49 protein-coding genes (1 of these 49 only partly in view) are annotated in these 57,292 nt (G+C 73.2%); 35 read left to right on the top strand and 14 right to left on the bottom strand.

Annotated features, from left to right (window positions below):
• Positions 1 to 619, top strand: the 3' portion of a protein-coding gene (locus ANAE109_RS05585; protein WP_011985411.1) for a serine/threonine-protein kinase. It extends 293 nt beyond the left edge of the window; the window shows 619 of its 912 coding nt (coding positions 294-912); the start codon falls outside the window, past its left edge; its stop codon occupies positions 617 to 619.
• 117 nt (positions 620 to 736) lie between these two features.
• Here ANAE109_RS05585 and ANAE109_RS05590 read toward each other — a convergent pair whose 3' ends face one another.
• The 9 genes from ANAE109_RS05590 to glgX all read right to left on the bottom strand — a co-directional run bounded on the left by ANAE109_RS05590 (position 737) and on the right by glgX (position 14,603).
• The gene (locus tag ANAE109_RS05590) at positions 737 to 1,876 is read right to left on the bottom strand and encodes a cysteine desulfurase family protein (RefSeq protein WP_011985412.1); all 1,140 of its coding nucleotides are present in this window, start codon (positions 1,874 to 1,876) and stop codon (positions 737 to 739) included.
• Positions 1,877 to 1,925: 49 nt separating this feature from the next.
• On the bottom strand, positions 1,926 to 3,053 hold the full coding sequence (locus ANAE109_RS05595) for a bifunctional oligoribonuclease/PAP phosphatase NrnA (RefSeq protein WP_011985413.1): 1,128 nt from the start codon (positions 3,051 to 3,053) through the stop codon (positions 1,926 to 1,928).
• Positions 3,050 to 3,880, bottom strand: coding sequence for a deoxyribonuclease IV (locus ANAE109_RS05600; protein WP_041448143.1), 831 nt, complete (start codon positions 3,878 to 3,880; stop codon positions 3,050 to 3,052). Before ANAE109_RS05600 ends, ANAE109_RS05595 begins: the two co-directional genes overlap by 4 nt.
• A gap of 221 nt (positions 3,881 to 4,101) precedes the next feature.
• Positions 4,102 to 4,866, bottom strand: coding sequence for a Fic family protein (locus tag ANAE109_RS05605; protein WP_011985415.1), 765 nt, complete (start codon positions 4,864 to 4,866; stop codon positions 4,102 to 4,104).
• Positions 4,867 to 5,283: 417 nt separating this feature from the next.
• On the bottom strand, positions 5,284 to 6,198 hold the full coding sequence (locus tag ANAE109_RS05610; RefSeq protein WP_041448144.1) for a branched-chain amino acid transaminase: 915 nt from the start codon (positions 6,196 to 6,198) through the stop codon (positions 5,284 to 5,286).
• Between the two features lie 77 nt (positions 6,199 to 6,275).
• The gene (locus ANAE109_RS05615; protein ID WP_011985417.1) at positions 6,276 to 7,703 is read right to left on the bottom strand and encodes a patatin-like phospholipase family protein; all 1,428 of its coding nucleotides are present in this window, start codon (positions 7,701 to 7,703) and stop codon (positions 6,276 to 6,278) included.
• Between the two features lie 35 nt (positions 7,704 to 7,738).
• Positions 7,739 to 10,783 (bottom strand): bifunctional [glutamate--ammonia ligase]-adenylyl-L-tyrosine phosphorylase/[glutamate--ammonia-ligase] adenylyltransferase, encoded by a 3,045-nt coding sequence (glnE, locus tag ANAE109_RS05620; protein ID WP_011985418.1) that lies wholly within the window; start codon positions 10,781 to 10,783, stop codon positions 7,739 to 7,741.
• Positions 10,784 to 10,973: 190 nt separating this feature from the next.
• Positions 10,974 to 12,401 (bottom strand): sigma-54 dependent transcriptional regulator, encoded by a 1,428-nt coding sequence (locus ANAE109_RS05625; protein WP_011985419.1) that lies wholly within the window; start codon positions 12,399 to 12,401, stop codon positions 10,974 to 10,976.
• 66 nt (positions 12,402 to 12,467) lie between these two features.
• On the bottom strand, positions 12,468 to 14,603 hold the full coding sequence (gene glgX, locus ANAE109_RS05630; protein WP_011985420.1) for a glycogen debranching protein GlgX: 2,136 nt from the start codon (positions 14,601 to 14,603) through the stop codon (positions 12,468 to 12,470).
• A 205-nt stretch (positions 14,604 to 14,808) separates the two neighbouring features.
• Between glgX and ANAE109_RS05635 the strand changes: the two genes are divergently transcribed.
• Positions 14,809 to 15,924 (top strand): glycosyltransferase family 4 protein, encoded by a 1,116-nt coding sequence (locus tag ANAE109_RS05635; protein ID WP_011985421.1) that lies wholly within the window; start codon positions 14,809 to 14,811, stop codon positions 15,922 to 15,924.
• A 369-nt stretch (positions 15,925 to 16,293) separates the two neighbouring features.
• Positions 16,294 to 17,193, top strand: coding sequence for an RNA polymerase factor sigma-32 (locus tag ANAE109_RS05640; protein WP_011985422.1), 900 nt, complete (start codon positions 16,294 to 16,296; stop codon positions 17,191 to 17,193).
• A gap of 78 nt (positions 17,194 to 17,271) precedes the next feature.
• Here ANAE109_RS05640 and ANAE109_RS05645 read toward each other — a convergent pair whose 3' ends face one another.
• From ANAE109_RS05645 to ANAE109_RS05665, 5 genes are all read right to left on the bottom strand, one after another.
• Positions 17,272 to 18,036, bottom strand: coding sequence for an SDR family oxidoreductase (locus ANAE109_RS05645; protein ID WP_011985423.1), 765 nt, complete (start codon positions 18,034 to 18,036; stop codon positions 17,272 to 17,274).
• A 117-nt stretch (positions 18,037 to 18,153) separates the two neighbouring features.
• Positions 18,154 to 19,680: an ATP-binding protein gene (locus ANAE109_RS05650; RefSeq protein ID WP_011985424.1), complete on the bottom strand. Its 1,527-nt coding sequence runs from the start codon at positions 19,678 to 19,680 to the stop codon at positions 18,154 to 18,156.
• Positions 19,677 to 20,357, bottom strand: coding sequence for a hypothetical protein (locus ANAE109_RS05655; protein WP_011985425.1), 681 nt, complete (start codon positions 20,355 to 20,357; stop codon positions 19,677 to 19,679). Before ANAE109_RS05655 ends, ANAE109_RS05650 begins: the two co-directional genes overlap by 4 nt.
• Complete coding sequence (locus ANAE109_RS05660; RefSeq protein WP_011985426.1) at positions 20,354 to 21,757, bottom strand: BamA/TamA family outer membrane protein; 1,404 nt, start codon at positions 21,755 to 21,757, stop codon at positions 20,354 to 20,356. Before ANAE109_RS05660 ends, ANAE109_RS05655 begins: the two co-directional genes overlap by 4 nt.
• Before the next feature lie 62 nt (positions 21,758 to 21,819).
• Positions 21,820 to 23,682: a serine/threonine-protein kinase gene (locus ANAE109_RS05665; protein ID WP_011985427.1), complete on the bottom strand. Its 1,863-nt coding sequence runs from the start codon at positions 23,680 to 23,682 to the stop codon at positions 21,820 to 21,822.
• 240 nt (positions 23,683 to 23,922) lie between these two features.
• Between ANAE109_RS05665 and ANAE109_RS05670 the strand changes: the two genes are divergently transcribed.
• The 32 genes from ANAE109_RS05670 to rpsO all read left to right on the top strand — a co-directional run bounded on the left by ANAE109_RS05670 (position 23,923) and on the right by rpsO (position 57,123).
• On the top strand, positions 23,923 to 25,164 hold the full coding sequence (locus tag ANAE109_RS05670; RefSeq protein WP_011985428.1) for a DUF4912 domain-containing protein: 1,242 nt from the start codon (positions 23,923 to 23,925) through the stop codon (positions 25,162 to 25,164).
• Positions 25,165 to 26,763 (top strand): glycoside hydrolase family 57 protein, encoded by a 1,599-nt coding sequence (locus ANAE109_RS05675; RefSeq protein ID WP_011985429.1) that lies wholly within the window; start codon positions 25,165 to 25,167, stop codon positions 26,761 to 26,763.
• An 84-nt stretch (positions 26,764 to 26,847) separates the two neighbouring features.
• The gene (locus ANAE109_RS24745) at positions 26,848 to 27,474 is read left to right on the top strand and encodes a hypothetical protein (protein WP_011985430.1); all 627 of its coding nucleotides are present in this window, start codon (positions 26,848 to 26,850) and stop codon (positions 27,472 to 27,474) included.
• A gap of 119 nt (positions 27,475 to 27,593) precedes the next feature.
• A complete protein-coding gene (gene lysS / locus ANAE109_RS05685; RefSeq protein ID WP_011985431.1) occupies positions 27,594 to 29,156 on the top strand; it encodes a lysine--tRNA ligase in 1,563 nt (520 codons plus the stop codon).
• A gap of 16 nt (positions 29,157 to 29,172) precedes the next feature.
• Positions 29,173 to 31,143 (top strand): ABC transporter permease, encoded by a 1,971-nt coding sequence (locus ANAE109_RS05690; RefSeq protein WP_143827907.1) that lies wholly within the window; start codon positions 29,173 to 29,175, stop codon positions 31,141 to 31,143.
• Positions 31,143 to 31,817 (top strand): ABC transporter ATP-binding protein, encoded by a 675-nt coding sequence (locus tag ANAE109_RS05695; protein ID WP_011985433.1) that lies wholly within the window; start codon positions 31,143 to 31,145, stop codon positions 31,815 to 31,817. The genes ANAE109_RS05690 and ANAE109_RS05695 overlap by 1 nt, the downstream gene beginning before the upstream one ends.
• Positions 31,818 to 31,909: 92 nt before the next feature.
• Positions 31,910 to 34,333: an outer membrane protein assembly factor BamA gene (gene bamA, locus ANAE109_RS05700; RefSeq protein ID WP_234945249.1), complete on the top strand. Its 2,424-nt coding sequence runs from the start codon at positions 31,910 to 31,912 to the stop codon at positions 34,331 to 34,333.
• A gap of 23 nt (positions 34,334 to 34,356) precedes the next feature.
• Positions 34,357 to 34,923: an OmpH family outer membrane protein gene (locus ANAE109_RS05705; protein WP_011985435.1), complete on the top strand. Its 567-nt coding sequence runs from the start codon at positions 34,357 to 34,359 to the stop codon at positions 34,921 to 34,923.
• A 7-nt stretch (positions 34,924 to 34,930) separates the two neighbouring features.
• Entirely contained in the window at positions 34,931 to 35,989 is a 1,059-nt protein-coding gene (lpxD, locus tag ANAE109_RS05710) for a UDP-3-O-(3-hydroxymyristoyl)glucosamine N-acyltransferase (RefSeq protein ID WP_011985436.1), read from the top strand.
• Positions 35,990 to 36,015: 26 nt separating this feature from the next.
• Complete coding sequence (gene fabZ / locus ANAE109_RS05715) at positions 36,016 to 36,462, top strand: 3-hydroxyacyl-ACP dehydratase FabZ (protein WP_041448894.1); 447 nt, start codon at positions 36,016 to 36,018, stop codon at positions 36,460 to 36,462.
• 18 nt (positions 36,463 to 36,480) lie between these two features.
• On the top strand, positions 36,481 to 37,254 hold the full coding sequence (lpxA, locus tag ANAE109_RS05720) for an acyl-ACP--UDP-N-acetylglucosamine O-acyltransferase (protein ID WP_011985438.1): 774 nt from the start codon (positions 36,481 to 36,483) through the stop codon (positions 37,252 to 37,254).
• Between the two features lie 172 nt (positions 37,255 to 37,426).
• The gene (locus ANAE109_RS05725; RefSeq protein ID WP_041448895.1) at positions 37,427 to 38,236 is read left to right on the top strand and encodes an LpxI family protein; all 810 of its coding nucleotides are present in this window, start codon (positions 37,427 to 37,429) and stop codon (positions 38,234 to 38,236) included.
• Complete coding sequence (locus tag ANAE109_RS05730) at positions 38,233 to 38,520, top strand: DUF167 family protein (protein WP_011985440.1); 288 nt, start codon at positions 38,233 to 38,235, stop codon at positions 38,518 to 38,520. Before ANAE109_RS05725 ends, ANAE109_RS05730 begins: the two co-directional genes overlap by 4 nt.
• A 14-nt stretch (positions 38,521 to 38,534) precedes the next feature.
• Positions 38,535 to 38,759: a hypothetical protein gene (locus ANAE109_RS05735; protein ID WP_011985441.1), complete on the top strand. Its 225-nt coding sequence runs from the start codon at positions 38,535 to 38,537 to the stop codon at positions 38,757 to 38,759.
• A 158-nt stretch (positions 38,760 to 38,917) separates the two neighbouring features.
• Positions 38,918 to 39,958: a uroporphyrinogen decarboxylase gene (gene hemE, locus ANAE109_RS05740; protein WP_234945250.1), complete on the top strand. Its 1,041-nt coding sequence runs from the start codon at positions 38,918 to 38,920 to the stop codon at positions 39,956 to 39,958.
• Positions 39,959 to 39,966: 8 nt separating this feature from the next.
• A complete protein-coding gene (gene hemN / locus ANAE109_RS05745; RefSeq protein WP_011985443.1) occupies positions 39,967 to 41,349 on the top strand; it encodes an oxygen-independent coproporphyrinogen III oxidase in 1,383 nt (460 codons plus the stop codon).
• Between the two features lie 127 nt (positions 41,350 to 41,476).
• The gene (gene hemH, locus ANAE109_RS05750; protein ID WP_011985444.1) at positions 41,477 to 42,436 is read left to right on the top strand and encodes a ferrochelatase; all 960 of its coding nucleotides are present in this window, start codon (positions 41,477 to 41,479) and stop codon (positions 42,434 to 42,436) included.
• Between the two features lie 94 nt (positions 42,437 to 42,530).
• A complete protein-coding gene (gene otsB / locus ANAE109_RS05755) occupies positions 42,531 to 43,385 on the top strand; it encodes a trehalose-phosphatase (protein ID WP_011985445.1) in 855 nt (284 codons plus the stop codon).
• Complete coding sequence (gene xseA, locus ANAE109_RS05760; RefSeq protein WP_011985446.1) at positions 43,382 to 44,833, top strand: exodeoxyribonuclease VII large subunit; 1,452 nt, start codon at positions 43,382 to 43,384, stop codon at positions 44,831 to 44,833. The genes otsB and xseA overlap by 4 nt, the downstream gene beginning before the upstream one ends.
• Before the next feature lie 42 nt (positions 44,834 to 44,875).
• Complete coding sequence (gene xseB / locus ANAE109_RS05765; RefSeq protein ID WP_011985447.1) at positions 44,876 to 45,148, top strand: exodeoxyribonuclease VII small subunit; 273 nt, start codon at positions 44,876 to 44,878, stop codon at positions 45,146 to 45,148.
• 24 nt (positions 45,149 to 45,172) lie between these two features.
• Positions 45,173 to 45,571, top strand: a complete 399-nt coding sequence (locus tag ANAE109_RS05770; RefSeq protein WP_041448146.1) for a PleD family two-component system response regulator — start codon at positions 45,173 to 45,175, stop codon at positions 45,569 to 45,571.
• A gap of 67 nt (positions 45,572 to 45,638) precedes the next feature.
• Positions 45,639 to 46,520: a polyprenyl synthetase family protein gene (locus ANAE109_RS05775; RefSeq protein ID WP_041448147.1), complete on the top strand. Its 882-nt coding sequence runs from the start codon at positions 45,639 to 45,641 to the stop codon at positions 46,518 to 46,520.
• Between the two features lie 14 nt (positions 46,521 to 46,534).
• On the top strand, positions 46,535 to 48,442 hold the full coding sequence (gene dxs / locus ANAE109_RS05780; RefSeq protein ID WP_011985450.1) for a 1-deoxy-D-xylulose-5-phosphate synthase: 1,908 nt from the start codon (positions 46,535 to 46,537) through the stop codon (positions 48,440 to 48,442).
• Positions 48,443 to 48,463: 21 nt separating this feature from the next.
• On the top strand, positions 48,464 to 49,222 hold the full coding sequence (locus ANAE109_RS05785) for a TlyA family RNA methyltransferase (RefSeq protein WP_011985451.1): 759 nt from the start codon (positions 48,464 to 48,466) through the stop codon (positions 49,220 to 49,222).
• Between the two features lie 166 nt (positions 49,223 to 49,388).
• Positions 49,389 to 49,904 carry a ribosome maturation factor RimP gene (gene rimP / locus ANAE109_RS05790; RefSeq protein WP_011985452.1) on the top strand — a complete coding sequence of 172 codons (516 nt, stop codon included), beginning with the start codon at positions 49,389 to 49,391 and terminating at the stop codon, positions 49,902 to 49,904.
• 3 nt (positions 49,905 to 49,907) lie between these two features.
• Entirely contained in the window at positions 49,908 to 51,578 is a 1,671-nt protein-coding gene (gene nusA / locus ANAE109_RS05795) for a transcription termination factor NusA (RefSeq protein ID WP_011985453.1), read from the top strand.
• Positions 51,575 to 51,838 (top strand): YlxR family protein, encoded by a 264-nt coding sequence (locus ANAE109_RS23990; protein WP_011985454.1) that lies wholly within the window; start codon positions 51,575 to 51,577, stop codon positions 51,836 to 51,838. The genes nusA and ANAE109_RS23990 overlap by 4 nt, the downstream gene beginning before the upstream one ends.
• 11 nt (positions 51,839 to 51,849) lie before the next feature.
• Positions 51,850 to 54,762 (top strand): translation initiation factor IF-2, encoded by a 2,913-nt coding sequence (gene infB, locus ANAE109_RS05800; RefSeq protein WP_011985455.1) that lies wholly within the window; start codon positions 51,850 to 51,852, stop codon positions 54,760 to 54,762.
• Between the two features lie 271 nt (positions 54,763 to 55,033).
• Entirely contained in the window at positions 55,034 to 55,432 is a 399-nt protein-coding gene (locus ANAE109_RS05805) for a DUF503 domain-containing protein (RefSeq protein ID WP_234945251.1), read from the top strand.
• On the top strand, positions 55,429 to 55,797 hold the full coding sequence (gene rbfA / locus ANAE109_RS05810; RefSeq protein ID WP_011985457.1) for a 30S ribosome-binding factor RbfA: 369 nt from the start codon (positions 55,429 to 55,431) through the stop codon (positions 55,795 to 55,797). Before ANAE109_RS05805 ends, rbfA begins: the two co-directional genes overlap by 4 nt.
• Positions 55,794 to 56,741, top strand: a complete 948-nt coding sequence (truB, locus tag ANAE109_RS05815) for a tRNA pseudouridine(55) synthase TruB (protein ID WP_011985458.1) — start codon at positions 55,794 to 55,796, stop codon at positions 56,739 to 56,741. The genes rbfA and truB overlap by 4 nt, the downstream gene beginning before the upstream one ends.
• A 112-nt stretch (positions 56,742 to 56,853) precedes the next feature.
• A complete protein-coding gene (gene rpsO / locus ANAE109_RS05820) occupies positions 56,854 to 57,123 on the top strand; it encodes a 30S ribosomal protein S15 (protein ID WP_011985459.1) in 270 nt (89 codons plus the stop codon).
• Positions 57,124 to 57,292: the final 169 nt, after the last annotated feature.

Raw genomic sequence — 57,292 nt, forward strand, 5'->3', positions numbered from 1 at the left:
CGAGGTGCTCGCTCGGTGCGCGGCGCGCCGCATCCTGCTCCCGGTGGACTTCGGCTGCTACGTCGGCCACGTCGTCGCCGGCGCGCTCGCACACGCGCACGAGGGGCGCGACGAGGCCGGGGCGCCGCTCGGCATCGTCCACTGCGACGTCTCCCCCTCGAACGTGTTCGTCTCCCGGCTCGGCGCCGTGAAGCTGGGCGACTTCGGCGTGGCGCGAGCGGCGGGTGCGGCGGGCCGGGCGCCCGGCGCGTTCGGGAAGGTCCAGTACCTCGCCCCGGAGCTCATCCGCGGTGAGCCGCCCACCCCGCGGACGGACGTCTTCGCGCTCGGCGCGGTGCTCTTCGAGCTGCTCACGAACACGCGCGCCTTCCCCGGCCGCGACGTGAACGAGGTCGGGCAGCGGATCCTGGCCGGCCGCCTGCGCGCGCCCTCGGAGGTCCGCCCGGAGCTGCCCTTCGAGCTCGACGCGCTGGTGCTGCGCTGCCTCGCCCCCGATCCGCGCGATCGCTGGCCCAGCGCGGCGGACGTCGCCCGCGAGGTCGCCGGCCTCTACGATCCCGCGGTGGGGACCGAGCTCGCCATCGCCGCCGTGGTGCGGGGGCTGTTCGGCGCGGAGTGACGCCGGGCAGGCCCCCGGACGCGGGAGGGCGAGCGCGCGCCCGCCGGCCTCGTGGCAGCGGCGCGCGCCCGTCGCGACTCGCGAAGGCGAGCTCGGCGCGCGTGCCTGAGGAGACCGTCAGGCCGGGATGGCGCGCCGCACCCGCTCCACGAGCGGAGGGACGATCCGCAGCGCGAGGTCCACCTCCTCGGCGGTGGAGGTCCAGCCGAGGGAGAAGCGGATCGTGCTCCGGGCCTCGGCCTCGGTGAGGCCGAGGGCGAGGAGCACGCCGGAGGGCTTCGTCGAGCCGGAGTGGCAGGCCGAGCCCGCGCTCGCGCAGAGGCCGTCCACGTCCATCGCCATCAGCAGCGCCTCGGCGTCGCAGCCCTCGAACGTCACCGAGGCCGTCCCGGGCAGGCGCGGCGCGCCCGCGCCGTTGACGCGGGCGCCCGGCACGCGCGCGAGGAGCCCAGCCTCCAGCCGATCGCGGAGCTCCGCCACGCGCGCCGACTCCTCCTCCCGGCGCGCGCACGCGGCCATCAGGGCCGCGCCGAGGCCGGCGATGCCGGGCAGGTTCTCGGTCCCCGGCCGGCGCCCGCGCTCCTGCTCGCCGCCCGCGAGCGGCGCGAGCGGGAGGCCCGGGGTGACCCACAGCACGCCCGCGCCGCGCGGGCCGCCGAACTTCTGGGCGGTGAGCGCGACGAGGTCCGCTCCGAGCGTGCGGACGTCCAGCGGGATCTTGCCGGCTGCCTGCACCGCGTCGCAGAAGAAGAGGGCGCCGGCCTCGCGCGCCGCCGCCGCCAGCTCGGGGACGGGCAGGAGGACGCCGGTCTCGTTGTTCGCCCGCATCGCGCAGGCGAGGGCGACGTCCGGCCCGAGCGCGGCGCGGAAGCGCTGCGGCTCGATCAGCCCGCGCCGATCGACCGGCACGACCGTGAGCGGCGTCCCCCCCCGCTCGAGCGCGCGCGCGAGGGAGAGCACGCAAGGATGCTCCACCGCGGTGACCACGAGCCGGCGCCGTCCGGCGGGCGCCCCCGCGAGCGCGCCGCGCAGCGCGAGGGCGGCGGACTCGGTCGCCCCGCTCGTGAAGACGACGTCGGCCGCCGCGGCGCCGATCGCCGAGGCCACCTGCGCGCGGGCGCCGTCGAGGAGGTCGCGCGCCGCCCGGCCGGCGGCGTGGACGGAGCTCGGGTTCCCGAACACCTCGAGCGCGGCCCGCACGGCCGCGATCGACTCCGGCCGCATCGGCGTGATGGCGTTGTGGTCCAGGTAGATCACGCGACCCCCTCCGCCGCCCGGCGGTCCGGTGGGCGCGGCGCCGCCGAGCTCAAACGAGCTTCCGGACCTTGCGCGCGTTGACGCCGAACGCGTCGAGGAAGCTGCGCACGACCTCGTCGCGCAGCCGCTTGCGGGCGGCGACGGAGAGGCCCTTCATCGGCAGCCGGGCCCCCGCCATGGTCCCATGCCCGCCGGCCGAGCCGCCCTTCGCCTCGATCACCTCGCGGATGAGCCTGCCGGCGTTCATCCGCCGGTCGCCGGTGCGGACCGAGAAGTAGAGCTGGTCCTCGTACTCGGCGAAGGCGAGCGACCAGCGCATGCCCTCGAGGTACATGAAGCGCTCGGCGATCTCCGCGACCATGTCGGGCGTGTAGATCTCGCCGAGGTCGCAGATCACGACCTCGTCCTCGTACACGTGGGCCTTCTCGATCGCCACGTGGTAGAGGCGGAAGTAGTCCTCGGGGAGCTTCGGGTGCTCGATGTCGCCGAGGGCGTCCTTGTCCGCCATCGGGAAGAGCCAGAGGTACGCCTCGACGTCCTGGTCCGTGGTCTGCCGGCCGAGGTCGCGCGTGTCCGCCTTGATCCCGTAGAAGAGCGCGGTCGCCAGATCGGGCGGCATCTTCAGGCCGCTCGCGCGGAAGTACTCCGCGAGCACGGTCGACGTGGCGCCCAGGGGACCGCCGACGTCCGCGATGGGCGCGAGGTGCGAGTCGGGCCGCTCCGGGTGGTGATCGATGACGACGTCCGGGAAGTGGCGCGCGGGCAGCGAGTGGTTTCCCTGCTCCGGCTGGGTGTCGACCATGCAGATGAGGTCGTACTCGTCGAACACCACGCGCGAGATGGGGACCACCGGCAGCTTGAGCACGCGGATCAGCGCCCGGTTCTCGGCGCGGCCCACGATGCCGCCGTAGGCGACGATGGCCTCGACGCCCGCGAGCTTGTCGAGGAGGTAGGCGAGCGCGACGCCCGCCGCGATGGAGTCGGGATCCGGGTTGTCGTGGGTGAGGATGAGCCCCCGCTTGTGGGAGCGGGCGTACTCGATCAGCCGATCGAGCTTCGCCTTCGTGCCCGCGACGTGGCGCGGGTAGAGCGACATCCGCGTGGAGCGGACCGGTGGCCGCGCGCGCGATCGCGCGGGCTCTTCGTTCGGGTGGCGCATGGGATTGGGTGCCTTCATCGGCGTCGCACGAGGCCGCGGAGCACCTCGATGTTCTCCTTCCAGCGCGATTCGGTCTCCACGAACCCGGGCAGCTCCGCGAACCGGGCGTCGTTCACGAGGAAGCGAAACGGGGTGATCCCCATCGCGCCCTCTCCGATGTGCTCGTGCCGGTCGACCCGGCACCCGAGCGGCTTCTTCGAGTCGTTGAGGTGGAACGCGCGGACGTTCGCGAGGCCGACCACCCGGTCGAGCTCCTCGATCGTGCGGTGATAGCCCGCCTCGTGGGTGATGTCGTAGCCGGCCGCGAACACGTGGCAGGTGTCGACGCAGACGCCGACGCGCCGGCGCTTGGCGGCCGGGACGGCGTCGCGGATGGCCGCGACGTGCTCGAAGCGCCAGCCGAGGCTGCTCCCCTGGCCGGCGGTGGTCTCGACGAGGAGCCGCGCCTTCCCGGGCACCGCGTCCAGCGCCCGCTCCATCGCCTCGGCGACGAGCCGGATCCCCTCGGCCTCGTCGCAGTGGCTGCCCGGGTGGAAGATCAGGGACGGGATGCCGAGCGCCTCGCAGCGGCCGAGCTCGTCGGCGAGGCCGGCCCAGCTCTTGCGACGGATGTCGGCGTCCTCGGAGCAGCAGTTGATGAGGTAGGAGGAGTGGGCCGCGGTGGGCAGCTTCGTCCGCTTCGCCTCGCCCTTGAAGCGGGCGATCTCCTCGGCCTCGAGAGGCTTCGCCGCCCACCCCCGCGCGTTGCGGGTGAAGATCTGTAGGCAGTCCGCCCCGTCCGCCTCGGCGCGGGTGAAGGCGGTCGAGACTCCGCCGGCGATGCCTTCATGGGCTCCCAGGAGCATACGGGCGCGCATCTATACAATAGGCGGACGCCACCCCGCCATGCTCGCTCCTTCCGCCCCGCGGGGGGCGGAAAGCCCAAGAAACGCGCACGCTTGTCCGTCGTGCGAGCCCGCGCTGGAGCGCGCAGGGGCACGCTGCATGACCCTAGATGACGAAAAAGCACCCGTCCGGAGCGACTCGGACGGGTGCCATTTTGTCGCGGGAGGCGCTGCTCGACCGCTCAGCGAGCGGCCTTGCGGGTCCTCATGCTCGCGCCAGCGAAGTGCTTCTCCGCCTGGGTGAGTGCGTTGTCGAGCGCCTCGATCGACAGGTCCCGCAGCGAGGACTCGGTGAGCCGGAGCGACTCGTAGTAGCGCTGCCGATCCGTCGAGTGGACGATGAGCAGGAGCGGGTAGCCGGCGTGCACGAGGAGCAGGTTCGCGAGCAGGCGGGCGATGCGGCCGGACTGATCGGTGTACGGGAACACCTGCATGAACCCGTGCTGCAGGCGCGCGATCTGCTGGACGGGGTGGAGGTGGCGGAACTCCGGGGACTCCGTCGCCTCGAGCACCTTCTCGAGCAGCGCGGGGATCTTGGCGGGCTGCGCGATCTCATGGAAGTACGCCCGGTGAAGGGGCATGTCCTTGCGGAAGTCGGGCGGTGTCTTCTCGGGCCCGCCGCAGAGCGTCTCGTTGAGCCGCTTCACCAGCGCCACGGTGAGCTTGGGCCTCTTCGCCTTCGCCTCCTCGCGGGCGAGGTCGAGCGCCGTCTTGTGGTTCCGCAGCGCGGTGAGGGCGGAGACGAACGTCGCGTCGGCGAGCGGCTGGTTCGCGAGCGCCGTGGCGAGCTCCTGGGGCGTGTAGACGACGCCCTCGAGCGCGTTCTCGTGGTACAGCCACGACAGCTCGTACTTCTGGAGGAAGTCCGCCGCCAAGTCCGGAGCGGCGCGCATCCGGTCGGCGAGGTCCTCCATGCGATCGTCGATGTCGACGTATCGGGTCCGCATCTTTCGTGCTCCTCGAGCCCCGGCGGTCCTCGCGGGGAACCTCACCCGGTGACCAGCCTCAAGTTCATGTTTTCTGGGGTGATTCTCAGGTCATCCTGAGCGGAAACGGGGCGCAATCTAGCCGAACGCTTCGCGAATCGTCAACCGCCTAGCGCCTCCGGCCGATGAAACGGGCACTCGCACGGTTTTGTTCCACCCGCTCGCCTGGTCGTGTGGGCCCGGGGCGGCCGAGCGTAGATGTCGCCGAGGTTTCGCGGAGTTGCGTCGTGGGCGGCAGGACACGCCGCGTCGATGGCGTCCCCGCGGGCATGAACGAGCGAGGGCGCGCGCCCCAAAAGGGAAACGCCGCCGGCGCCCGAGCGCTCGGCGGCGTGTGCCCTCGCGCGGTACCCCGAGGGCCCGCGAGAGCCGTACGACTCAGTACGTCGTGAGCCACTCCCGGTAGCGCTGCTCCTCGCCGCGCACGGCCCGGAAGAAGGTGTCCTGGATCTTCTTGGTCACCGGCCCCGGCTCGCCCCGCCCGATGCGGCGGCCGTCCACCTCGCGCACCGGGGTGACCTCGGCGGCGGTGCCGGTCATGAAGAGCTCGTCGGCGAGGTACATGGTGTCCCGCGTGAACTTCTCCTCGCGGATGGGGACGCCCAGGTCGCGCGCGATGCGCAGCACGGTGTCCCGCGTGATGCCGGCGAGGATGGGAGAGGAGAGCGACGGCGTCTGGAGCACGCCGTTCTTCACGATGAAGAGATTCTCGCCCGAGCCCTCCGCGACGTAGCCCTCGGTGTCGAGGAGGATCGCCTCGTCGAACCCGCTCAGCGCCGCCTCGCGGTTCGCGAGGAACGAGTTCACGTACTGGCCCGAGATCTTGGCGCGGACCAGGTTCACGTTCACGTGCATGCGCGTGAAGGAGGAGACCTTCGCGCGGATGCCGCGCTTCAGCCCGTCCTCGGACAGGTACGCGCCCCAGGGCCAGGCGGCGACCATCACCTGCACCGGGTTCACCGCGCCGACGCCCATGGACCCCGCGCCGAAGAAGGCGAGCGGGCGGAGGTAGCCGGCGTCGAGCTTGTTCGCCTTGAGCGTCGCGATGCACGCCTGCTCGATCTGCTCGATCGAGTACGGGATCTCCATCAGCACGATGTGCGCGGAGTCGAAGAGCCGCTGGACGTGCTCGCGCAGGCGGAATACGGCGGGGCGGCCGTCGGCGCCGCGGTAGGCGCGGATGCCCTCGAACACGCCGATGCCGTAGTGCAGCGCGTGCGTGAGGGTGTGGACCTTCGCCTCGTCGAAGGCGACCAGCTTGCCGTCGAGCCAGATCTCGTCCGCCTTGATCATTCCGGCCTTCCCGCTTTCTAGGGTGTGGGCGTCGAACATGCCCCACGGCGGCAGGGGTTTCAAGGGCCGGGCGCCCCTCACGCGGGAAGGGGAGGGAAGCGCCGGCACATCCGCGAGATGAACGGCATGTCCGGGTGGAGCTCCGCCTTGCCCGCCTGGATGGCGCGCTGGAGCGCGCGCTCGGACGGCACGACGTCGATCGGCGAGAGCACCCGCTGGAACGATCGGTGGTGGTGCACGAAGGGGCGGTTGCGCGCGACGTTCTGCGCGGCGAGCTGCTCGAGGCCGAACCACAGCGGCTGCGTGAGCTTGGGCCCGAAGCCTTCGAGCGCCAGCACGAAGGCGTTGCGGGTGCCGATCCCGCCGCGCTGGACCGTGGCCCACGCCTCGCGGGCGGGGAGGTTGTCCACGAGGCCGCCGTCCACCAGCCGGAACACGTCGTGCCGCTCGAACAGCTCCGCGAGCAGCCCGTGCATGCGCTCGTCCTGGCGCAGGACGTCGTAGTGGATGACGCCCGGCAGCGCGGACGAGAAGCCGACCGCGTCGATGGCGTCGAAGGCGCGGGTGGCGTCGTCCGCGCCGAGGTAGACGCGCGCGAAGCGATCGCGCTGCGCGATGAGCTCGCCCACCGCCTCCAGGGCCTCCGACATCATCCGCTTCACGACGTGCGGGCGGGGGGCGCGGCCGTGCAGGTCGAGGAGGTGCTCGTAGTAGCTGGGATCGCGGGGCAGCGCGCCGTTGCGGATGCCGGTCACCGCGACCAGCAGCGGGATGGCGAGCTGGCCGAGGGTGAGCGGGTGGCCGTCGGGCCCGCGCAGGAACTCCCCGATGGCGGCGCGCAGGTAGAGCCGCATCGCGGCGGGCAGGCCGTAGCGCGAGCCGGTCTGGAGGAACCGGAAGATCGTGCGGAACGACAGCGAGCGCATCGCCTCGTCCACGTCGCCGGCCTGCCAGCGGATGCGGCGCGCGCGGAACAGCAGGAGCACCGCGCCCATGCTCGTGCCGGCGAGGAGCCGCGGCACGAGGCCGTACTGCTCGAGGAGGGCGAACGCCCCGAGGTAGGACCAGGTCACGCCCCCGCCGCCCCCGGCGACGAGGACGAGCGCCTTCTCGCAGACCTCGCGGTCGATGGCCTCCGGCGTCACCCGGCCCGCCAGCGCCGCCGCGGCCCGCCCGCGCCACGCGCGCGCGTGGAGCGCGAGGTCGGGGACGACGCGGCACAGCTCGGCGCGGTCCGGTCCGCGCGCGCCGAGCAGGGCGGGGAGCGCGAGCTCGCGGACGTCCTCGCGGAACGGCGCGAGCAGGCCGCCGAGGTCGACGTCCGAGCCGTCCGGCGCGCGGACGACCGTGGTCCGGGCGAGGTTCAGCGCGTAGCGGAGGGCGGCCTCGTCCTGCTCCGACAGCCAGGGAGGGCTGGAGACCACGTCGCGGACGAGGGCGGCCTCGGCGTCCGAGAAGGGGCGCAGCTCCTGGTGCAGGGCGTCGAGCGGTTCGTCGGGGGGCAAGCCGGCCGGATTGTAGACGAGACGGCTCGCCCCACCTATCGCACCACGGCGTCGAACGCGGCGCGCACCGCCGCGGTGGTCCGCGCGTAGTCCGCGAGGAAGCGATCGCCGGGCGACGGGCCGTAGTACCCGAGCCGGCGCGCGAGCTGCTGCAGCGCCGGGCCGCGCTCGGGGAGGTGATCGATGGCGAAGTCGTGGACGATGCGGAGCCGAAGCTCCACGCGCCGCAGGAACTCGTACCCGCGCGCGAGCGCCTCGTGGTCCGCTTCGCGCAGGAGCCCGTGGGCGCGGAGCCGCTCGAGCGCCAGGGGCGTCGAGCCGGTGCGGATCTGGGGGTGGTCGTATCCGTGCAGGAGCTGGAGGAACTGCGCCGCGAACTCGACGTCCACGAGGCCGCCGTGGCCGGTCTTGGGGTTCTTCCCCCGCGAGGCCTCCTTCGCGAGCTCGGTCTCCATCCGCTCCCGCATGCGGCGGATCTCGGCCGCGAGCGGGGCGCGGTCCTCGCGGCGCCCGTACACCACCGGCAGGATCACCTGCGCCTCGATCTCGACGAACGGCGCGGGGTCGCCCGCGACGTGCCTCGCCCGCAGGAGCGCCTGCCGCTCCCAGAGCTGGCTGCGCACCTCGCCGGTCGCGCCGGCGCCCGCGCCGCCCGGGAGCGCCTCGCCCATGTGGTAGCGCTTGAACCCCTCCGTGCCGATGACGAGCGCGCCCTGGTTGCCCGAGGGGCGGAGCCGCGTGTCGATGGCGAACAGGCGCCCCTCGCGCAGGGGCATCTGCAGGAACGACATGAAGCGCTGGGCGAGCCGCGCGTAGGCGGCGTGGTGCTCGCCGCCGCCCCCGCGGTAGAGGAACACGAGGTCGAGATCGGAGTGGTAGCCGAGCTCGCGCCCGCCGAGCTTGCCCATCCCCACCACGCAGAGCCGCTGGGGCGGCAGCGCGCCCTTCGCGCGCGCCTCCCCCTCGGCCAGCTCCAGGCAGCGCTCGAGGCACACCTCGGCGAGGTCCGAGAGCTGGCGCGCGATGACGGGCACGTCGATCGTGCCCGCGATGTCGTGGATCGCGACGCGCAGCACCTCCTCGTTCTTGAAGCGCCTGAGCTCGCCGAGCTGGCGCTCGAGGAGATCGTCGGGCGCGAGGTCCGCGGGGATCGCCGCGAGCCGCTCCTCGAGATCGGCGCGGAAGCGCGCGACGTCCTTCTCGAGCAGGACCTGATCCTGCCGGAGCAGCATGTCGATGAGCTCGGGGTGGCGCAGGAAGCGCTTCGAGAGGAAGTCGGAGGTGCCGAACAGCGACAGGAGCAGCCGCGCCACCCGCCGGTGCTCGGCGAGCATGCGGAAGTAGGGCTCGGGGTTCGCGAGCGCCGCCGCGAAGTCGGCGAGGTGCGAGAGGGCCTGGTCGGGGTCGGGCGTGCCGAGCGCGTCGCCGAGGAGCGCGACGGCGGCGGCGGGATCGCCGTGCGGCGAGAAGGGGGTGCGCCGCCGCGCCATCGCGTCGATGGCGGCGAGCACGCGGTCCGGGTCCATGAGGCCGCGCCGCGCGGCGATCTCGGCGCGGCGCTCCCGCGGGACCTCCGGGTCGGCGAGGAGCGCGAGCTCGGGGTCGAGGGGGGGCGCCTCCTCGGCGGCCGTCCCCAGCAGCCCGGCGAACAGCGCCGCCACCCGCTCCCGGTGCGCCGCCAGGGCCGCCTCGAACGCCGCCTCCGTGGCGAAGCCCATGGCGCGCGCGAGGCCGAGCCGCTCGCCGGCGGGGGGGAGCCGGTGCGTCTGCGCGCCCTCCACCATCTGGACGCGGTGCTCCGCGCGCCGCAGGAAGAGGTAGGCGTCCGCGAGCCCGTCGCCGTCCCTGGCCGGGACCACGCCCGCGAAGATGAGCCGCTCGAGGGCGGGGAGCACCGCGCGCTCCCGCAGCGGCTTCCCCTCCTGCCGCCCTCCGTGCAGCAGCTGCAGCGCCGACACGAAGAACTCCGCCTCGCGGATGCCGCCCTTGCCCAGCTTCAGGTCGTCCTTCCCCTCCGCGCCGGCGCGCGCGTCGATGCGCGCCTTCATCGCCTGGATCTCGGCGAGCACGTCGAGGTCCAGGCTGCGCCGCCAGACGAACGGCTCGAGCTGGCGCATCAGCTCCTCGCCCGCGGCGAGATCCCCCGCGGCGGGCCGCGCCTTCACGAGCGCGTTCCGCTCCCAGGTGCGCCCGAACGACTGGTAGTAGAGCTCGGCCGCGCGGACGCTGTTCACGATGGGCCCGTTCTGCCCGTCGGGCCGCAGGTTCAGGTCCACGCGGAAGACGAACCCGTCCTCGGTCGGCTTGGCGATCGCCTCGGTCACGAGCTCCGCGAGCTTCGCGTAGTAGGCGAAGTGCGTGACCGGCTTCTCGCCGCGCGTCTGGCCGTCCCGCTCGTAGACGTAGACGAGGTCCACGTCGGACGAGAAGTTGAGCTCGCGCGCGCCGAGCTTGCCCATGGCGATCGCGCAGAAGCCCGCGCCCGGCTCGCGGCCCTCCATCCCCTCGGGGGGCCCGTGCCTCGTGCGCAGCCGCCGGTCGTGGAAGCGGATCGCCGCGTCGAGGCAGGCGGTGGCGAGGGAGGAGAGCTCGGCGGTCACCTCCTTCACGCGCGCGCGCCCGAGATCGCGCAGCGCGATCCGGACGATCTCCCGGGCGCGGACGCGGCGCAGGAGGCTCAGGAAGCCGGGGACGTCCTCCGGGTCGAGCCGGCGCACCGCGCGGGCGAGCAGCCCGCGCAGGTCGGCCTCGGCGCGCGGCTGGTCCACGAACGGGGAGCGGGCGGCGCGGCGCAGGAGGCGCGGATCGCGGGCGAGGAGCGCGGCGACCATGCGCGACGAGCCGGCGAGCAGCACGAGGGCCTGGAGCAGGTCGCGCTCGGCGGGGAGCTCGCCCGCGCCGTCCACGTAGCGCTCGACGCCGGCGAGGGCGAGGTCGGGATCGGCGGACAGCCGGCACGCCGCGAGCACCTCCTCGAACCGGGCGGGGAAGCGGCTTCGGAGGCGCGCCAGGCGCTCTTGGGAGTCGGGCGCGCGCGGCTCCTCCGGCCCGAGGCCGGGGATCGCGTGGGCGGGGCGCATGGGGACCCTCATGGCGCCGCCCACTTGCGTTGAGCGTCGCGAGGCGCACGGAGCCGTCGCCGAGCGGGGCACACGACGACCGAGCAGCGCAGGCGTGCCTGGAAGGCACGTCGAGCAGCGCAGGGAGGAGTCTGCCCCGCGCAGGCAGGCAGCGTGCGCCGCAGCAGCTCAATGCGGGTGGGTGTCGCCATCAAGCCTCGTCGCCGTCGGGATCGGCGGGGACCGGGCCGCCCCGTCCCGCGCGCGACAGGCCGTGCTGCTTGATCTTCTTGTGCAGGTTCGTGCGCTCGACCCCCAGCGCCTGCGCGGCCTGCGTGATGTTCCAGTCGTGCTCCTCGAGCTTCTTGAGGATGTAGTCGCGCTCGACGAGGTCGCGCAGCTCGCGGAGCGGGACCTCGCCGTAGCGAGAGAGGTCGGAGCCGCCCGCGGCGGGTGGCGCGGCGGGCCGGGCGCCGACGGTCTCCGGCACGTCCGCGGCGGTGATCCGGTCGCCGCTCATGATCACCATGCGCTCGCACACGTTCCGCAGCTCGCGCACGTTCCCGGGCCAGCGGTACGCGCGCAGGCGGTCGTAGACCTCGGGATCGACGGCCTTGGGGCGGGTGCCGTTCTCCCGCGCGGCGAGCTGGAAGAAGCGCTCGGCGAGGAGCGGCACGTCCTCGAGCCGCTCGCGGAGCGGCGGCGAGACGAGCGGCACGACGTTCAGGCGGAAGTAGAGGTCCTCGCGGAACGTCCCCTCGCGCACCTCCGCCTCGAGGTCCTTGTTCGTCGCGGCGATGACGCGCACGTCGACGTTGAGGGCGCGCTCGCTGCCGACCCGCACGATCTCCCCGGTCTGCAGGGCGCGGAGCACCTTCGCCTGCGCCGACAGGCTCATGTCGCCGATCTCGTCCAGGAACAGGGTCCCGCCGTGGGCGACCTCGAACTGGCCGCGCCGGCGCGACGCCGCCCCGGAGAAGCTGCCCTTCTCGTGGCCGAAGAGCTCGCTCTCGATGAGCTCGGAGGGGATGGCCGCGCAGTTCACCTTCACGAACGGCCCCTGCGCCCGCTTCGATTGACGGTGGATCTCCGCGGCGACGAGCTCCTTGCCGGTGCCGGACTCGCCCAGCACGAGCACCCGCCCGCTCGTGGGGGCGACCTTGGCGATGTCCTCGCGCAGCCGCCGCATCGCCGGGCTCTCGCCGAGCATCTCGTCCTGGAACTTCCGCTCGCGCGCCGCGAGGACCTGGACCTTCTCCTCGAGCGAGCGGCGGGCGAGCGCGTTCCGCACCGAGACGAGCACCCGGTCGCGGTCGACCGGCTTCGAGAAGAAGTCGGTCGCGCCGCGCTTCACCGCGTCGACGACGTCGCTCGTGTCGGCGTGGCCGCTGATGACCACGACCGGCAGGTCCCGCCACAGCTCGCGCGCGCGGGAGAGCAGGGCCAGGCCGTCCATGCCCGGCAGGCGGATGTCGAAGATGCCGAGGTCGACCGGCTCGCCCTCGAGGATCTTGAGCGCGTCCTCCGCGCTCTCCGCCTCGGAGACGGCGTAGCCCTCCGCCTCGAGGACCATGCGCAGCGTGCGGCGGATGTTGCGCTCGTCGTCCACCACGAGCACGGTTGGCTTCGTCGCGTCCATGGGGCGGGGATTATAGGGAATCGGCGCGGGGTTCGCGCGTCCCCGGACGCGTTCGCCGGCGAGGCCTCAGCGGTCGGCCGGGCGGGAGAGGATCACGAGGGAGCGCGCCTCCAGCGGCACCGACCCGCGGGCGGCCACGTGCTCGCGCTTCTGCTCCAGCTCGCCGGCCGTGTCGACGAGCACCTCCCACTCCCGCCCCCAGTCCACGTCGGGGAGGACGTAGGTGACCCGCTCGTGCGAGGCGTTGAGCAGGACGAGCAGCGAGTCGCCCACGATCCGTTCGCCCCGCTCGTCGGGCGTCGCGATCTGGTCGCCGCCGAGCAGGAAGGCCACGGACTTCGCGAAGGGCCTCTGCCAGTCCTCCTCGGTCATCTCGACGCCGTCGGGCCGGAACCAGGCCAGGTCCTTGAGCGACGAGTCCCAGGGCCGGCCGCCGCGGAAGAAGCGTCGCCGCTGCAGGACCGGCTGGTCCAGGCGGAGCTGGATCATCCGCCGCACGAAGGCCAGGAACGCGCGGCGGCCGTCGTCGAGGTTCCAGTCGAGCCAGCTGAGCTCGTCGTCGTGGCAGTAGGCGTTGTTGTTGCCGCGCTGGGTCTTCCCCAACTCGTCGCCCGCGGTGATCATCGGGACGCCCTGCGAGACCAGCAGCGTCGCCATGAGGTTCCGCATCTGGCGCTCGCGGAGCGCGAGGATCGCCGGGTCGTCCGTCTCGCCCTCGGCGCCGCAGTTCCAGGAGTGGTTGTCGTCCGCCCCGTCGCGGTTGTCCTCGAGGTTCGCCTCGTTGTGCTTGCGGTCGTAGCTCACGAGATCGCGCAGCGTGAAGCCGTCGTGCGCGGTGACGAAGTTCACGCTCGCGTAGATCTTCCGGCCCGCCGCCTCGTAGAGGTCGGCGGAGCCGGTGAGCCGGTAGCCCATCTCGCCGGCCAGGTTCTCGTCGCCCTTCCAGAAGCGCCGCACGACGTCGCGGTACTTCCCGTTCCACTCGGACCAGCGCACCGGGAAGGCGCCGACCTGGTAGCCGCCAGGGGCGACGTCCCAGGGCTCCGCGATGAGCTTCACCCTCTCCAGGACCGGGTCCTGGTGCACGGCGGCCAGGAAGCGGGACGCCTCCGCGAACTGCTCCGGATCGCGGGCGAGGGTGACGGCGAGGTCGAACCGGAAGCCGTCGACGTGCATCTCCTCGACCCAGTAGCGCAGCGAGTCCATCACGAGCTTCAGCGCCTGCGGGTTCGTGGTGTCGAGCGAGTTCCCGCAGCCGGTGGAGTCCCAGAAGTAGCGCGGGGACTCCGCCACCAGGCGGTAGTAGGTGCGGTTGTCGAGCCCCTTCAGCGAGAGCGTCGGGCCGAGGTGGTTCCCCTCGCAGGTGTGGTTGTAGACGACGTCGAGGATGACCTCGATGCCCGCCGCGTGCAGCGCCCTCACCATGGCGCGGAACTCCGTCACCTGCTCGCCGCGCGAGCCGCGGGCGTACTTCTGCTCGGGCGCGAAGAAGCCCAGGGTGGAGTAGCCCCAGTAGTTGGTGAGGCCCTTCGAGCGGAGGAACGGGTCGTCGAGGTACTCGTGGACGGGGAGGAGCTCGACGGCGGTCACGCCGAGGCGCTGGAGGTGGGCGATCGCCGGGGGCGAGCCGAAGCCCGCGTAGGTGCCGCGCAGCTCCGGCGGCACCTCCGGGTGACGCGCCGTGAACCCCTTCACGTGCACCTCGTAGATCACGCTGCGGTGCAGCGGGGTGCGCGGCGGCCGATCGCCGCGCCAGTCGAAGTGGTTCCCCACCACGACGGATCTCGGCACCGCCGCGGCGCTGTCGCGGTCGTCGAGCGCGAGGTCCTGCTCCGGCGCGTCGTGCCGATACGAGAAGATCGGGCCCTCGAGGTCCACCTCGCCGGAGATGGCGCGCGCGTACGGATCGACGAGCAGCTTCGCGCCGTTGAAGCGGAGGCCGGCCTCGGGCTCGTACGGTCCGTGCGCGCGGTACCCGTAGGGCGTCCCCGCGCCGACGCCCGGCAGGTACGCGTGCCAGACGTGGCCGGTCCGCTCGGAGAGCCGGACGCGGCGCAGCTCGCGCGACGGATCGTCGGCCGCGAAGAGGCAGAGGTCGATCGCGTCCGCCTCGCGCGCGTAGACGGCGAAGTTGGTCCCTTCGTCGTCGTTGGTCGCGCCGAGGGGGTAGGGCCGCCCGGGCCAGATGGCGTCGGATGTCATCCTGGTGCCCGCTCCGTGCCGGGCTCACCAGAATCTGCTGACGGGCCGCCCGGGCGGCCATCGAGCAGGTGCCCGACCGCCAGGGGCGGCAGGGCGGCGCCCACCTCGGCAGGAGTCGCAGCCGTCCGACCGCGCCGGGCGGGCGGCCGCTTCGACCCCGACGTGGAGCGGATCGCGGGGCGTCCCGCCGGATATACGCTCGCGGATGAAGGTCCTCCTCGTCGCCGACGCCGTGGGTGGCGTCTTCACCTACGCGGTCGAGCTGTCGCGCGCGCTCACCTCTCGCGGGGTGGGCGTCGTGCTCGCCACCGAGGGGGCCCTCCTCGCTGCCGAGCAGCGCCGCGCGCTGGCCGGGATCGCCGGGCTCGCGCACGAGGAGCGCCCGTTCCGGCTCGAGTGGATGGAGGACCCGTGGGACGACGTCGCGGCCGCGGGCCGCTGGCTCCTCGAGCTCGAGGAGCGCGAGCGGCCCGATGTCGTCCACACCAACTCCTTCGCGCACGGCGCCCTGCCGTTCCGCGCGCCGAAGCTGGTCGTCGGCCACTCCGACGTCGTCTCCTGGTTCGAGGCCGTGAAGCGCGCGCCGCCGCCGCCCTCCTGGGACCGGTACCGCGCGGCGGTGACGGCGGGTCTCCACGGCGCCGACGCGGTCGCGGCGCCGAGCGCGGCGATGGCGGCGGCGCTCGTCCGTCACTACGGCCCCCTCCCGCGCCCGGCGGTCATCCCGAACGGCCGCGACCCTTCGCGCTTCCCGCCCCGGCCGAAGCGGGAGCTCGTGCTCGGCGCCGGGGGGCTCTCGGACGAGGCGAAGAACGCCCTCGCGCTCGCGCGCGTCGCCCCGCGCTTGACGTGGCCGGTCTACATCGCCGGCGAGACGCCGGCCTCCGGCCGCAAGACCGCACGAGCGAGCGAGTCCGCGGGCACCGCGGGCGGCGAGGCCACGCTGCTCGGCCGCCTCGAGGAGGACGCGCTGTCCCGCTGGATGGGAGAGGCGGCGATCTTCGCCCACCCGGCACGCTACGAGCCGTTCGGGCTCTCGGTGCTGGAGGCGGGGCTCGCGGGGTGTGCGCTCGTGCTCGGCGACATCCCCAGCCTGCGCGAGAGCTGGTCGGGCGCCGCCGCCTTCGTGCCGCCGGACGAGGACGACGCCCTGGCCGCCGCGCTGGGGGCGCTCGCCCGGGACCCTGATCGACGCGCGATCCTCGCCGGCCGCGCCCGGGCGCGCGCCCGGCGATTCGGCGCGGGGCGGATGGCAGAGCGCACGCTCGCCCTCTACCGGACGCTCGTGTCCCGCGCCGCGTCGCTCGGAGCCCCGACCTAGGAAGAAGAGATTGGCGCTCCAACGGGAGTGGATGTCCGCGGCCGCCCGCCCGGCCGAGCGGCGCCCGTCCGAACGAGCGACCCTCCGCCCTGTAGGATCGCCAGGGACCTCCGCGCCGAGAGAGGGCGCGCGAGCGAGCGCCACCGCTGCCGGCGGCGATGCACGCCCGCGAGTGGCCGTCCCTGTCGCGCTTACCGATCTCGGATCGGGCGGCCTCGCTCCTTCTTACAGGATGCGTCCTGCGGTGCGGCGCGCCCACCCCCGGTTTTGCGCCCAAATCACGGGACTGCCCCGGTCGGCATGCCCATTGCTCGAGCACAGGGGGACTTCAGCACGACGGCCCATCACGACGCTCCAGGAGGCAGCCCGATGAATCGTTCGACCGGCGCGAGCAGCACCCTCGACCAGTACCTGCGCGAGATCAACAAGGTCGCGCTCCTCACCGTCGAAGAGGAGCGGCGCCTGGCGCGTGAGTTCCGGGACGAGGGCAAGACCCGCGCCGCCCACAAGCTCGTCGAGGCGAACCTCCGCTTCGTCGTGAAGGTGGCGTTCGAGTACCGCTCCTACGGGCTGAGGATGGCGGACCTCATCCAGGAAGGGAACATCGGCCTGATGAAGGCCGTCCAGAAGTTCGACCCCGACAAGGAGATCCGGCTCATCTCCTACGCGGTCTGGTGGATCCGCGCGTACATCCAGAACCACATCCTGAAGTCCTGGTCGCTCGTGAAGATCGGGACCACGCAGGCGCAGCGGAAGCTGTTCTTCTCGCTCGCCCGCACCCGGCACGAGATCGAGCGCGTGACCCCCGGCGCCGGCCTCGACTCCGAGGGCATCGACGTGAACCTCGTCGCCAAGAAGCTCCGCGTCCGGGCGAGCGACGTGGTGGAGATGCAGCAGCGCATGGAGGGGCGGGACCTCTCGCTCGACGCGCCGGTCGCCGACGGCACGAGCACGCACCTGGAGTTCACCCCGTCCGACGCCGATCCGCAGGACGACGAGCTCGCCCGCGCCGAGGAGGACGCGATCGTGAACCGCCGCGTCAACGACGCCATGAGCCGGCTCGACCCGCGCGAGCGGCACATCGTCGAGGCGCGCATCATGGGCGACGGCAAGGAGACGCTGCGCGATCTCGGGCAGCACTTCGGCTTCTCGCGGGAGCGCGCGCGCCAGCTCGAGATCCGCGCCCTGGAGAAGCTGCGCCGGGAGCTGCAGCCGCTCGCCGACGAGATCGGCTACCCGGCGACGCAGGGGGTCGAGGCGGTCGAGTAGCGGAGCGACGGGCGAGAGGGACGGCGCGGCGCCGCCGGCGGGATCCGCCGGACGGCGCCGTCCTCGTCTCCTGCCGGGCTACCTCCGCGACACCGCGAACGGGGCGAACGCCTGCTGGACCGGCATGAGCTCCATCGTGTTCACGTTCACGTGCGCCGGGCGGGTGACCGCCCACAGGATCGCGTCGGCGACGTCCTCTCCGGAGAGCGGCGTGACGCCCTCGTAGACCTTCTTCGCCTTCTCGGGGTCGCCGCTGAACCGGACGAGCGAGAACTCGGTCTCGGCCATGCCCGGCTCGATGGACGTGACCCGGAGGGCCGTGCCGAGCAGGTCGGAGCGCAGGTTGAGCGAGAACTGCCGCACGAACGCCTTCGTCGCGCCGTACACGTTGCCGCCCGGGTAGGGGTAGCTGCCCGCCACGGAGCCGATGTTCACGACGTGGCCCCGGTTCCGCTCCACCATGCCGGGCAGCACCGCGCGCGTGACCGTGACGAGCCCCGTGCAGTTCGTGGCGATCATCGTCTCCCACTCGTCGAGGGAGGCGCGCTGCGCCGGCTCGAGGCCGAGCGCGAGCCCCGCGTTGTTCACCAGCACGTCCACCGCCGCGAACGCCGCGGGCAGCCCCGCGATGGCGCGCTCCACCGCGGCGCGATCCCGGACGTCGAGCGCGACCGCGTGGACCCGGTCTCCGCCGGTGGCCGCGAGCGCCCGCAGGCGGTCCTCGCGCCGTCCGGCGGCGATCACCTTCGCCCCAGCGCGCAGCAGCGCCTCCGCGCACGCCGCGCCGAACCCCGAGGTCGCGCCCGTCACGAGCGCGACCCTGCCGCCGAGATCGTATGCCATGCGCCCGATGCTAGCACCGAGGGCGCGCGCGGCACGGCCCGGGTGGGCGCCAGGAGGCCTGGGACGGCTACGGCTGCCCGAGCGCGGCCGCTGCCGCCGCGCACGGCGGCGCGCCGATCACGCGGCGCTGAGCGCCTCCGGGGCGAGGGGCAGGGCGATCGAGAACGACGCCCCGCCGCCGGGGCGGTCTCCCACCTGGAGCTCCCCGCCGTGCTGCAGCACGATCTTCTTCGCGATGGCGAGGCCGAGCCCGGTGCCCCCGCTGCCCTTCGTCGTGAAGTAGGGGTCGAAGATCCGGTCCCACAGCTCCCGGTCGATGCCGGGCCCCTCGTCCGCGAGCGTGAGCACGGCCCGCTGCCGGGTGCGCGCGACGCCGAGGTGGATGCGGGCGCGCGCCGGACGGGCGGCGTCGATGGCGTTCTGGCAGAGGTTCGTGAGGACGCGCCGCATGAGCTGGCGGTCGAGCGCGACCGGGCAGGAACCGCTCGCCTTCACCACGTCCACGTCGGCCGCCGCGCCGATCTGCTTGCTCGTGCGGACGAACTCGTCCACGAACGCGCCGAGCTCCGCCGGCTCGGGCCGCACCTCCGGGAGCTTCGCGAACCCCGAGAACTCGTCCACGAGCCGCTGCAGCGTCCCGATCTCCTCGCGCACGATCTCGCCCGCCTCGCCGAGGAGCTTCCCGAAGGCCGGGTCCTTCATGGGGGTCGCCTTCCAGCGGGCCTCCAGCTGCTGGAAGGCCAGCTTCATCGGCGTGAGCGGGTTCTTGATCTCGTGGGCCAGCCGGCGCGCGACGTCCTGCCAGCCGGAGATCTTCTCGAGGTACACGATCCGGTCGCGCCCCTCCTTCACCTCCCGCACCATGGCGTTGAAGGCCCGGGCGAGCCCGGCGACCTCGTCGTTCGCGCGGCCCGGATCCACCTGCACGGACAGGTCGCCCGCGGCGAGCCGGCGGACCGCCTCCACGAGCCGCGTCACGCGCCGGGTGGTGCGGCGCGCGAGCAGGATGCCGATGGCCGCGGCCCCCGCCGCCCAGGCGACGAGGAGCAGCGCGAAGGCGCGGACGTAGCTGCGGCGGATCTCCGCCCGCAGCGCGTCGACTCCCTGCACGAGCTCGGCGACCTGGCGCACCTCGCCCAGCTCGGCGAAGTAGCGCGCCTCGATGGCGAACGTGCAGTCCAGCCGGCCGCCGCCGGGCAGGGACACCCGCGCCGGCGCCTCGCGCCACTCGCCCTCGGGGTTCTCCCCGTGCGCCTCCGCCTCGGCGACCACCTCCCCGCTCGCGGAGACGAGGGTCGCGCGGCGGAGCCGCGGGGTCTCGTCGACCGCCGCCCGCAGGAAGGCCTGCGCCTTCTTGCGCTCCGTGGGCAGCCGGCGGGCGAGCGCGCGCGCCTGCTCCGCGTAGAGCTGCTTGCGCGCCTGGAACAGATCGCCGTAGAGCCCCGGGACGGCCTCGAGCCGCTCGACGACCCGCGGGTCGAGCCCGAGCGCGAGGTTCTCCTCCGCGAGGCGGCCGGCGAGCACCAGCGCGCCGAGGAGCGGCAGCGTGGCGGCCACGACGAGCGCGACCGCGATCTTGACCTCGAAGCGCGAGACCCGCAGCGCGCCGAGGGCGCGGCGGAGCAGGGGCGGGGCGGGCGTCACCGGCGCCCCCCCGCCGGCGCGTTGCCGGTGAACGTGCGGGAGCGGAACAGGTGGACGTCGCTGCCGGCGTCGGGCTCGCGCAGGAGGAAGCTCGCGACGGCGCCGAGCACGCTGCGGGTCGCCCCCGCGGTGCGCGTGCCCGCCGACGGGTTCGCGATGTACTCGCGGGTGCGCTGGAGCTGCTCGCGCGAGACCGGGTTCACCTCGACGCGCGCCTCGAGCCGGTACGCCGAGGCGGGGAGCGACTGGGACGGCCCGAGGTCGACGCCGCGGACGTCCGAGAGGAAGCGGCGCAGGGCCGCGAAGTCCGGGAGCACGTGGCGGACGCCCCAGGGAGCGCGCGGGTCCTTCACCGTCACCGTGTAGGTCTCCTCCCACACGTCGAAGAGGATCTCCACGATCCGGCCGTACAGCGCAACCGGCGCGCGGGAGCCCTCGGGGACGACGGACACGTAGATCGCCACGACGTTGGTGAGGCCGTTTCCGAACTCGTCCTCCGCGGACGCCGGGAACGCCGGGGAGATGTCCACCGTCGCCTCCGCCCGGCCGGCGCGCGTCGCCAGCAGGGCCGGGAGCGGCGCGGGCGTGGCCGCCTCGGCGCCGAGCGCGATCGCCGCGGCGATCGCGGCGAGCAGGAGGCGGGCCGTCGGCCGCCGCTGGGGGAGCGCGCGCGTCACAGCAGGTTGTCCACCAGGTAGCCGAGCGAGGCGTTGAACACGCCCACGGGCGTGTCGAGGCGGAGCGCCACCTCGGCCGACACGGGCGAGCGCGAGAAGTGGGTGCGCGCGCCGCCCAGGGTCTCCGTCGAGTACACGCCGCGCAGGCCGAGCGCGAGGTAGCCCCGCCGGAAGAACACCTGGCGCTGCCAGAGCGGCACCGCGTACTCGACCCCGGCCATCGCGACGAAGGCGTCGTAGCGGGAGTCGGTGGAGAAGTTGAGCTCGAGCGAGCGCGCCAGCGCGGGACCGACCGCGAAGTAGGAGAAGTCGGCCGGGTAGAACCGCTCGAAGAACGGCGCGCTGCCCTGCGCGGCGCCCAGCGCGGTCTGCAGCCGGAGCGGCTGGCCCAGCAGGCCGTAGGCCGTCTCGAGCTGCAAGAGATAGCGGCTGTACTCGTAGTCGCTGCCGAGCAGCTTCGAGCCGAACGTCACCTGGGCGAGGGCGCGGAGCCCGTCGCGGGGCAGGAAGAAGTCGTCGCGGGTGTCGAGCTCGTAGGTCCCCGTGAGCGCCGACAGGCGCGAGGTCCCCGGGAGCAGGGCGGGCGCGTCCCCCGGCTCGGCCGGGACGCCCGCGGCGAGCTCGCGGAGCCGCTCGAACCGGTAGCTCGCGAGGAGCCGCTCGAAGGCCCCCGGCCGGATCCCGATCGTGCCCTCGAACGAGGCGCGCTGGTAGCGCAGTCGCGGCGCCGCGCCGTAGTCGTCGCCGTAGAGGTCGCAGTCGGGGTCCCCGCAGGCGAGCTCCTCGCCGCGCACGAGCAGGATCGTCGCCCCGAGCACGAGGCCGCGCGGGCCGCGCCCGAGCGGCAGGTCCGGGGCGAAGAAGCTCCCGCGCAACGCGAAGCGATCGGGGTCCTGCGGCCTCCCCGCCGGCGAGCCGCCGTAGACGAACGCGCCGGAGAGCCCGAACCCGCGGCCCAGGAAGTTCTGCTGCGAGAGCCCGAGGCCGCCGTAGATGGGCTGCGGCCCGGTCGAGCCGAGGACCAGGTCCGTCACGAGGAGCGTGTTGCGCTCCGAGACGTCGAAGACGAGCACCACGAGCCCGCGCTCGCTGCCGCGCTCCACCCGCGTGTCCACCCGGGAGAACCAGCCGAGCTGGAGCAGCCGGAGCCGCGACAGGAAGACGCGCTCCTCGTCGAGGAGGTCGCCCTCCACGACGAGCAGGTGCCGCCGCACCTCCGCCTCGCGCGCGTGGTGGAGCCCGGTGACGGCGATGCGCTCGACCGTGTAACGCCGGGTGACCGGCAACGGGAGGGCCTCGGGAGCGGCGGCGGCGTGCGCCAGCGACGGGTCGGGAGGCGCGGCGTCGCCTGCCGCTCGAGCGAGGGTGATCGCCAGGACGGCGGGGAGGAGCGCGTTCATCGGCGGGCGATTGTAGGCGAAGAGCGGCCCGCTGGCCTGGACGCTGCGCTCGGTGGATGTATTCAGCGCCCGGGCGAGGGGGAGACGGCGCGCCGCAGGGCGAGGTAGGCCTCGAGCGTCGCGACGTGGAGCGGATCGGCCGCCAGCGCCGCCTCGTACGCGGCGAGCGCCGCGCCCGAGTTGCCCAGCTTGCGGGCCACCTCGGCCCGCGACCGCTGCCGGCTCGCCTCGGCCTCGCGCCCCGGGGTGGCCGCGAGCAGCTGCGCGCGGCGGGCGTCCACGAGCGCCCGCGGGACGCCGGCCGCGAGGCAGCGCGCGACCCCGAGCGCGTTCCCGCGCTCGCCGTCGTGGGCGAGCCGGGCGGTGGGCGTCGCGAGCGCGGCCTGGGCGGCGTCGAGCCGCACGAGGAGCGCCGTCGCGCGCGCGGGGTGGTCGGCGGCGCCCGGCCGGGTCCGGGCGGCCTCGAGCGCCTCCCGCACCCCGCGCACCGCCCGCCGCACGTCCGCGAACTCCGCCTCGGGAGGGACGCCCAGGAACCCGTAGTGATCGGCCCCGGCGCGCCCCTCGAGGTCGCGCAGCAGCGGCTCGCCGCCCGGCGCGGGCGACTCCGGGGGGGCGGGGCGCTGGGCGTCCGCGAGCGTCGCGATCGCGGCGCGCGCCTCCGGGGCCAGGTCGACGAACTGGACGGCGAACCCCGGCTCCATCCGCCAGCCCTCCGCCTCGGCCGGCGAGACGTGGCGCACCACCTCGGCGGCGACCGCGAGCGGCGCTCGCAGCGCGGAGTGCGAGAGGGAGAGGCGGAGGCGCGACAGGAGCGGAGGGAGCCCGCCGTCCGCGCGGAGGAAGGCGCCGCTGCGGGTGAGCTCGCGGAGCGGCAGCCTCGCCGGCACGCCGGAGCCGAAGCGCACCTCCGCCTCGAGCGCGGGCCGTGCGGGATCGCGCTTCTGGCTCCCGGCCCCGCCCGCGGGGAGCCTTGGCGGCGAGGGAGGGGGCGTGCGCAGCGGGAGGTCCCCCCGCGCCCCCCGGAGCGCCGCGGAGAAGGCGGCCATGTCCGCGAAGCGGGCGCAGGGATCCTTCTCGAGCGCGCGGAGGATCGCGCGCTCCAGCGCCGGGGAGACCGGTGCGAGCTCGGACGGCCGGGGCGGAGCGGTCTTCAGGTGCGCGAGCAGCAGCGGCGCGATGCCGCGCCCGGTGAACGGGAGGCGCCCGGTCGCGAGCTCGAAGGCGATCACGCCGAGGGCGTACACGTCGGTGCGCGCGTCGATGGGCCCGTCCTCGCACTGCTCGGGCGCCATGTACTCGGGCGTGCCGACGATCACCCCGGACTCGGTGCGCCCCGCCGCGCGCGCCCCGCGCAGCTTGGCGATCCCGAAGTCCACGAGCTTCACGAAGTCGCGCCGGCCCCGGCGCTGCACGAGGAAGACGTTCTCCGGCTTGAGATCGCGATGGACGACCCCGTGGTCGTGCGCGCACTGGAGCGCGTCGCACAGCTGGAGGAGCACGTCGAGGGCGAGCTCCGGCGCGAGCGGGCCGCCGCGGACCCGTTCGGCCAGCGTCTCGCCGTCCAGGTACTCCATCACGTAGTAGTACCGGTGCGGCGGCAGCGCCGAGAGGTCGTAGATCCCGACGATGTTCTCGTGGCCGATGAGGTTGACCGCGCGCGCCTCGTCGTAGAAGCGCGACACCCCCTGAGCGTCGGTGGCCATCGTCTCGTGCAGGAACTTCACCGCGACGCGGCTCCCGATGACGGGGTGCTCGGCCAGGTACACCGTCCCCATCCCGCCGCGGCCGAGAAGCTTCAAGATCTGAAAGCTGCCGACCAGCGTCCCGACGAGCGGATCCACGAGGGGGCCCGGGCGGTCGGGCTCGGCGCCGGCAGCGGCGGGGCCGAAGGCGAGCGTGGGGAGGGGGGACGAGCAGGGCACGCCTTCCCGATGCCCGGCGCCGCACCTCGGGCAGACGGTGGATCCCCCCGTGTTCGACGTTGCCGTACGGTGCACCGTGCCCCCACCGTTGCGAGATTCCAGCCTACCAGAGGCTCCCCGTCGCCCCAGCCCCGCGCAGGGGGGACACGCACCACGTCACGGCGTCGCTGCGGCGAGGTGGCGCCCCGGGAAACCCCTTGCGAACCAAGGCGAACCCGGACTTTTCTCTCCCACACAGCCATGGCCGATCTCAGGAAGATGACCGTCGAGAGCTTGCGCGAGCTCGCCCGGAAGGTGCTCGGTCCGGGGCAGTCCCGGAAGACGAAGAAGGAGCTCGTCGCCGCGCTCGAGGCGGCGGAGCGGAAGGCAGCCCCCGAGGCGAAGCGCACCACCGGCGCGAAGGCGCGCGCGGCGGCGAGCCGCGCCGCCGAGACCACGGGCAAGGCCGTCCGTGCCGCGAAGAAGGCCGGGAAGGCGGCGAAGGAGGGCGCGCGCGCGGCGGCCCGCGCCAGCAAGACGGCGGCAGCCAGCGTCTCCGGGGGAATGCGCGACGCCGCCAAGGGGGTCAGGCCGCCCAAGGCGAAGGTCGCGAAGGTCGCCGCGGCGATCGCGGGCGCCGCGGCAGGCGCCGCGGCCGGCGCGATGGCCGGCGTGGCGGCGGGCGTCTCCGCCGCCCGCGCGAGGCGCCGGAAGATCGGCAACGGGAAGCCCGGCGGCATCGCGCCGGATCCCGAGGGGTACTTCGTGGCGCGCGTGCGCGGCGAGGAGGCGGTGCGCGAGGCGCCTTACCCGATGACCGAGACCACCGCGGACGTGCCGGAGGCGTTCCGCGCCGTCGAGCTCGCCGAGGAGGGCTTCGAGGGCGGCGAGGTCTACGAGGAGCAGCTCGGGGAGCTGCCCTGGGGATACGGCGACGACGCGTTCGTCGCCCTGCCGCGCGATCCGCGGACCCTCTTCCTCTACTGGGACTTCGCGCAGGAGACCGCGCGGGGCGCGTTCGCAGGCCTGGAGCACCCGCGCGTCGAGCTGCGCGTCTTCGCGCGCGACGGCGGCGGATGGGAGCCGGTGCGCACGGTCGAGTTCGCCCTCGAGTCGCGCGGGTACTACGTGCACGACCTCACGCCGGGTCGCGTCTACCGCGCCGAGATCCACGCGGTGGACCGCCGCGGCCAGCAGCGCCAGCTCGGCCGTGGCTCGAACGAGATGATGCTGCCGCCGCTCGGGCCCTCCGCGGTGATCGACGATCGCTTCATCCGCATCCCGTGGGAGGTGCCGCTCGGGCGGCTGCTCGGGCCCGGCCACGCGGGCGGCCCGTTCTCGGCGGAGGCGCGCGCGCTGCTCGCGCGGCTCAGCGACTGGTCGCGCTTCGCCGGCCGCCCCGGCGGCGGCAGCGCCGGCGGCGTGGGTGGCCGGCCGACCTCGCCGGCGGTGTCGTCGCCGAGCTCTCCCTTCGGAGGCTTCGGGCCCGGGGAGGGCGCGTAGATGGCGCACGAGGTCCTCGGCTACGTCGTCCTCCACCTGCACGCCCACCTGCCGTTCGTTCGTCACCCCGAGTACGACGAGTTCCTCGAGGAAGACTGGCTCTACGAGGCGATCAGCGAGACGTACCTGCCGCTGCTCAAGATCTTCGATCGGGCGACGGACGAGGGGATCCCGTTCCGGATCTCGATGACCATGACGCCGCCGCTCGTCGCCATGCTCCGCGACGAGCTGCTCATGGCGCGCTACGCGCGCCGGCTCGACACGCTGTGCGAGCTCGCGGACAAGGAGGTCCACCGCACCCGGAACGACGGGACGTTCCACGGCCTCGCCCTCCACTACCAGCGGGAGTTCCGCGAGCTGCGCGAGCTCTTCAACGATCGCTACCGCCGCGACCTGGTCGGCGCGTTCCGGCGGCTCGAGGAGGCGGGCCGGCTCGAGATCGTCACCTGCGGCGCGACGCACGGGTTCCTGCCGCTCATGCAGCCGTACCCGGAGGCGGTGCGGGCGCAGATCGCGGTGGCCGCCCGCCACCACCGCCGCCACTTCGGCAAGGATCCCGTGGGGATCTGGCTGCCCGAGTGCGGCTACTTCCCGGGCGCCGACGCGTTCCTCGCCGAGGAGAACATCCGCTACTTCTTCGTGGACACGCACGGGGTCACGGACGCGACGCCGCGGCCGCGCTACGGCGTGTACGCCCCCATCTACACCCCCACCGGCCCGGCCGCCTTCGGACGCGACGCCGAGTCGTCGATGCAGGTGTGGAGCTCCGAGTCGGGCTACCCGGGCGACCCCGACTACCGGGAGTTCTACCGGGACGTCGGCTGGGACCTCGACTACGAGTACGTGAAGCCGTACATCCAGCCCACCGGCCAGCGCAAGAACGTCGGCATCAAGTACTTCCGCATCACCGGCAAGACCGCCCACAAGGAGCCGTACGACCCGGTCCGCGCGCGCGAGCGGGCCGCCCAGCACGCGGGGAACTTCATGTTCAACCGCGAGCGGCAGATCGAGCACCTCGCCTCGCGCATGGGCGGGGTGAGGCCGATCGTGGTCTCGCCGTACGACGCGGAGCTCTACGGCCACTGGTGGTACGAGGGGCCGCTCTTCATCGACTTCCTCATCCGCAAGATCGCCTTCGACCAGCGCATCTTCCGGCTCGCCACGCCCAGCGACTACCTGCGCGAGAACCCGGAGCAGCAGCTCGCCACCCCGCCGCTCTGCTCCTGGGGCGCGGGGGGCTACGCGGGCGTGTGGCTCGACGGCTCGAACGACTGGATCTACCGGCACCTGCACAAGGCCGCGGAGCGGATGATCGCCCTCGCCCGCGACTACCGCGAACCGAGCGAGCTCGAGCGGCGCGCGCTCGACCAGGCCGCGCGCGAGCTGCTCCTCGCCCAGTCCTCGGACTGGGCCTTCATCATGAAGACCGGGACGATGGTGGACTACGCGATCCGCCGCACGAAGGAGCACGTGCTCCGCTTCACGAAGCTGCACGACCAGCTCCGCGCCGGCCAGATCGATCCGGAGTGGCTGGCCCACGCGGAGTCGAGAGACAACCTCTTCCCCGAGATCGACTACCGGCTGTACGCCCCGCGGTAGAGGCGCGGCCCGCCCGCCTGTCCCACGAGCACCCTCTTGCGCGCATGTCCGCTTCCGGCGGACGGTGTGCGGAAAGGGGAGTTCATGCTCGCACACCGTCTCACCTGTCTTTCCCGCCTCGCCCTCGTCGGAGCCGTCCTGGTCGCCGGCTGCTCCGAGCGGGCGCCCAGCGCAGCAGCACGAGACGACCAGGGCGATCCGCCGGGCGCGGTGGGCGGAGGCGAGCTGGGCGGTGGGGTCGGCGGTGACACCGGCGATGGCGTCGGCGACGACAGCGGCGGCGATGGCGATGGCGGTGGTGACGACGGGGGCGGCGGTGGCGACGACGACGGCGGCGGTGGCGACGACGGCGGCGGCTCCGTGCTGCGCGTCGGCATCGACGTGAAGCCGGGCACCGCCGGCGCGGCGCCGATCCAGCTCGGCGCGGGGGGAAAGGTCCCGGTGGCGATCCTCGGCGCACCTGCGTTCGACGTCACCGCGATCGAGCTCACGTCGATCCGCTTCGCGGGCGCCCCCCTCGCGCGCCGCGGGCGCGCCGGGCCGATGGCCGCGCTCGAGGACGTGGACGGCGACGGGCGCGAGGATCTCGTCTGCCACTTCGAGGTGGCGGAGCTCGAGCTCTCGGGGACGGCGACCGTCGCCGGGCTGGAGGGAAGCACCGGCGACGGCGCGCGCTTCGCGGGGGAGGACGCGATCCGCACCGTCCCGTAGCGGCGGTCTCGCGTCGCGGCGCCGCGGGGAAGCGCGCGCCTCCGCCGGCGTTCTCGCGTTGACGGGGCGGGCCGGCCCGACTAGCCTCGCCGCACGCTTTTCCCCGTCGAAACCGAGACATGCGAGACTCCAACGACCCCCGCGGCGATGACCTCGGCGCGACCGAGCGCGAGATCATCGCGCACCGCGCCAAGAAGGCCGAGGCGCTCCGCGCGCTCGGCGTGAACCCCTACGGCAACGGCCACCAGCCCGAGCACCTCTCCAAGGACCTGCGCGACCGGTACGGAGACGCTCCCGCCGAGGAGATCGCCAAGGCGCCCGGCGCCTGGTCGATCGCCGGCCGGGTGCTGGCGGTCCGCCCGTTCGGCAAGGCCGCCTTCCTCAAGGTCCGCGACGCCGCGGGCGAGCTGCAGGTCTGGCTCAAGAAGGACCGGCTCCCGGAGCGGGACTTCGAGATCTACAAGCAGCTCGACATCGGCGACATCGTCGCCGCGCAGGGCGGCGCCACCCGCACCAAGACGGGCGAGCTGACGCTCGAGGCGAGCGGGTTCACCATCCTCACCAAGTCGATGCGCCCTCTGCCCGAGAAGTGGCACGGGCTCACCGACGTCGAGCAGCGCTACCGGCAGCGGTACCTCGATCTCGTGGCCACCCCGGGCGTCCGCGACACGTTCGTGAAGCGGGCGCGCATCGTCTCCACCATCCGCCGCTTCCTGGACGGACGCGGCTACCTCGAGGTGGAGACGCCCACGCTCCACAAGCCGGAGGAGGCCGGCGGGGCGGCGGCCCGCCCGTTCGAGACGCACCACAACGCGCTCGACCTGGACCTGAAGCTCCGCATCGCGACCGAGCTCCACCTGAAGCGCCTGGTGGTGGGCGGGTTCGATCGCGTCTACGAGATCGGCCGCATCTGGCGGAACGAGGGGATCGACCGGCGCCACAACCCGGAGTTCACCAGCATCGAGTTCTACCAGGCGTACGCCACCGCCGAAGACCTGATGCGCCTCACGGAGGAGCTCTTCCACGCGCTCGCCGTGGAGGTGACCGGCGCGCCGGTGGTGACCTTCCAGGGCCAGGCCATCGACCTCACGCCGCCGTACCCGCGGGTGTCGCTCGTCCAGGAGGCGGCGCGCGAGCTCGGCCTGTCGGTCGAGGACGCCCTCTCCGGCCGCGGCCTCGCCGAGGCGCTGGCCCGCGCGGCCGCGCGCGAGAACGAGTCCGAGGACGCCTGGAAGCTGGAGCAGGCGGCGAAGCGATCTCCCGGCGAGGCGCTCGCCGCGGTGTTCGAGGTCTTCGGCGAGCCTCGGTTGGCGAAGGACCGGCCGTCCTTCGTGGTCGACTGGCCGATCGAGACCAGCCCGCTCTCGAGGCGCCGGGACTCCGACCCGCGGCTCGTCGATCGCTTCGAGCTGTTCGCCGGCGGCATGGAGTGCGCGAACGCGTTCTCGGAGCTGAACGATCCCGTCGATCAGCGCGCGCGCTTCGAGGCGCAGGTGAACGCGCGCGCCGCCGGCGACGAGGAGGCGATGCCGTACGACGAGGACTTCGTGCGCGCCCTCGAGCACGGCATGCCGCCCACGGCAGGAGAGGGGATCGGCATCGACCGGGTGGCGATGCTGCTCACCGACTCGGCGTCGATCCGGGACGTGATCCTGTTCCCGCTGCTCAAGACCCGGGAGTGACGTGAGCGAGAAGCGCATGCACGAGCGCGCCGTCGCCGGCGGCGAGGCCGCTGCGGAGCGGAGCGCGCTCGCCGCCCGGCCGAGGGCGCCCGAGGGCGCCGGCGGCGGTCACCCCGCGGCGCCCGTCTTCTCCGTGCCCGCCTTCGCGCTCGTCCTGCTCGGGCTCATGGTCTCGGCGGCGCTGGCGCCGCTCGCCACCGCCTTCTTCGGCGATCGGCTCTCGCTCCCGGGCCCGCTCGCGACCGGCCTGGCCGCGCTCACCGCCGCGCTCGCGGGCGCGGCCCTCGGCGTCGCCGCGGCGTGGGTGGGGCGGCGCATCGCGTTCTACGAGCTCGCCGCCGCGTTCCTCCTCTGGGCGGCCGGCGTGGCGGTGGTGGTCGCCTTCCTGCCGGGCGTGCGGGAGCGCTCCGCGGCGCTCCAGGCGCTCGAGGCGCAGGGGACGCTCGTGCTCGTCCTCGGGCTGCTCGGGGCCGGGCTCCTCTCGGCGACCGCCGTGTTCGTCGGCTCGACCCTGGCCTACCTCGCGGTCGGGACCGGCCGCCTCGACGCGTCGCTCTCCTACGAGCTGTTCGTCGCGCGGAGCCACCTGCGGCTCAGCCCGCGCACGCTCGCCGCCCTCTTCGCCCTCGTCGTGACGGGGCTCGTCCCGGGCATCGTCCTCGGCCTCGCCTGGTCTCTCCTGCGCGACGCGCGCGAGCGCCGCGCCTACCGCCGCGGCGAGCTCTTCGTCCGCCCGCGCATGCCGGCGACGCTGCTCATGACGCTCATCTCCATCGGCGGCGTCGCCATCGGCGTGTGGGCGCTCACCGTGGTCCTCTCGGTGATGAGCGGCTTCGAGGCCGACCTGAAGCAGAAGATCCTGGGCCAGAACGCCCACGGCATGCTGCTCACCTACGGCCAGGACGAGCTCACCGACTGGCGCGCCACGCGCCAGCGCGTGCTCGTCGTCCCGGGGGTCGAGGGCGCGACGCCCATCCTCTACAACGAGGTGATGCTGTCGGCGGGGCAGAACCTCACCGGCGCCATCGTGAAGGGCATCGACGTCGCGTCGGTCGGCACCGTCACCGAGCTGCCGCGGTCGATCGAGGAGGGGAAGCTCGAGTGGCTCGAGCAGCCCGGGCGGATCCCGCTGCCGGGCCGCGACGAGCGCGCCGCGGAGGGCGAGGGGCGCCCCCCCGCCCGCGCCGGGAAGACCCTGCCCGGCATCGTCGTCGGGCGCGAGCTCGCCCGGGCGCTGCGCGTGTTCGTGGGCGATCAGGTGAACGTGGTCTCGCCGTTCGGAGACCTCGGCCCGGCGGGCCCCCAGCCGAAGAGCCGGCCGTTCCGCGTCGCCGCCATCTTCCACAGCGGGATGTTCGAGTACGACTCGAAGTTCGCCTACGTCGACCTCGCGGAGGGCCAGCGCTTCTTCGGCACCGGCGACTCCATCACGGCGTTCGAGCTGAAGGTGCACGACCCGGACGCCGCGCGGGCCGTCATGGGGCGGGTGGTGTTCGAGCTCGGCGGGTGGCCCTACCGGGCCCGCGACTGGACCGAGCTGAACCGGAGCCTCTTCTCCGCCCTCCAGACCGAGAAGGTCGTGATGGCGGTGATCCTCGGCTTCATCGTGCTCGTCGCGACGTTCACGATCGTCGCGACCCTCGTCATGCTCGTCCTCGAGAAGCGCAAGGAGATCGGCGTCCTCAAGTCCATGGGGGCCGGGGTGCCGAGCATCATGAAGATCTTCATGGCCGAGGGCGTCATCATCGGCGGGGTCGGGACCGCGTTCGGCCTGCTGCTCGGCTACGGCACCTGCCTGCTCGTGGACAAGGTCGGCATCCCGCTCGACCCGGAGGTCTACTACATCTCCAACCTGCCGGTGGTGATCGACCCTTCGCAGTTCGCGCTCGTCGCGCTCGCCGCGCTCGCGCTGTCGTACCTCGCGACGCTCTACCCGGCGACGAAGGCGGCCCGCCTCAACCCGGTCGACGGGCTGCGGAGCGAGTGATGACCTCCCCGTTCGTGCGCATCGAGGGGCTCACCAAGACCTACCTCATGGGCGACAAGCGGCTCGAGGTGCTGCGCGGCATCGACCTCGAGATCGCGGCGGGAGAGCTCGTCGCGCTCACCGGGCCGTCCGGGGCGGGGAAGAGCACCTTCCTCCATCTCCTGGGCACCCTCGACGTGCCGACCGGCGGCCGGATCCTCTTCGACGACGAGGATCCCTTCGAGCGTGGCGAGGAGGGTCTCGCCGGGTTCCGCAACCAGACGGTGGGGTTCGTGTTCCAGAGCCACCACCTGCTCCCGGAGTTCACCGCGCTCGAGAACGCCATGATGCCGGCCCTCATCCGCCGCGTGCCGCGGTCGGAGGCGCGGCGCCGCGCGACCGAGATGCTCTCCCTGGTCGGCCTCGCCGAGCGGGCCGAGCACCACCCCGGGGAGCTGTCCGGCGGCGAGCAGCAGCGCGTGGCGCTCGCGCGCGCGCTCTGCCTGCGGCCGCGGCTGCTCCTCGCCGACGAGCCGACCGGCAACCTCGACCCGGCGACGGCGGAGGGCATCCACGCGCTCATCGCCGATCTCAACGCGCGGATGGGCATCACGGCGGTGGTCGTCACGCACAACGAGCGGCTCGCCTCGTCGCTGCCGCGACGGCTCCGGCTCGAGCGAGGGCGGCTCGCGTGAGCTTTCCGGCGCGCGTCGTCCGGGGGCCGCGTCCGCGGCCGGAAGGAAGACGTTTGAGCTTTTCGGGGCATCGGTTTAGATTCCGCGGCTCCGTGAAGGGACCGACCGACCACGCGGCCGCGCTCGCCGCGCTCCTCATCGCCAGCGGTGCCGTCCTCTTCCCGGTCCTCGCGACCGCTCAGGACGCGCCGCCGCCCGCCGTGGCCGCGCAGGGCGCCACCGTCGCCGACGTCAAGATCGAGGGGAACCGGCGCGTCGAGGTGGACGCGATCCGGAGCGCGATCACGCAGCGCAAGGGGCAGCCCCTCGACCCGCGCGGCGTCGCCAAGGACATCCGGGCGGTGATGAAGCTCGGCTTCTTCTCGGACGTCGTCGTCGAGCTGCAGGGCACGCCCGACGCGCCCGTCCTCGTGTACCGGGTGACGGAGCGCCCCACCGTCCGCGAGACGCGCATCGAGGGGAACGACGAGCTGTCCAAGGACGACCTCAAGGACACCGTCGAGCTGAAGGCGTTCTCGATCCTCGATCTCGTGGCCGTCCGCAAGGACGTGAAGAAGATCAAGGAGAAGTACGCCGAGAAGGGCTACTACCTCGCCGAGGTCACGCACCGCATCGACGAGCGGCCCGACAACCAGGTCGACGTCGTCTACGTCATCGACGAGCGCGCGAAGGTGCAGGTGAAGGAGGTGCGCTTCCTCGGCAACGCGCACGTGGCGGACGGCGAGCTCCTCGCGGTCATGCAGACGCGGCCCGGCGGGTACCTCTCCCTGCTGAGCTCGATGGGCACGTACCGGGAGGAGGCGTTCCAGCACGACCTCCAGGGCGTCCAGGCCGTCTACCTCGACCGCGGCTACGTGAACGTGAAGGTCGGGAACCCGTCCATCGCGCTCTCGCCCGACAAGCGGTTCCTGCACATCACCATCCCGGTCGAGGAGGGCGAGCAGTACAAGATCGGCAGCATCGCCTTCACCGGCCAGCTCCTCGATCGCGAGCCGGCGCTGCGCCGCATCGTGCGCGCCAAGCAGGGCGAGATCTTCTCGCGCTCCAAGATCCAGCAGGACCTGTTCGCCGTCGGGGACGTGTTCCGCGACCTGGGGTACGCCTACGCGAACGTCACCCCGCTGACGCAGACCGACCCGGCCGCGCGCACCCTCGATCTCACCTACGAGATCCAGCCGGGGCCGAAGGTCCGCTTCGAGCGCATCGACATCATCGGCAACGACAAGACGCGCGACAAGGTCATCCGCCGCGAGCTGCGCATCTACGAGGGCGAGCTGTACTCGGGCACCGGCCTGCGCGCCTCCCGCCAGCGCGTGAACGCCCTCGGCTTCTTCGAGACCGTCGACATCACGACGAAGCAGGGCAGCTCCGAGGACACCATCGTCGCCGTCGTCGAGGTGAAGGAGCGCGCCACCGGCACCTTCCAGGTCGGGGCCGGGTTCTCGTCGTACGAGAACTTCATCCTCACCGGGCAGATCTCGCAGAACAACTTCTTCGGGTGGGGGCAGACGCTCTCCCTGCAGGTGCAGTGGTCCTCCGTCCGCCAGCTCGGGCAGATCCAGTTCGTCGAGCCGTACTTCCTCGACACGAAGTGGACCTTCGCCTTCGACCTGTACGCGACCGAGGGCATCTACACCACGTTCACGCGGCGCGCGGTCGGCGGCTCGATGACGTGGGGCTACGAGCTGAACGGCCTCGCGCCCTACTGGTCGTTCGCCCGCCACCTCGAGGACATGCGGCTCTTCGCGACGTACACGAACGAGCGCGTGGACGTGAGCGCGTCGGGGCTCGCGGCGCAATCCGTCCAGCAGTTCAAGGACGGCACGACCAGCGCGCTGCGCCTGTCCCTCCAGTGGGACCGCCGCGACAACCGGCTCTTCCCGACGCGGGGCTTCTTCCTGTCCGGCAGCGCCGAGGTGGCGCCGCCGCTCCTCGCGCCCGAGTCGCTCTTCGGCGACGTGATCCTCTTCACGCGGTACGCCGTCGACGCGCGGGCGTACCGGCCCATCTGGCTGGGGCTGGTGGGCCGCGCCAAGCTGACGCTCGGCTACATCCGCGACTGGGACTCCCAGCATCGGGTCCCGATCTCCGAGAAGTACTACGTCGGCGGCATCAACTCCGTGCGCGGCTACCGCTACCTGTCCATCTCCCCCGTGGAGTTCGTGCCGACCTGGCAGGATCCCAGCGCGCGGCGCGGCGCCCTCTACGTCGGCGGCGACAAGCAGGTGGTCCTGAACCTCGAGCTCGAGTTCCCGCTCTTCAAGGCGGTCGGCGTGCGCGGCGTCGTGTTCAGCGACTTCGGGAACGCCTTCGCCCCCGGCGAGTTCAGCGACCCGAACGTGCCGTACTCGCTCTACAAGTCGGTCGGCTTCGGCTTCCGCTGGCAGAGCCCGATCGGCCCGCTCCGGTTCGAGTGGGGCATCCCCCTCGACCGCCGCCGCGAGGATCCCGTGAACGGGGGCGACTACATCGATCAGGCCGTCGACTTCCAGTTCACGATCGGCAACTTCTTCTGATCGCCGAAGGAAAGGAGCACCCGATGCGACTCGCCCTGCGCCTCACCGCCGTCCTCGCCCTCCTGGCGTCCACCGCCGCCCGCGCCGAGACCAAGCTCGGCTTCGTGGACCTGCAGCGCGCCCTGAACGAGATCGAGGAGGGCAAGTCCGCCAAGGCCACCCTCAAGAAGGACTTCGACGAGAAGCAGAAGCAGCTCGACGCGAAGAAGGCCGAGTTCGACAAGCTGCGCCAGGAGTTCGAGAAGCAGGCGGTCGTGATGGCCGAGCAGGCGCGGCGCGACAAGGCCGCGGAGCTCGACCGCAAGGCGAACGACCTGCAGCAGTTCTGGGGACAGCTCCAGAAGGACCTGTCCGAGCGCGAGCGCGAGGTGACGCGCGGCATCTTCGACAAGATGGCCGCCATCGTGCGCGGGATCGCCGAGGCCGACGGGTTCACGATGGTGCTGGAGCGCACCGACTCCGGGCTCGTGTTCGCGGCCCCGGCGCTCGATCTCACGAACGAGCTCATCCGCAAGTACAACGCGAAGTACCCCGCCGGCGCCGCCAAGAAGCCCGCCGCGGCGAAGCCGGCCGCCCCGGCGAAGAAGTGAGGTGACCGTGACGTTCACGCTCGCGGAGCTCGCCTCCCGGGTCGGCGGCGAGGTCGTCGGCGACGGGGCGCTGGTGGTGGAGGGCGTCGCGCCGCTCGAGGACGCGGGCCCGCACGACGTCTCGTTCTTCTCGAACCGGAAGTACCGGAAGGCCTTCGAGGCCTCGCGGGCCGGCGTGGTGGTGGTGGAGCCGGACGCCGAGATCCCTGCGGGCCGGACGGTGCTGCGGGCACGGAACGCCTACCTCGCGTTCGCCAAGATCTCGACCCTCTTCCACCCGCCCCAGGAGCCGCTCCCCGAGATCGCCCCCGAGGCGGTCATCCACCCGAGCGCGCGGGTGCACCCGAGCGCGCAGGTGATGCCGCTCGCCTCGATCGGCCCCGACGCCGTGATCGGCGCGCGCACCATCGTCCACCCCGGCGTGCACGTCTGCGAGGGCGCGCGCGTCGGCGAGGACTGCCTGCTGTACCCGAACGTCGTGATCCGCGAGCGCTGCGTGGTGGGGAACCGCGTCATCCTGCAGCCCGGCTGCGTCATCGGCTCGGACGGCTTCGGCTTCGCCTTCGATCCGGACGGCGAGGGGCACGGGCCGCGCCACTTCAAGGTGCCGCAGGCCGGGATCGCCGTCGTCGAGGACGACGTGGAGATCGGCGCGAACGCCTGCATCGACCGCGCGACCCTCGGCGCGACGCGCGTGGGGCGCGGCACCAAGATCGACAACCTCGTCCAGCTCGGCCACAACGTGGAGCTCGGGCCGCTCTGCCTCATCGTGGCGCAGGTCGGCATCGCCGGCTCGACGAAGCTCGGCATGGGCGTGGTCGCCGCCGGGCAGGTCGGGATCATCGGGCACCTGAACATCGGCGACGGCGTGAAGATGGGCGCCCAGTCCGGCATCGCGGGCGACGTCGCGGCGGGCGACACGGTGAGCGGCACGCCCGCGCAGCCGCACGCGGACTGGCTGCGCTCGCAGGCGGCCCTGCGGCAGCTGCCGGACCTGCGCCGCGAGGTGAAGGAGCTCCGCCGCGAGCTCGACCGGCTGCGCGCCGGCAAGGAGGGGAAGCCATGAGCGCCGAGCGCGCATCCGCCCCGGTGATGGACGTCGAGGCGATCCAGCGGATCCTGCCGCACCGGCCGCCCTTCCTGCTCGTCGACCGGGTCGTCGCGGTCGAGCCGGGCGTCCGGCTCGTCGCCTGGAAGTCGGTGACGATGAACGAGCCGTTCTTCGTCGGTCACTTCCCCGGGAAGCCGGTGATGCCGGGCGTGCTGATCCTCGAGGCGCTCGCGCAGGCCTGCGCGCTCCTCGCGGTCAAGTCGATGGGCCCGGACGAGGACGTGGACGAGAAGATCACCTACCTCATGTCCATCGACGGCGCGAAGTTCCGCCGCCCGGTGGTGCCGGGCGACCGGCTCGAGCTGCACGTCGAGGTGGTGAAGCGCAAGGGCGCCATCTGGCGGCAGAAGGGGACCGCGATCGTGGACGGGCAGACCGTCGCCGAGGCGGACTTCATGGCGATGCTCGCCGACCGCGAGCAGGAGTAACAGGACGGAGGGAGCGAGATGGCCATCCACCCCACCGCCGTCGTCGAGCCGGGCGCCCAGGTCGATCCGTCCGCCGAGATCGGCGCGCTCGCGGTCGTCGGGCCGCACGTGCGCGTGGGCCCGCGCACCGTCGTGGGCCCGCACGCCGTCCTCGCGGGGCGCACCACCCTCGGCGAGGGCAACCGGATCTTCCCCCACGCGGTCGTGGGCGAGGTGCCGCAGGACCTCAAGTACCGGGGCGAGCCGACCGAGCTCGTCGTGGGCGACCGGAACACGTTCCGCGAGGGCGTCACCATCAGCACGGGCACGGTCCAGGGCGGCGGGGTCACGCGCATCGGCTCGGGCTGCCTGTTCATGGCGAACAGCCACGTCGGCCACGACTGCGTGATCGGCGACGGCGCGATCATCGCGAACTCGGTGGCGCTCGCCGGGCACGTCGAGCTCGAGGACCACGTCCACTTCAGCGGCCTCGCGGCCGCGCACCAGTTCTGCCGCATCGGCCGGCTCGCCTTCGTCTCCGGCCTCACCGGCGTCACGATGGACGTCCCGCCGTTCTGCACCGTCGCCGGCCCCCGCGCCGAGCTCGCGGGCCTGAACGCCGTGGGGATGCAGCGCGCCGGGCTGAGCGAGGAGCGCATCGGCCGCGTGAAGCAGGCCTACAAGATCGTGTTCCGCTCCAACCTGGGGCTCGCCGAGGCGATCGCGCAGGTGGAGGCGGAGCTGGGGATGCACGAGGACGTGGCGCACTTCGTCCGCTTCCTGAAGGGCACCCAGCGCGGCATCACGCGGTAAACGACCAACCCATGATTCGCAAACAATCGACGAGCGAAGCGAGCCCGCCGGGGCGCCACCGCGATGGCGGCGAAGCCGCGCGCGGTGGTGCACGGGACCCGGCGAGCCGGGGTGGGGCCCCGACGAGCTTCGCTCGGCGGGGCGGGGGCGCAGCCCCCGTTTAGAGATGGCCATGGCCACCATCGGCCTCATCGCGGGGGGCGGGCGGTTCCCCATCCTGTTCGCGGAGAGCGCCCGCCGCGCGGGCCACCGGGTCGTCGCCGTCGCGCACCGCAGCGAGACCGATCCGGCGCTCGAGGGGGCGGTGGACGCGCTCACCTGGGTGAAGCTCGGGCAGGTCGGACACATCCTCGACGCGCTGCGCGCGGGGGGCGCCACGCAGAGCGTGATGCTCGGCGCGATCACGAAGAAGCGCTTCTTCACCGACGCCATGCTCGACGCGACCGGGCTGCGCGTCCTCGCGCGCGTCGGGATCCGCTCCGACGACAACCTGCTCCGCGCGATGGCGCGCTTCCTCGAAGAGGAGGGCGTGCCCATCACCGATCCCACGCCGTACCTGCGGGACCGGCTCGCGCCGGAGGGCGTGCTGGGGCGGCACCAGCCGACCGACGAGGAGCGCGCCGACGCGGCCTACGGCCTCGAGCTCGCGCGCGGCATCGGGCGGCTCGATCTCGGCCAGACCGTCGTCGTGAAGGAGCGCGTCGCGCTCGCCGTCGAGGCGCTGGAGGGCACCGACGCCTGCATCCGGCGCGGCGGCGAGCTGGCGCGCTCGGGCGGGTTCGTGGTGGCGAAGGCGGTGAAGCCGAACCAGGACCGGCGCTTCGACCTGCCCGCCGTCGGGCCCGACACGGTGGACACGCTGCGCGAGGCGGGCGGGCGGGTGCTCGCGGTGGAGGCGGGCGCCACCCTCGTGATGGACCTCGAGCGCATGGTCGCGCGCGCCGACAAGGCCAGGATCGTGCTGATGGGGATCGCAGGGTGAGCTGGGCGCGGGACGAGGCGGGCGGGGTGGTGCTCGAGCTCCTCGTCCAGCCGCGCGCGTCGCGCACGCGGGTCCTCGGCGAGCACGGCGGGCGGCTCAAGATCCAGCTCGCGGCGCCGCCGGTGGACGGCGCGGCCAACGCCGCCCTCGTGGAGTTCCTCGCGGAGGCCCTCGAGGTCAGGAAGCAGGACGTCGTCCTCGTGCGCGGCGAGACCGGCCGCCGCAAGGCCGTGCGGGTGACCTCCGTGAGCGCCGCCCGCGCCGTCGCGGCGCTCGTCCACTGAGGAGCCCGCAGACCATGGCCCGCGCCCTCCTCGTCCTCGCCGCCGCCCTCCTCGCGATCCCCGGCCTCTTCGTCGTCGCGAAGGGGATCGCCGCGCTCCGCCGTCAGCGCATCTACGTGCAGGGGCGACACCTGGAGGGCGGGCGGGCCCGGACGGCGGGCGCGATGCTGGTCGCCTACGGCCTCGGCATGGTGGCGCTGGGGGCGGTGCTCGCCGCGTTCGCCGCGACGCGGCATTAGGCCCTGGGCTCGACCGCTCCCCCGACTCCGGCCCCGCTCCGCGGGACTTCCACGTCGCGATGGATGGACCGGCCCGAGGCAGGCAGCGTGCCGGGGGGAAGAACGGGGTGTCTCACCCGTGTTCCGGATGGGCGAAGTCGACTAACATGGCGCCCCCCATGACCCACAGATTCCTCGAAGCCTGCCGAAAGCAGCCCGTCGATCGTCTGCCCGTCTGGATGATGCGCCAGGCCGGACGCTACCAGCCGTCCTACCGCGCCGTCCGCGCGAACGTCGGCTTCCTGGAGCTGTGCCGCTCGCCGGAGCTCATCGCGCAGGTGACGGTCGCGCCCATCGACGAGTTCGGCTTCGACGCCGCCATCCTGTTCTCCGACATCCTCGTCCACCTCCCGGCGATGGGGCTCGACCTCTCCTTCGAGAAGGGCGAGAAGGGCAAGGGGGACGGCGGCCCGAAGATCGCGAACCCGGTCCGCACGCGCGCGGACGTGGACGCGCTGAAGGTCCCCGCGCCGAAGAAGGACCTGCCCTACGTGCTCGACGGCGTGCGCGCCATCCGCGCCGCCCTCCGGGACCGCGTGCCGCTCATCGGCTTCGTGGGCGGCCCGTTCACCGTCGCGAGCTACGCGGTGGAGGGCGGCAGCCAGGGCTTCACGCGCCTGAAGACGATGCTGTACGCAGAGCCGCGCACGGCGCACGCGCTCTTCGAGAAGCTCACCCAGGCGGCGATCGTGCAGATCGAGGAGCAGATCGCGGCCGGCGCGCAGGCCGCGCAGATCTTCGAGAGCTGGCTCGGCGAGCTCGACCGCGCCGACCTCGAGGAGTTCGCGTTCCCGTACCTCGCGCGCATCGCGGAGGCCGTGAAGCGCACGGGCGTGCCGTCGATCTTCTTCTCGACCGGGACGACGGCCCACCTCGAGCCGATCTCGAAGCTCGGCTACGACGTCGTCTCCGTGGACTGGCGCATCCCCATCGACGAGGCGCGCCGCCGCGCGCCCGGCGTCGCCATCCAGGGCAACATGGACTCCACCGTCCTCCTCGGGCCGAAGGAGGTCGCGGTCGAGCGCGCGCTGTCCATCGTGCGGGCGGCGGGCCGGGAGCCCGGCTACATCTTCAACCTCGGCCACGGCATCCAGCCCGGTACGCCGACCGAGACCGTGAAGGCCGTCGTGGACGCGGTCCACGCCTTCGCCTGGAAGTGAGGAAAGACGTGATCCAGATCCCGTCCTGGGAGCTCATCAAGAAGTACGATCGCCCCGGCCCGCGCTACACCAGCTACCCCACCGCGCCGGAGTGGTCGGACGCCTTCGGGCCGAAGGACTACGAGGAGCACCTCGCGCGCGCGGACGCGGAGGGCGGGCCGCTCTCGATCTACGTCCACCTCCCGTTCTGCCGCGAGATGTGCCGCTTCTGCGGCTGCAACGTCATCGCGACGCACGACCGGACCCGCGCCGAGTCCTACCTCGAGCTCCTCGAGAAGGAGGTCGAGCTCGTCGCGAAGCGCCTGCCCCGGCGCCGCACCGTCACGCAGCTCCACTGGGGCGGCGGGACGCCCACCTTCCTCGACGAGCGGCAGCTCGAGCAGTGCCACGCCCTCCTGGCGCGCCACTTCGACTTCGCGAAGGACGGCGAGAAGGCCATCGAGATCGACCCCGCCATCACCACGCGCTCGCAGATCGAGACGCTGGCGAGGCTCGGCTTCAACCGGATCTCGATGGGGGTGCAGGACTTCGATCCCCACGTCCAGGAGACGGTCGGCCGCATCCAGGGCGTGAAGGAGACCGCCGAGCTCGTGCAGGCGGCGCGCGACGCCGGCTTCCACGGGGTGAACCTCGACCTCATCTACGGGCTGCCCTTCCAGTCCCGGGACACCTGGCAGAAGACCCTCGACCTCATCCTGCAGATCCACCCCGATCGCCTGGCGGTGTTCGGGTTCGCGTACGTCCCGTGGTCGAAGCCGCACCAGCGGCTCCTCCCGCAGGAGGCGCTCCCCAAGACCGAGCAGCGCGTCGAGCTGTTCCTGCAGGCGGTGGAGGCGTTCACCTCGGGCGGCTACCGCCTCATCGGGCTCGACCACTTCGCGCTCGAGTCGGACGAGCTCACCCGCGCGCAGGACGCCGGCTACCTGTACCGGAACTTCCAGGGGTACACGGTGCGGCCGGCGGCGGACACCGTCGCGTTCGGGATGACGTCGATCTCGGACATCGGCGGCGCTTACGCCCAGAACGCGCACAAGCTCAAGGACTGGGGCGAGAAGGTCGCCCAGGGCGTCATCCCCGTGGAGCGCGGCGCCTCGGTCACCGCCGACGACGTCATGCGCCGCTTCGTCATCAACCGGGTCATGTGCCTGCTCAAGCTCGACCTGCGCGAGGTCGCCGAGAAGTTCGGCCCGGCCGCTCGCAAGACGATCGAGGCTGACCTCGCGAAGGGCGTGGAGGAGCTGCAGGGCGACGGGCTCGTCACGTTCGACGGCGAGCTGCTGCGGGTCACGCCCCTCGGCCAGCTCCTCGTGAGGAACGTGGCCATGCTGTTCGACGCGTACCTCGGGAAGCACGCCGGCGAGAAGCGGCCCACCTTCTCGCGGACGGTCTAGCGCCCCCTCGACTCCGGGAACGCCCACCGGGGGGCCCGGAGCCCGGACCGAGCGGATCCATGGAACACACCGTCCCTCGACTTCGCGCGCCCCTGCGTGGCGCGCTGCGCTCGGGATGAGCGGCCTTATGGACCATACTGCCGTCTTCCTCATGAACCTGGGCGGGCCGCGGAGCCTCGAGGAGGTCGAGCCGTACCTGTACGAGCTCTTCTCGGATCCGCTCCTCATCACCGCGCCGTTCGGGCCGTTCCGCCCGCTCGTCGCGAGGCTCATCTCGCGGCTGCGGGCCCCGTCCTCCGCCGAGAAGTACGCGCTCATCGGCGGGAAGTCCCCCATCGTCGAGGGGACGGAGGCGCAGGCCCGCGCCCTGCAGCGCGCGCTCGGGCCGGGCTGGTCGTGCCACCTCGCCATGCGCTGCGGGCACCCGAGCACGGAGGAGGGCGTGCGTGAGGCGCTCGCCGCCGGGGCCACGCGCGCGGTGGCGCTCCCCCTCTACCCGCAGTACGCGAACGCCACCACCCGGAGCTCGCTGGTCGAGCTCCGCCGGGTCTGGCCGGGGGAGCTGCCGCTCGCCGAGATCTGCACCTGGCACGATCACGAGGGCTACCTCGACGCCTCCGCGGCCGCGCTGCGGGAGACGCTCGAGGCGCTGCCCGCCTCCGACCGCGCCTCGGCGCTCGTGGTGTTCAGCGCGCACGGCCTCCCGATGAGCCAGGTGCGCAAGGGGGATCCGTACCCGGGCTACATCGAGCACTCGGCGCGCGAGACCGCCCGCCGGGCCGGGGCGCAGGAGTTCCGGGTCACCTACCAGAGCCGGGTCGGGCCCGCGAAGTGGCTCGGCCCGGACACGGTCGAGTTCCTCGAGGCGAACGCCCGCGGGCGCGCCGTCGTGACCGTCCCCATCGCCTTCGTCTCCGAGCACCTCGAGACCCTCTACGACCTCGACGTGCTCGCGAAGGAGGCCGCGCTCACGGGCGGGGCGACCGCGTACGTGCGGGTCCCGGCCCTCGGGACGCGGCCGGACTTCATCGCGGCGCTCGCGGACGTCGCCCGCACGGGGCTCGCCGCGGGCCGGCCGGCGGCCTAGCGCCGTCGCGCGCCGGCGCCCCGTCGCCGCCCGGGAAAGGCGGGCGAGCGGTGCGCGCCGGGTGTTATGCTCCCCTCGCCGTCTCGCCCCGCCGATGAAGGATCTTCTCCACCCCCGGCACCGCGCCGCGCTCGCGCGCTTCGTCGACGAGAACACACCGGCGAGGGTGCTCCTCGCGTTCGACTACGACGGCGTGCTCGCCCCCGTCGTGCGCGACCCGCACGGCGCCCCCATGCGCCCGACCACGCGGCGGCTGCTTCGGCGGCTCGCGGAGCTCTATCCGGTGGCCGTGGTCTCCGGGCGCGCGTGGCGGGACGTGGAGCGCTTCGTCGGCGACGCGGTCCCCCTCGTGGTCGGCAACCACGGCTTCGAGCTCGGGGAGCCGGTCGCCGTGCCCGAGCGCGTCCTGCGCCGCGTCCGCGGCTGGCGGCGCAGGCTCGAGGCTGCGCTCGACGGCGTCCCCGGCATCCACTTCGAGGACAAGCGCTCCACGCTCGCGATCCACTACGGGCTGGCGCGCACCTGGCGCGTCTCGGAGCGCGCCGTGTACGAGGCCGCGAACCAGCTGGAGGGGACGCGCCTCATCGCCGGCAAGAAGGTCCTGAACGTCCTGCCGCACGACTTCCCCTCGAAGGGCGACGCCGTGCGCGCGCTCCTCTCCCGCCTCGGCTGCGACGCCGCGCTGTACGCCGGCGACGACGTCACCGACGAGGACGCCTTCGCGGTCGGCGCCCCGCTGGTGTTCGGCGTGCACGTCGGCTCCGGGCAGTCGCTCGCCCCGTGGCGGATCCGGGAGCAGCGCGAGGTGGACGTGCTGCTCGCGCGGCTCGTCGCGCTGGCCGAGGCCGCCCCGGCGGAGGTGGAGCGCGCCCGGCGCCGCGTGCCGGCCGCGGCGGCGGCGCGCCCGCGGGGCGCCGATCGCGCCCGCGCGCGAGGGCGCCGCCGATGAGCCGCCTCCGCCGCCCGGAGCCCGGGACCACCGGCGATCTCTTCGCCGCGCGCGAGCTGCCGCGCCCGTGGTCCGTCGGCGAGCTCACCCGCGCCCTCAAGAACGCGGTGGAGCCGAAGTTCCGCGACGTGTGGGTGGCCGGCGAGGTGGCGAACCTGCGCCGCCAGGCGAGCGGCCACGTGTACTTCTCGCTGAAGGACGCCGACGGCCTCATCGGCGCCGTCGTCTGGGCGTCGCAGGCGCGGCGGGTCAAGTTCGCCGTCGCCGAAGGGCAGGAGGTCCTCGCGCGCGGGTTCGTCGAGATCTACGCGCCGCACGGCAAGTACCAGCTCATCGTGCAGGAGCTCGAGCCGCGCGGCGCGGGCGCCGCCGCCCTCCTGCTGCAGCAGGTGAAGGAGCGCCTCCAGGCGGACGGCCTGCTCGCCCCGGCCCGCAAGCGGCAGCTGCCCTTCCTTCCGCGGCGCATCGGCGTGGCCACCAGCCCGACCGGCGCGGCCGTGCGGGACTTCCTGCGCGTCCTCCACACGCGCTTCCCCTCGATGCCCGTCCTCGTCGCTCCGTGCCGGGTGCAGGGCGACGGCGCCGCCTCGACCGTGGTCTCGGCCGTCCGGGCGCTCTGCCGGGCCGGCGTCGACGTCATCGTGGTCACCCGCGGGGGCGGCTCGCAGGAGGAGCTCGGCGCCTTCGACGACGAGCGGCTCGCCCGCGCGATCGCCGCGTGCCCGGTCCCCGTCGTGTCGGCGGTCGGGCACGAGGTGGACGTGACCGTCGCGGATCTCGTCGCCGACGTGCGCGCGGCCACGCCGACCCACGCCGCGCAGCTCGTCGCGCCCGTCCGCGACGAGCTCGTCGCGCGGCTCTCCGCGCTCCGCGGCCGGCTGGAACGCACGTGGGAGGGCGCCCTGGAGCTCCGCCGGCGCGAGCTGCGCGCGCTCCGCGCCGAGCTCGAGGATCCCGCGCGCGTCCTCTCCGGCGCGCGGCACAGGGTGGACGACCTGCTGCACGCCGCGGCGGCCGCCGCGCGCGATCCGCTCCGCGCACGGCGGACGCGGCTCGACCCGCTGCGCGCGCGCCTGGCCCGCCTGGAGCCGCGCCGGCGCGTCCGTGAGGTCCGGCTGCGCATGGAGGCGAGCGCCCGGCGCCTCGGCGCCTGGCAGGCGGCCACGTTCCGCAGGGAGACGCTGCGCCTGCAGCGCCTCGAGGGCAGGCTCGAGCCCGCGAACATGGCGAAGCTCCTGGCCCGCGGCTTCTCGCTCGTGCTGCGCGACGGCCACGTGATCTCGCGCAGCGGGCAGGTGGCGGAGGGGGACGCCCTGCGCATCGTCCTCGGCGAGGGCTGGCTCGACGCCCGGGCCACCGCCCGGGACGCCGGCGATGACCCGCTGCCGGGGCGGACGGTGCCCGCGCGGGGGGACGACGCCGGCGGCTCCGGCGGGGGCGGGCGTTGACCCCCTTTCGCGGCGTCGTTAATTAGGAGCACCGGAGGTCGCGTGAGCCAGGCGAGCGAGCGGCAAGTGGAGTCCCCGGCAGAGGAGTCTTACGACGCGCTGGTGACGAGGCTCGAGCGCGTCGTCGCGGAGCTCGAGTCCGGCCAGCTCACGCTGGAGCAGTCCATCGAGAAGTTCGCGGAGGGCGTGCGGCTGGCGAAGGACGCGTCCCGCAAGCTCGACGACGCGGAGCGCCGCGTGGAGCTGCTCGTGCGCTCCGCGGACGGCGAGGACGAGGCGGTGGCGTTCGAGCCAGAGGCCGGCCGGAGATCCTGACGACCGATGCCGGCCCAAGAGCGCATGAAGAAGCCCAAGGTCATCATCGTCGACGACGACCGCGACACGCGCGAGATGCTCACGCTCGCGCTCGAGCTGGAGGGGTTCGACGTGGGCCAGGCGGCCAACGGGCTGCGGCTCATCTCGGCCATGCACGTGGACCGGCCGGACGTGATCCTGCTCGACGTGATGATGAGCTGGATCGACGGCTTCGAGCTCTGCCGCGCCATCAAGAAGAACCCGACCTTCGGGGACATCCCCGTCATCTTCATCTCCGCCCGGAAGAGCGCGGAGGACGAGCGGAGCGGCATCGCCGCCGGCGCCATCGACTACTTCTCGAAGCCCCTCGACATGGACCGGCTCATCTCCCGCATCCGGGACATCCTGGACGAGCGCGCCGGAGCGGTCCCCACCCCCGCGTGAACCCGGGTGGCGGCGGCTCCGCCGGAGGCGTGAGACGCCGGGCCGCGGTGTGCTACAAGGCTGCGCGGTGCCCCCCGACGTGGACATCCAGTCTTATCTGCGCTCCGTGACCGAGCGCCTCGAGCCGCGCCTCGCGGCGCTCGCCGACGAGCGGCGCGGGCAGGGGCCGGAGCGGCTGGTGGAGGCCATCCGTTACGCGCTCCTCGGCGGGGGCAAGCGGCTGCGTCCCGCCCTCGTCCTCGCCGCCTGCGAGGCCCACGGCGGCGACGCCTCCGACGGCTCGCTCGCCATGCGCTTCGCGGTGGCCCTCGAGGCGGTGCACACCTACTCCCTCGTGCACGACGATCTCCCCGCGATGGACGACGACGACCTGCGTCGCGGGCGGCCCACGGTGCACAAGGCGTACGACGAGGCCACCGCCGTGCTCGTCGGCGACGCGCTGCAGTCGCTGGCCTTCCGCCACCTGCTGGCCGCTCCCCAGCCCACCGCCGCGGCGCTCGCCCGCCTCCTCGCCGAGAACGCCTACCTCATGGTGGAGGGCCAGGCGCGCGACATCCAGGGGGAGCACGCGCGGCTCGCCGAGGCCGAGGTGCTGGAGCTCATGCGCACCAAGACGGGCGCGCTGCTCGCGAGCGCCGTCGCCGGCGGCGCGGCCTGCGCCGGGGCCGCGGTGGAGGCGGTCTACCCGATCGGCCTGAAGCTCGGGCTGGCGTTCCAGATCGCCGACGATCTCCTCGACCTCACGGCGGACACGCAGACGCTCGGGAAGCGCGCCGGCAAGGACGCAGACGCCGGGAAGTCGACGCTCCCGGCGCTCGTCGGGATCGAGGAGGCGCGGCGCCGCGCGGCTGCGCTCCTCGACGAGGCGCTCGCCGCCCTCGCGCCGCTGGGCGCGCGGGCCGAGCCGCTCCGCGCCGTGGCGCGGTACGTCGTCGCACGCAAGAAGTAGAACGGAGGTTGCGAATGGGACGCCTGCTCGACAGCATCGACTCGCCGCTCGACCTGAAGCGCCTGCCGGTCGACGACCTGCCGCGCCTCTGCGAGGAGATCCGCGAGGAGATCATCCAGACCTGCGCGAAGAACGGCGGCCACCTCGGCTCGTCGCTCGGCGCCGTCGAGCTCAACGTGGCGCTCCACTACGTGTACTCGTCGCCCACCGACAAGCTCGTGTGGGACGTGGGGCACCAGGCGTACGCGCACAAGCTCCTCACCGGGCGCCGCGAGCGGTTCCGCACCATCCGCACGGAGGGTGGCCTCGCCGGCTTCCCCGAGCGTCACGAGTCGGAGCACGACGCCTTCGGCGTCGGCCACGCCTCCACCGCGATCAGCGCCGCGCTCGGCATGCTCGAGGCGAAGCGGCTCTCCGGCGCCCCGGGCAAGGTCGTCGCCCTGGTGGGGGACGGCGCCATGACGGGCGGCGTCGCGTTCGAAGGGCTGAACCAGGCCGGGTATCTCGGCCGCGACCTCGTGGTCGTGCTGAACGACAACGAGATGTCGATCTCGCCCAACGTGGGCGCGCTCTCGGAGTGGTTCTCCAAGAAGTTCGCCTCGCGGACCTACAACCGCTGGCGGCGCGCGGTGAAGGACTTCCTCTCGCACGTGCCGAAGGGGCCCGAGGCGATAGACATGATCCGCCACGGCATCAACGCGACGAAGGCGCTCGTCACGCCCGGCATCCTCTTCGAGGGGCTCGGCTTCCACTACGTCGGGCCCGTGGACGGGCACGACGTGCGGAGCCTGGTCGAGACGCTGCAGAAGCTCGTGATCTTCGACGGCCCGGTGCTGCTGCACGCCATCACCACGAAGGGCAAGGGCTACCAGCCGGCGGAGTCCGACAAGGCCACGCGCGGGCACGGCCTGTCGTTCTTCGACGTCGCGACCGGCAAGCCGGTGAAGAAGGCGGCGGCCAAGGCCTACACCGATCTGTTCGCGGAGGCGCTCTGCGAGGAGATGGAGCGGGATCCGCGCGTGGTGGCGATCACCGCCGCGATGCTCGAGGGCACCGGCCTCATCAAGGCGAAGCAGCGCTTCCCCGAGCGCACGTACGACGTCGGCATCGCCGAGCAGCACGCGGTGACCTTCGCCGCCGGCCTCGCGTGCGAGGGCGTGCGCCCGGTGGTCGCCATCTACTCCACCTTCCTGCAGCGCGCGTACGACGAGATCATCCACGACGTGGCGCTGCAGCGGCTGCCCGTCACGTTCGCCCTCGACCGCGGCGGCCTGGTCGGCGCCGACGGCAAGACGCACCAGGGCGCGTTCGACGTCGCCTACCTGCGCTGCGTGCCGAACCTGGTGGTGATGGCTCCGTCGGACGAGAACGAGCTCCGGCACATGCTCCACACCGCGCTCCACCACGACGGGCCGGCGGCGTTCCGCTTCCCGCGCGGCGCCGGCGAGGGCGTGGCGCTCGAGGCGCCGCAGGTGCTGCCCATCGGCAAGGGTCGCCTCGCGCGGGCCGTCCCGGGCAAGCCGGACGTGTGCGTCGTCGCGCTCGGCACGACGCTGCACGCCGCGCTCGCCGCCGCGGAGGCGCTCGCCAAGGACGGCGTCGCCGCGTCCGTCGTGGACGCTCGCTTCGCCAAGCCGCTCGACGAGGAGCTCATCGCGGGCGAGGCGGAGCGCGCGCGGTGCGTCGTGACCATCGAGGAGGGCTGCCTGCCGGGCGGCTTCGGCGCCGCCTGCCTCGAGCTGTTCGAGCGCCGCGGTCTCGTCGCGGAGGGGCTGCGCGTGAAGCGGCTCGGCCTCCCCGACGAGTTCGTGACGCACGGCGATCAGGGCAGGCAGCGCGCCCAGCTCGGCCTCGACGCCGACGGGATCGCGCGGGCGTGCCGCGCGATCGTCGGCGAGCGGGCGAAGCGCGGCGCCGCCTAGGTCCGCCGCCGCAGCCCCGTCATGCCATCGCGCAGGCAGCGCATCGACGTCGTGCTCGTCGCCCGCGGGCTCGCCGAGTCGCGCGCGAAGGCCCAGGCGCTGGTGATGGCGGGCGCCGTCGTCGTGGGCGAGGCGCGCGTCGACAAGCCGGGCGCGCTCGTGGACGCCGACGCGCCCGTCCGGCTGAAGGAGGGCGCCGCGCCGCAGCGCTACGTGTCGCGCGGCGCGCTCAAGCTGGAGAAGGCGCTCGACGTCTTCCCCGTCGATCCGGCCGGGAAGATCTGCGCCGATCTGGGGGCGTCCACCGGCGGGTTCACCGACGTGCTCCTGCAGCGCGGCGCCGCGCGCGTCTACGCCGTGGACGTGGGGTACGGGCAGCTGCACCCGAAGCTGCGCGGTGATCCCCGCGTCGTGGTGCGCGAGCGCGAGAACGCCCGGGCGCTGACGGCGGAGGCGCTCGGCACCCGGGTCGAGCTCGTCACCGGCGATCTGTCCTTCATCTCGCTCCGGCTCGTCCTCCCGGCCGTGCGATCGATCCTCCGCCCGGGGGGCCACGCGGTGCTGCTCGTGAAGCCGCAGTTCGAGGTGGGCAAGGGCGAGGTGGGCAAGGGGGGCGTCGTGCGCGACGAGGCGAAGCGCCTGGCCGCGCTGGAGGGCATCGCGGCCGCGGCTCGCGAGCTCGGGTTCGAGGTGCTCGGGCACGCCGAGTCCCCCATCGAGGGCCCGGCCGGGAACCGGGAGTGGCTGCTCGCGCTCCGGCTCCCGCCCGGCGAGGCGTGATCGCGAGGATGCGCTTCCGGCGGGCGGACGAGGAGACGGCCGGACGGCCCGGTCGTCCTTGACCCCACGCACACGGTCTGTTACTGACACCGCGACATTTTCGCGCCCGGGAGAACCGGGCTCCGAAAGTGGGCCGCTCGCCCACTTTTCGTTTTTTTTGGGGTCGATGCCAGGGATCGCAGAAGAGTCCATCGCCGAGCGTACGCGCCGGGTGCTCGAGCCCGTGCTCGCGCGCGACGGCTATGAGCTCGTCGAGGTGGAGTGGCTGCGCCAGGGGAGCCGCTGGACGCTCCGGCTCTTCGTGGACAAGCCCGGCGGCGTGGGGATCGAGGACTGCCAGGCCGTGTCGCGGCTGGTCGATCCGATCCTCGACGTCGAGGACTTCATCGAGCCGGCCTACGACCTGGAGGTCTCGTCGCCCGGGCTCGACAGGCCGCTCCGCAAGCCGGCCGACTTCGACCGCTACGCGGGCCAGCGCGCGCACGTGAAGGCGTACGGCCCGGTCGCCGGCACGGCGCCCGGCTCGCCGGCGCGCAAGAACTGGACGGGCGTCCTCGTGGGCTACCGCGACGGCGCCGTCGAGATCGACGTGGACGGGGTCGTCCACCGCGTCCCCCACGATCAGATCGCGAAGGCCCACCTCGAGTACGACTTCGAGGCCGACCTTCGAAGGAAGGACTGACCGATGCAGCAGAACGTGAACCTGAACCTCATCCTCGACCAGGTCGCCAAGGACAAGGGCATCGACCGCACGCGCCTCGTCGAGATCCTCGAGGAGGCGATCGGCAGCGCCGCGAAGCGCCACTTCGGGATGGAGCGGAACCTGAAGGCCCGCTACGACGAGGAGAAGGGCCAGGTCGATCTCTTCCAGGTCCTCACCATCGTCACGGACCCGACCGAGGAGACCCCCCTCGCCGACCCGGTGAACATGATCCCGGTGTCGGTCGCGCACGAGAAGGGCATCGAGGTGGAGCCGGGCGACGAGCTCGACTTCCCCATCTACTACCGCACCGAGGACGAGGCGGAGGCGCGCGCCCAGGACGAGCAGTGGGGCGACCTGCTCAAGCTGAAGACCTACCGCCGCTCCTTCGGCCGCATCGCGGCGCAGACCGCGAAGCAGGTGATGATCCAGGGCACCCGCAACGCCGAGCGCGAGAACGTCTTCAACGAGTACAAGGACCGCAAGGGCGAGGTCATCACCGGCATCGTGCGGCGCTTCGAGCGCGGTAACGTCATCGTCGACCTCGGCCGCGCCGAGGCGGTGCTGCCGGTGCGCGAGCAGGTGCCGCGGGAGAGCTACCGGGCCGGCGACCGGATCCAGGCCTACGTGATGGACGTGCTGCGCGAGTCCAAGGGGCCGCAGATCATCCTCTCGCGCGCGTCCGTCGATCTCCTCCGGAAGCTCTTCGAGATGGAGGTGCCGGAGATCGCCGAGGGGGTGGTGGTGATCGAGGCCGCGGCCCGCGAGCCGGGCGGGCGGGCGAAGATCGCGGTCTCCTCGCGCGACTCGGACGTGGATCCCGTCGGCGCCTGCGTCGGCATGAAGGGCAGCCGGGTCCAGGCGGTCGTGCAGGAGCTCCGCGGCGAGAAGATCGACATCGTGCCGTGGGACGACGACTACGCCCGCTTCGTGTGCAACGCGCTCGCGCCGGCCGAGGTCTCCCGCGTCCTCCTCGACGAGCAGAACAAGGCGATGGAGATCATCGTCCCCGACGACCAGCTCTCGCTCGCCATCGGGCGCCGCGGCCAGAACGTGCGGCTCGCCTCGCAGCTCACCGGCTGGAAGCTCGACATCAACTCCGAGTCGCGCGTGAAGGAGATGCGCGAGTTCGCGACCGAGAGCTTCGGCGCCATCGGCATCCCCGAGGCCACGCAGGAGATGCTGTACGCGCACGGCTTCCGCAAGGCGCAGGACGTGGCGAACGCCGCCTCCGAGATGCTCACCCAGTTCCCGGGCTTCACGATGGACATGATCCCGGAGCTGCAGAAGCGCGCCCGCGAGCAGTCGATCGTCGACGCGGAGAAGGAGATGCGGCTCGAGCAGGAGCGCGAGGCCGCCCGCATCGCCGAGGCGCGGCGCCACCCCGACGAGCTCACGCAGGAGGAGCGCTTCGCGCGCGTCCGCGGCGTCGGCGAGAAGACCATCGAGCAGCTGAAGGTCGCCGGCTACGGCAGCGTCGAGGCCGTCCACAACGAGTCGGACGTGATGCGGCTCGCCGAGTCGAGCGGGCTCGGCATCAAGAAGGCCCGCCAGCTCAAGCACGCGGTGGGCGTCTACCTCGAGGAGGAGGTCAAGCTCCGCGCCGAGCTCGACGCCGAGCGGGCGAAGGCCGCGCAGGGGGGCGCCGGCGCTTGAGCGAGCCCGTCCGCACCTGCGTCGGCTGCGGGGAGCGGGCGTCGCAGCGGCAGCTCGTACGGCTCACGACGGAAGGTGAACGGGTGATCGTCGATCGACAGCGCAGCGGAGGACGTGGAGCGTGGCTCCACCCGAGCGCAGGGTGCCTGGAGAAGGCGCTCCGGCGCCGCGCCTTTACGCGGGCGCTCCGCTGCGGGGAGGCGGTAGTCGACGCCGCCGCGCTGCGCGTCGAGTTGACGGGAAACGCCCGTAAGGATTAGGAGTCTACGCAATGTCCAAGAAGCGGGTCCACGAGCTCGGCAAGCAGTTGAAGGAGCAGGGCATCGAGCTCTCCAACCAGGAGCTCGTCGAGAAGCTCCTCCACCTCGGGTACGACGTGAAGAGCCACTCCTCCTCGCTGGAGGACGATCAGGCCCACGCGGCGTACGAGAAGATCCTCGCCGAGCGGAAGCCCAAGGCGGCGCCCGCGCGCCCGTCGGGCCCGGGCTTCGTCGTCCGCAAGCGCGCCCACGTCGAGCCGCCGCCGGTGCAGGAGGCGCAGCCCGTCGAGGCGCAGCCGTCCTACGAGGAGCAGCCGTCCTACGAGGAGCAGCCCTCCTACGAGGAGCAGCCGAGCCTCGAGGAGCCCGCCGAGGTCGCCGCCGAGGCCGCGCCGGAGCCGGTCGAGGAGCCCGCGTCCTCGCCCGAGGGCGGCGCACCGGCAGGAGGCGCCGAGCCGCAGCCGGCTCCGGAGGCTCCTCCGCCCTCCGCCGCGCCCGCGATGCCGGCTGCGCCGTCGGCGCCGCCGTCGCCGGCCGTCCGTCCGCCGGCCCCGTCCGTGCCCGCCGGCGCCCAGCCGCCCGGCGCGCCCGTGCGGCCCGCCGCGCCCGGCGTGCGGCCCGCCGCCCCCGGCGTGCGCCCCGCCGCCCCCGGCGTCCGCCCCACCGGCCCCGGCGTCCGGCCCTCCGTGCCGGGCGGACCGCGCGCCCCGGGCCAGCCGACGGCGCCCATGGCCGCGGCTCCGCACGGGCCCGGCGCTCAGCCTGGCCAGCCGGCGGCTCCGGGCCCCGACCCGCGCACGCTCCGTCCGACCGCCACGCAGGCCGTCGTCATCTCCCGCCCGCTCGTCCCCGTGCGCCGCGTGACGCCGCCGACGGGCGCGCGCACGCAGTTCCCGGCGGCGCCCGGCCCGCGGGCGCTCGGCGAGGTCCGCGAGCTCAAGGTGGTGCCGGGCTCGCTCGGCCGCGAGCGCGAGTTCATCGACGTCTCCCGCGACAAGCGCCGGGGCCGCACCCCCGGCCGGCCGATGTCGGAGGAGCAGGCGAAGAGCCTCTCTGGCAAGGAGCTCCTCCAGGCCGCGATCACCGATCGCGCCTACATCCCGATCCGCGGCAAGAAGAAGAAGCCTACGAAGAAGGGGGCGAAGACGCAGATCACCGAGAAGGCCGAGCACAAGAAGGTCATCCGGGTGGAGGAGTCCATCTCCGTCTCGGAGCTGTCCCAGGCCATGGGCGTCAAGGCGTCCGACCTCATCCGCAAGCTGATGCAGGCCGGCACGATGGCGACCATCAACCAGCAGATCGACGCGGACACGGCCGCGTTCCTCGCGACGGAGTTCGGCTACACCCTCGAGAAGAAGGGCTTCGAGGTCGAGGAGTACATCCCCGAGGTCGAGGTCGACGAGTCGAAGCTGGTCATCCGTCCGCCGGTCGTGACCGTGATGGGCCACGTGGACCACGGCAAGACGTCGCTGCTCGACGCCATCCGGCAGGCCGACGTCGCCGCGGGCGAGGCGGGCGGCATCACCCAGCACATCGGCGCCTACGCGGTCCAGACGCCGCAGGGCCCCATCACCTTCCTCGACACCCCCGGCCACGAGGCGTTCACGGCGATGCGCCAGCGCGGCGCGCAGGTCACCGACCTCGTCGTGCTGGTCGTCGCCGCCGACGACGGCGTGATGCCGCAGACGGTGGAGTCGATCAAGGCGGCGAAGGCCGCCGGCGTGACGATCCTCGTCGCCATCAACAAGATCGACAAGCCGGGCGCGACGCCCGAGCGCGTGATGCAGCAGCTCACCGAGTACGAGCTCGTCGCCGAGCAGTGGGGCGGCTCGACGATCATGCTGCCCGTCTCGGCGCGCACGAAGCAGGGCATCCCGGAGCTGCTCGAGTACATCGCGCTGCAGTCCGAGGTGCTCGAGCTGAAGGCCAACCCGGAGATGCTCGCCTCCGGCCGCGTCATCGAGGCGAAGCTCGAGAAGGGCCGCGGGCCGGTCGCGACCGTGCTCGTCGAGGAGGGCACCCTCCGCGTCGGCGACGCGCTGGTCACCGGCATCCACTACGGCCGGGTCCGCGCGATGATGAACGAGCGCGGCGAGCAGGTGAAGGAGGTCCCGCCCGGCTATCCGGTCGAGGTCCTCGGCCTCTCCGGCGTGCCCGTCGCGGGCGACGAGTTCGACGTCGTCCAGGACGAGAAGGCGGCGAAGGAGGTCGCGGAGCACCGCGCCGAGAAGCAGCGCAAGAAGGAGCTCGGCGCGAGCCGCAAGGCGACGCTCGAGGACCTCTTCGCGAAGGCCAAGAGCGGCGGCGGGAAGGTGCTGAACGTCGTCGTGAAGGCGGACGTGCAGGGCTCCTCGGAGGCCGTGACGCAGGCGCTCCAGAAGGCCGCCACGAAGAAGGTCGGGGTGAAGATCCTCGACTCCGGCGTGGGCGCCATCACCAAGTCCGACGTCCTCACGGCGGCGGCGGGCAACGGCATCATCGTCGGCTTCAACACCAAGCCGGAGAGCGAGATCGAGTCGATCGCCAGCCAGCAGGGCGTGAAGATCCTGCTCTTCGACATCATCTACGAGGCCGTCGACAAGATCCGCGAGGAGATGGCCGGGCTGCTCGAGCCGATCATCCGCGAGAAGCCGCTCGGCAAGGCCGAGGTGCGGGCCCTGTTCAGCATCCCGAAGCTCGGCAACATCGCCGGCTCTGCCGTCACCGAGGGCGTCATCAAGCGCGCCGCGAACGTGCGGGTGCTCCGCGATCGCAAGGTGGTCTACAGCGGCAAGATCGGCTCGCTGAAGCGGCTCAAGGACGACGTGCGCGAGGTGCAGACCGGCTTCGAGTGCGGCATCGGCATCGAGGGCTTCAGCGACGTGAAGCCGGGCGACGTCATCGAGGCGTACGAGCTCGAGGAGATCCGCCAGTCCCTCGACTAGTACGACGCAGGATCCCGGCCGAGCTCGGGCGGGCTCGTCGCTGTGCTGCTCGCCCCTCGACTCCGGCGCCCCTGGGCGAGCCAGGGGCGCCTACGCTCGGGGGGAGCGGGTCTTCGAGGAGGCTGCGCTGCTCGCTCCTCACGCGCCCGACCTCGGCTCGGGCGTCGGCGTCTGACCCGCCGGCGGCGCGGCCGGCTCGGGCGAGCCCCTTGGAGGCCGTTGGGTAAGCGGGCACTCGGCAGGCCGGAGGTCGGAAGCGATGTTCGTCGGAGTGCTCAGGCTGACCCTGCACCTCCCGGCGCCGGGGTCGCTGAAGTCGAAGCGCCACCTCGTGCGGTCGGCGATCGACCGGGTGAAGGCGAAGTTCAACGTGTCGATCGCCGAGGTCGGCGAGAACGACCTCTGGCAGCGGAGCGTCATCGGGGTCACCGCGGTCGGCAACGACCACGGCTTCGTCAACGAGACGCTCGACAAGGTCGCGGACTTCGTCGGCTCGATGCACGGGGGGCAGATCCAGCTCACCGGGCGCGATCTGGAGATCGTCTCCTACGGCGATCACCTGGGCGAGGACGGCGGCCGCACCCTCGCGGACGTGGAGGCGGAGCAGGCCGAGCAGGACGAGGGCTGGACCGAGGACGGCGGCGACGAGGACGAGGAGGAGACCCGATGAGCACCCACAGCCGTCCGGCCCGCGTCGCGGAGGAGTTCCGTCACGGGCTCGCGGACGTGATCGCCCGCGGCCTCAAGGACCCCCGGGTCACGGGCTTCATCACCGTGACCGGCGCCAAGATGTCGCCCGACCTGAAGGAGGTCACGGCGTACGTCTCGATCCACGCCGAGGACGCGGAGCGCGAGCGCACGCTCGAGGGGCTGAAGGCCGCCTCGACCTTCCTGCAGCGCGAGGTCGCGCGGAGCCTGCGGCTGCGGCACACCCCGCACCTGCGCTTCGTCTACGACGAGTCGGTCGCGCGCGGCGATCGCATCGAGCGGCTCCTCAAGGAGGCGCGCGAGAAGGACTCGCACGGCGAGTCGTGACGATCGCGGGCGTCCTCGTCGTCGACAAGCCGGCCGGGCCGACCAGCTTCGACGTCGTGCAGCGGGTCCGGCGGATCCTGCGCGCGCCGCGGGCCGGCCACGCCGGCACGCTCGATCCCGCCGCCACCGGGGTCCTCGCGATCTGCGTCGGGGACGCCGTGAAGCTCCAGCAGTACCTCTCCGACGCGGACAAGGCCTACGAGGCGACGGTCGCCTTCGGCGCCGCCACGGACACCGAGGACGCCGAGGGGCGCGTCGTCGAGCGCGGCGATCCCTCGCGGCTCACCGCCGAGGAGCTCCGCGCCGTGCTCCCGCGGTTCCGCGGCGACATCTCCCAGGTCCCGCCCATGTACTCCGCGGTGCGGGTCGGCGGCCGCCGCCTGCACGAGGCCGCCCGCGCGGGCGAGTCGGTCGAGCGCGCGCCGCGCCAGGTGCGGGTGGACGCGCTGGAGCTCCTGGAGCTCCTCCCCCTCGAACCGCCCCAGGATCGCGTCGAGGCAGCGCCCGTGCGCCTCGCCCGGTTCACGGTGCGCTGCGGGAAGGGCACCTACGTGCGCACGCTCGCGGCGGACCTCGGCCGCGCGCTCGGGGTCCCCGCCCACCTCGCCGCCCTGCGCCGGACCGAGGCGAGCGGCTTCCGCGCGGAGGAGGCCGTGACGCTCGAGGAGGCAGAGCGGCTCGGGCGGGAGGCGCTCCTCGCCCGCCTCGTCCCCCTCGGAGACGCGCTGAGGACGTTCCCGGTCCTCGAGGTCTCGTGGGCGGAGGCGCGGGACCTCGCCCACGGGCGCGCCCTGCGGCGCGAGCTGGCGCCCGGTAAGGCGGCGGCGCGGGCGCCCGACGGGCGGCTCGTGGCCGTCTGCGCTGCGGGCGACCGGGGGCTTTGCCCCGAACGCGTCCTGCTCGGGCCGGGAGACCTGGGCCGGGCCGGCGCCGAGGAACGTTGACTCGCCCGGACGGATGGCTTAAGACCCCGCTTTCACACGAACGCCCACTGTGGCCCGAGGCGCGCGCCTTCGCCCTCGCCGCGGTGGACGGTACCCGAGAAAGGAAGTCCTTATGGCGCTGGTGCAGGAGCGGAAGCAGGAGCTGGTGACGAAGTACAAGCGGCACGAGAAGGACACCGGCTCGCCCGAGGTGCAGGTGGCCCTGCTGACGGAGCGGATCGCCTACCTCACGGAGCACTTCAAGACGCACAAGAAGGATCACCACAGCCGCCGCGGCCTGCTGAAGCTGGTCGGCCAGCGCCGGCGCCTGCTCGACTACCTCCGCTCGATCGACCAGGGGCGCTACAAGACCCTGATCGATCAGCTCGGCATCCGGAAGTAGGCGGTGGGACGAAGCGCCTCGGCAAACGCCGGGGCGCTCGCGCTTCCGGCGTTCGGAGGCGCGAACGAAGGCAACGCGCCCGCACGGGCCGGGGCCGCGACGAGAGCGCGAGGTCGCTTCCGTTTCCGACTGGACCGTCCCTCCACCGAGGGGTGGCCGAGTGAGGAAC

The organism is Anaeromyxobacter sp. Fw109-5 (assembly GCF_000017505.1).
In the GTDB taxonomy this organism is placed as follows: domain Bacteria; phylum Myxococcota; class Myxococcia; order Myxococcales; family Anaeromyxobacteraceae; genus Anaeromyxobacter.

Coding starts and splice junctions, on each gene's coding strand:
- ANAE109_RS05595 (WP_011985413.1), bottom strand. CDS start 3,053: ATGAAGGCACCCAATCCCATGCGCCACCCGAACGAAGAGCCCGCGCGA.
- ANAE109_RS05600 (WP_041448143.1), bottom strand. CDS start 3,880: ATGCTCCTGGGAGCCCATGAAGGCATCGCCGGCGGAGTCTCGACCGCC.
- ANAE109_RS05605 (WP_011985415.1), bottom strand. CDS start 4,866: ATGCGGACCCGATACGTCGACATCGACGATCGCATGGAGGACCTCGCC.
- ANAE109_RS05610 (WP_041448144.1), bottom strand. CDS start 6,198: ATGATCAAGGCGGACGAGATCTGGCTCGACGGCAAGCTGGTCGCCTTC.
- glnE (WP_011985418.1), bottom strand. CDS start 10,783: ATGCGCCCCGCCCACGCGATCCCCGGCCTCGGGCCGGAGGAGCCGCGC.
- ANAE109_RS05625 (WP_011985419.1), bottom strand. CDS start 12,401: ATGGACGCGACGAAGCCAACCGTGCTCGTGGTGGACGACGAGCGCAAC.
- glgX (WP_011985420.1), bottom strand. CDS start 14,603: ATGACATCCGACGCCATCTGGCCCGGGCGGCCCTACCCCCTCGGCGCG.
- ANAE109_RS05635 (WP_011985421.1), top strand. CDS start 14,809: ATGAAGGTCCTCCTCGTCGCCGACGCCGTGGGTGGCGTCTTCACCTAC.
- ANAE109_RS05640 (WP_011985422.1), top strand. CDS start 16,294: ATGAATCGTTCGACCGGCGCGAGCAGCACCCTCGACCAGTACCTGCGC.
- ANAE109_RS05645 (WP_011985423.1), bottom strand. CDS start 18,036: ATGGCATACGATCTCGGCGGCAGGGTCGCGCTCGTGACGGGCGCGACC.
- ANAE109_RS05660 (WP_011985426.1), bottom strand. CDS start 21,757: ATGAACGCGCTCCTCCCCGCCGTCCTGGCGATCACCCTCGCTCGAGCG.
- ANAE109_RS05670 (WP_011985428.1), top strand. CDS start 23,923: ATGGCCGATCTCAGGAAGATGACCGTCGAGAGCTTGCGCGAGCTCGCC.
- ANAE109_RS05675 (WP_011985429.1), top strand. CDS start 25,165: ATGGCGCACGAGGTCCTCGGCTACGTCGTCCTCCACCTGCACGCCCAC.
- ANAE109_RS24745 (WP_011985430.1), top strand. CDS start 26,848: ATGCTCGCACACCGTCTCACCTGTCTTTCCCGCCTCGCCCTCGTCGGA.
- lysS (WP_011985431.1), top strand. CDS start 27,594: ATGCGAGACTCCAACGACCCCCGCGGCGATGACCTCGGCGCGACCGAG.
- ANAE109_RS05690 (WP_143827907.1), top strand. CDS start 29,173: ATGCACGAGCGCGCCGTCGCCGGCGGCGAGGCCGCTGCGGAGCGGAGC.
- ANAE109_RS05695 (WP_011985433.1), top strand. CDS start 31,143: ATGACCTCCCCGTTCGTGCGCATCGAGGGGCTCACCAAGACCTACCTC.
- ANAE109_RS05705 (WP_011985435.1), top strand. CDS start 34,357: ATGCGACTCGCCCTGCGCCTCACCGCCGTCCTCGCCCTCCTGGCGTCC.
- fabZ (WP_041448894.1), top strand. CDS start 36,016: ATGGACGTCGAGGCGATCCAGCGGATCCTGCCGCACCGGCCGCCCTTC.
- lpxA (WP_011985438.1), top strand. CDS start 36,481: ATGGCCATCCACCCCACCGCCGTCGTCGAGCCGGGCGCCCAGGTCGAT.
- ANAE109_RS05725 (WP_041448895.1), top strand. CDS start 37,427: ATGGCCACCATCGGCCTCATCGCGGGGGGCGGGCGGTTCCCCATCCTG.
- ANAE109_RS05735 (WP_011985441.1), top strand. CDS start 38,535: ATGGCCCGCGCCCTCCTCGTCCTCGCCGCCGCCCTCCTCGCGATCCCC.
- hemE (WP_234945250.1), top strand. CDS start 38,918: ATGACCCACAGATTCCTCGAAGCCTGCCGAAAGCAGCCCGTCGATCGT.
- hemH (WP_011985444.1), top strand. CDS start 41,477: ATGGACCATACTGCCGTCTTCCTCATGAACCTGGGCGGGCCGCGGAGC.
- otsB (WP_011985445.1), top strand. CDS start 42,531: ATGAAGGATCTTCTCCACCCCCGGCACCGCGCCGCGCTCGCGCGCTTC.
- xseA (WP_011985446.1), top strand. CDS start 43,382: ATGAGCCGCCTCCGCCGCCCGGAGCCCGGGACCACCGGCGATCTCTTC.
- ANAE109_RS05770 (WP_041448146.1), top strand. CDS start 45,173: ATGAAGAAGCCCAAGGTCATCATCGTCGACGACGACCGCGACACGCGC.
- dxs (WP_011985450.1), top strand. CDS start 46,535: ATGGGACGCCTGCTCGACAGCATCGACTCGCCGCTCGACCTGAAGCGC.
- ANAE109_RS05785 (WP_011985451.1), top strand. CDS start 48,464: ATGCCATCGCGCAGGCAGCGCATCGACGTCGTGCTCGTCGCCCGCGGG.
- rimP (WP_011985452.1), top strand. CDS start 49,389: ATGCCAGGGATCGCAGAAGAGTCCATCGCCGAGCGTACGCGCCGGGTG.
- nusA (WP_011985453.1), top strand. CDS start 49,908: ATGCAGCAGAACGTGAACCTGAACCTCATCCTCGACCAGGTCGCCAAG.
- infB (WP_011985455.1), top strand. CDS start 51,850: ATGTCCAAGAAGCGGGTCCACGAGCTCGGCAAGCAGTTGAAGGAGCAG.
- rbfA (WP_011985457.1), top strand. CDS start 55,429: ATGAGCACCCACAGCCGTCCGGCCCGCGTCGCGGAGGAGTTCCGTCAC.
- rpsO (WP_011985459.1), top strand. CDS start 56,854: ATGGCGCTGGTGCAGGAGCGGAAGCAGGAGCTGGTGACGAAGTACAAG.